The 55,835-nt window shown below is 69.8% G+C and carries 50 protein-coding genes and 6 pseudogenes (1 of these 56 cut by a window edge); 30 read left to right on the forward strand and 26 right to left on the reverse strand.

The features are described from left to right. Positions 1-48 precede the first annotated feature (48 nt). The 4 genes from ACIHCQ_RS35645 to ACIHCQ_RS35660 form a co-directional block, all read right to left on the reverse strand. Positions 49-411 (reverse strand): transposase, encoded by a 363-nt coding sequence (locus ACIHCQ_RS35645; protein WP_399672101.1) that lies wholly within the window; start codon positions 409-411, stop codon positions 49-51. A 132-nt stretch (positions 412-543) separates the two neighbouring features. Then, positions 544-4,095, reverse strand: coding sequence for a hypothetical protein (locus tag ACIHCQ_RS35650; RefSeq protein ID WP_399672103.1), 3,552 nt, complete (start codon positions 4,093-4,095; stop codon positions 544-546). After that, a complete protein-coding gene (locus ACIHCQ_RS35655) occupies positions 4,092-6,839 on the reverse strand; it encodes a hypothetical protein (RefSeq protein WP_399672105.1) in 2,748 nt (915 codons plus the stop codon). Before ACIHCQ_RS35655 ends, ACIHCQ_RS35650 begins: the two co-directional genes overlap by 4 nt. Positions 6,840-6,935: 96 nt before the next feature. Next, a complete protein-coding gene (locus ACIHCQ_RS35660) occupies positions 6,936-8,030 on the reverse strand; it encodes a hypothetical protein (protein ID WP_399672107.1) in 1,095 nt (364 codons plus the stop codon). Between the two features lie 419 nt (positions 8,031-8,449). Between ACIHCQ_RS35660 and ACIHCQ_RS35665 the strand changes: the two genes are divergently transcribed. After that, entirely contained in the window at positions 8,450-9,511 is a 1,062-nt protein-coding gene (locus ACIHCQ_RS35665; protein ID WP_399672109.1) for a hypothetical protein, read from the forward strand. Positions 9,512-9,680: 169 nt separating this feature from the next. On the opposite strand, the gene ACIHCQ_RS35670 is transcribed toward ACIHCQ_RS35665, so the two are convergent. From ACIHCQ_RS35670 to ACIHCQ_RS35680, 3 genes and pseudogenes are all read right to left on the reverse strand, one after another. Next, on the reverse strand, positions 9,681-10,211 hold the full coding sequence (locus tag ACIHCQ_RS35670) for a hypothetical protein (RefSeq protein ID WP_399672111.1): 531 nt from the start codon (positions 10,209-10,211) through the stop codon (positions 9,681-9,683). Positions 10,212-10,383: 172 nt separating this feature from the next. Further along, entirely contained in the window at positions 10,384-11,001 is a 618-nt protein-coding gene (locus ACIHCQ_RS35675) for a hypothetical protein (RefSeq protein WP_399672113.1), read from the reverse strand. 63 nt (positions 11,002-11,064) lie between these two features. Beyond that, positions 11,065-11,157 (reverse strand): annotated as a pseudogene (locus ACIHCQ_RS35680) (XRE family transcriptional regulator); the annotation flags it as partial. A 170-nt stretch (positions 11,158-11,327) separates the two neighbouring features. Between ACIHCQ_RS35680 and ACIHCQ_RS35685 the strand changes: the two are divergent. Beyond that, complete coding sequence (locus ACIHCQ_RS35685) at positions 11,328-11,927, forward strand: hypothetical protein (RefSeq protein ID WP_399672115.1); 600 nt, start codon at positions 11,328-11,330, stop codon at positions 11,925-11,927. 267 nt (positions 11,928-12,194) lie between these two features. Continuing rightward, on the forward strand, positions 12,195-12,764 hold the full coding sequence (locus tag ACIHCQ_RS35690; protein WP_399672117.1) for a hypothetical protein: 570 nt from the start codon (positions 12,195-12,197) through the stop codon (positions 12,762-12,764). A 10-nt stretch (positions 12,765-12,774) separates the two neighbouring features. On the opposite strand, the gene ACIHCQ_RS35695 is transcribed toward ACIHCQ_RS35690, so the two are convergent. The 3 genes from ACIHCQ_RS35695 to ACIHCQ_RS35705 all read right to left on the reverse strand — a co-directional run bounded on the left by ACIHCQ_RS35695 (position 12,775) and on the right by ACIHCQ_RS35705 (position 15,168). Then, positions 12,775-13,661, reverse strand: a protein-coding gene (locus tag ACIHCQ_RS35695; RefSeq protein ID WP_399672240.1) for an IS5 family transposase whose coding sequence is annotated in 2 segments (ribosomal slippage) — positions 12,775-13,316 and positions 13,316-13,661 — 888 coding nt in all. Because the reading frame shifts where the segments join, the coding sequence is not laid out codon by codon here. Between the two features lie 22 nt (positions 13,662-13,683). Further along, on the reverse strand, positions 13,684-14,307 hold the full coding sequence (locus ACIHCQ_RS35700; protein ID WP_399672119.1) for a hypothetical protein: 624 nt from the start codon (positions 14,305-14,307) through the stop codon (positions 13,684-13,686). Positions 14,308-14,520: 213 nt separating this feature from the next. Then, positions 14,521-15,168 (reverse strand): dihydrofolate reductase family protein, encoded by a 648-nt coding sequence (locus tag ACIHCQ_RS35705; RefSeq protein WP_399672121.1) that lies wholly within the window; start codon positions 15,166-15,168, stop codon positions 14,521-14,523. 130 nt (positions 15,169-15,298) lie between these two features. On the opposite strand from ACIHCQ_RS35705, the gene ACIHCQ_RS35710 reads away from it, so the two are divergent. Together ACIHCQ_RS35710 and ACIHCQ_RS35715 are read left to right on the forward strand one after the other, a co-directional pair. Further along, the gene (locus ACIHCQ_RS35710) at positions 15,299-16,231 is read left to right on the forward strand and encodes a LysR family transcriptional regulator (RefSeq protein ID WP_399672123.1); all 933 of its coding nucleotides are present in this window, start codon (positions 15,299-15,301) and stop codon (positions 16,229-16,231) included. 45 nt (positions 16,232-16,276) lie between these two features. After that, a pseudogene (locus tag ACIHCQ_RS35715) lies at positions 16,277-16,761 on the forward strand (site-specific integrase); the annotation flags it as partial. 62 nt (positions 16,762-16,823) lie between these two features. Here ACIHCQ_RS35715 and ACIHCQ_RS35720 read toward each other — a convergent pair. Continuing rightward, positions 16,824-18,311, reverse strand: coding sequence for a PLP-dependent aminotransferase family protein (locus ACIHCQ_RS35720; RefSeq protein WP_399672125.1), 1,488 nt, complete (start codon positions 18,309-18,311; stop codon positions 16,824-16,826). 190 nt (positions 18,312-18,501) lie between these two features. Here ACIHCQ_RS35720 and ACIHCQ_RS35725 point away from each other — a divergent pair, with 190 nt between their 5' ends. After that, the gene (locus ACIHCQ_RS35725) at positions 18,502-19,308 is read left to right on the forward strand and encodes a glutamate racemase (protein WP_399672127.1); all 807 of its coding nucleotides are present in this window, start codon (positions 18,502-18,504) and stop codon (positions 19,306-19,308) included. A 67-nt stretch (positions 19,309-19,375) separates the two neighbouring features. Next, a complete protein-coding gene (locus tag ACIHCQ_RS35730; RefSeq protein ID WP_399672129.1) occupies positions 19,376-20,071 on the forward strand; it encodes a YitT family protein in 696 nt (231 codons plus the stop codon). Here the strand turns inward: ACIHCQ_RS35730 and ACIHCQ_RS35735 are convergent. Beyond that, a pseudogene (locus ACIHCQ_RS35735) lies at positions 20,005-20,345 on the reverse strand (Tn3 family transposase); the annotation flags it as partial. The gene ACIHCQ_RS35730 and the pseudogene ACIHCQ_RS35735 sit on opposite strands and share 67 nt — an antisense overlap. A 268-nt stretch (positions 20,346-20,613) precedes the next feature. Between ACIHCQ_RS35735 and ACIHCQ_RS35740 the strand changes: the two are divergent. The 4 genes from ACIHCQ_RS35740 to ACIHCQ_RS35755 all read left to right on the forward strand — a co-directional run bounded on the left by ACIHCQ_RS35740 (position 20,614) and on the right by ACIHCQ_RS35755 (position 24,394). Continuing rightward, a complete protein-coding gene (locus tag ACIHCQ_RS35740) occupies positions 20,614-22,314 on the forward strand; it encodes a HEAT repeat domain-containing protein (RefSeq protein ID WP_399672131.1) in 1,701 nt (566 codons plus the stop codon). Between the two features lie 464 nt (positions 22,315-22,778). Next, positions 22,779-23,168: a hypothetical protein gene (locus ACIHCQ_RS35745; protein WP_399672133.1), complete on the forward strand. Its 390-nt coding sequence runs from the start codon at positions 22,779-22,781 to the stop codon at positions 23,166-23,168. A gap of 246 nt (positions 23,169-23,414) precedes the next feature. Then, the gene (locus ACIHCQ_RS35750) at positions 23,415-23,930 is read left to right on the forward strand and encodes a hypothetical protein (RefSeq protein ID WP_399672135.1); all 516 of its coding nucleotides are present in this window, start codon (positions 23,415-23,417) and stop codon (positions 23,928-23,930) included. Beyond that, the gene (locus ACIHCQ_RS35755; protein ID WP_399672137.1) at positions 23,927-24,394 is read left to right on the forward strand and encodes a GNAT family N-acetyltransferase; all 468 of its coding nucleotides are present in this window, start codon (positions 23,927-23,929) and stop codon (positions 24,392-24,394) included. The genes ACIHCQ_RS35750 and ACIHCQ_RS35755 overlap by 4 nt, the downstream gene beginning before the upstream one ends. 29 nt (positions 24,395-24,423) lie before the next feature. Here the strand turns inward: ACIHCQ_RS35755 and ACIHCQ_RS35760 are convergent, their stop codons facing one another. Next, positions 24,424-24,690 carry a hypothetical protein gene (locus ACIHCQ_RS35760; protein ID WP_399672139.1) on the reverse strand — a complete coding sequence of 89 codons (267 nt, stop codon included), beginning with the start codon at positions 24,688-24,690 and terminating at the stop codon, positions 24,424-24,426. A gap of 111 nt (positions 24,691-24,801) precedes the next feature. On the opposite strand from ACIHCQ_RS35760, the gene ACIHCQ_RS35765 reads away from it, so the two are divergent. Then, on the forward strand, positions 24,802-25,449 hold the full coding sequence (locus ACIHCQ_RS35765) for a class I SAM-dependent methyltransferase (protein WP_399672141.1): 648 nt from the start codon (positions 24,802-24,804) through the stop codon (positions 25,447-25,449). A 90-nt stretch (positions 25,450-25,539) separates the two neighbouring features. Here ACIHCQ_RS35765 and ACIHCQ_RS35770 read toward each other — a convergent pair whose 3' ends face one another. After that, positions 25,540-25,983 carry a protein-L-isoaspartate O-methyltransferase gene (locus ACIHCQ_RS35770; protein ID WP_399672242.1) on the reverse strand — a complete coding sequence of 148 codons (444 nt, stop codon included), beginning with the start codon at positions 25,981-25,983 and terminating at the stop codon, positions 25,540-25,542. Between the two features lie 36 nt (positions 25,984-26,019). Here ACIHCQ_RS35770 and ACIHCQ_RS35775 point away from each other — a divergent pair, with 36 nt between their 5' ends. Together ACIHCQ_RS35775 and ACIHCQ_RS35780 are read left to right on the forward strand one after the other, a co-directional pair. Next, positions 26,020-26,175 carry a hypothetical protein gene (locus tag ACIHCQ_RS35775; protein WP_399672143.1) on the forward strand — a complete coding sequence of 52 codons (156 nt, stop codon included), beginning with the start codon at positions 26,020-26,022 and terminating at the stop codon, positions 26,173-26,175. A 44-nt stretch (positions 26,176-26,219) separates the two neighbouring features. Beyond that, positions 26,220-26,426 (forward strand): hypothetical protein, encoded by a 207-nt coding sequence (locus ACIHCQ_RS35780; protein ID WP_399672145.1) that lies wholly within the window; start codon positions 26,220-26,222, stop codon positions 26,424-26,426. A 414-nt stretch (positions 26,427-26,840) separates the two neighbouring features. On the opposite strand, the gene ACIHCQ_RS35785 is transcribed toward ACIHCQ_RS35780, so the two are convergent. Further along, positions 26,841-27,491 carry a TetR/AcrR family transcriptional regulator gene (locus tag ACIHCQ_RS35785; RefSeq protein ID WP_399672147.1) on the reverse strand — a complete coding sequence of 217 codons (651 nt, stop codon included), beginning with the start codon at positions 27,489-27,491 and terminating at the stop codon, positions 26,841-26,843. Positions 27,492-27,597: 106 nt separating this feature from the next. On the opposite strand from ACIHCQ_RS35785, the gene ACIHCQ_RS35790 reads away from it, so the two are divergent. The 4 genes from ACIHCQ_RS35790 to ACIHCQ_RS35805 all read left to right on the forward strand — a co-directional run bounded on the left by ACIHCQ_RS35790 (position 27,598) and on the right by ACIHCQ_RS35805 (position 31,411). Next, positions 27,598-27,786, forward strand: a complete 189-nt coding sequence (locus ACIHCQ_RS35790; protein ID WP_399672149.1) for a hypothetical protein — start codon at positions 27,598-27,600, stop codon at positions 27,784-27,786. A gap of 47 nt (positions 27,787-27,833) precedes the next feature. Then, positions 27,834-28,223: a VOC family protein gene (locus ACIHCQ_RS35795; RefSeq protein WP_399672152.1), complete on the forward strand. Its 390-nt coding sequence runs from the start codon at positions 27,834-27,836 to the stop codon at positions 28,221-28,223. Between the two features lie 175 nt (positions 28,224-28,398). Next, the gene (locus ACIHCQ_RS35800) at positions 28,399-30,045 is read left to right on the forward strand and encodes a TlrC/CarA/OleB/SrmB family ABC-F type ribosomal protection protein (protein WP_399672154.1); all 1,647 of its coding nucleotides are present in this window, start codon (positions 28,399-28,401) and stop codon (positions 30,043-30,045) included. A gap of 301 nt (positions 30,046-30,346) precedes the next feature. Then, entirely contained in the window at positions 30,347-31,411 is a 1,065-nt protein-coding gene (locus ACIHCQ_RS35805) for a 2-hydroxyacid dehydrogenase (RefSeq protein ID WP_399672156.1), read from the forward strand. Positions 31,412-31,445: 34 nt separating this feature from the next. Here the strand turns inward: ACIHCQ_RS35805 and ACIHCQ_RS35810 are convergent, their stop codons facing one another. Genes ACIHCQ_RS35810 through ACIHCQ_RS35840 form a run of 7 tightly spaced genes read right to left on the reverse strand, consistent with a single transcriptional unit; the run spans position 31,446 to position 39,320 of the window. After that, the gene (locus ACIHCQ_RS35810; protein WP_399672159.1) at positions 31,446-32,552 is read right to left on the reverse strand and encodes an ABC transporter ATP-binding protein; all 1,107 of its coding nucleotides are present in this window, start codon (positions 32,550-32,552) and stop codon (positions 31,446-31,448) included. Continuing rightward, positions 32,549-33,736 (reverse strand): ABC transporter ATP-binding protein, encoded by a 1,188-nt coding sequence (locus ACIHCQ_RS35815; RefSeq protein ID WP_399672161.1) that lies wholly within the window; start codon positions 33,734-33,736, stop codon positions 32,549-32,551. Before ACIHCQ_RS35815 ends, ACIHCQ_RS35810 begins: the two co-directional genes overlap by 4 nt. After that, on the reverse strand, positions 33,736-34,641 hold the full coding sequence (locus tag ACIHCQ_RS35820; RefSeq protein ID WP_399672163.1) for a carbohydrate ABC transporter permease: 906 nt from the start codon (positions 34,639-34,641) through the stop codon (positions 33,736-33,738). The genes ACIHCQ_RS35815 and ACIHCQ_RS35820 overlap by 1 nt, the downstream gene beginning before the upstream one ends. Further along, the gene (locus ACIHCQ_RS35825) at positions 34,641-35,603 is read right to left on the reverse strand and encodes a carbohydrate ABC transporter permease (protein WP_399672166.1); all 963 of its coding nucleotides are present in this window, start codon (positions 35,601-35,603) and stop codon (positions 34,641-34,643) included. Before ACIHCQ_RS35825 ends, ACIHCQ_RS35820 begins: the two co-directional genes overlap by 1 nt. 44 nt (positions 35,604-35,647) lie before the next feature. Then, the gene (locus tag ACIHCQ_RS35830) at positions 35,648-37,075 is read right to left on the reverse strand and encodes an ABC transporter substrate-binding protein (RefSeq protein WP_399672168.1); all 1,428 of its coding nucleotides are present in this window, start codon (positions 37,073-37,075) and stop codon (positions 35,648-35,650) included. Positions 37,076-37,122: 47 nt separating this feature from the next. Next, positions 37,123-37,800 carry a histidine phosphatase family protein gene (locus ACIHCQ_RS35835; RefSeq protein WP_399672170.1) on the reverse strand — a complete coding sequence of 226 codons (678 nt, stop codon included), beginning with the start codon at positions 37,798-37,800 and terminating at the stop codon, positions 37,123-37,125. Continuing rightward, complete coding sequence (locus ACIHCQ_RS35840; protein WP_399672172.1) at positions 37,797-39,320, reverse strand: FGGY-family carbohydrate kinase; 1,524 nt, start codon at positions 39,318-39,320, stop codon at positions 37,797-37,799. Before ACIHCQ_RS35840 ends, ACIHCQ_RS35835 begins: the two co-directional genes overlap by 4 nt. A 335-nt stretch (positions 39,321-39,655) precedes the next feature. Here ACIHCQ_RS35840 and ACIHCQ_RS35845 point away from each other — a divergent pair, with 335 nt between their 5' ends. From ACIHCQ_RS35845 to ACIHCQ_RS35885, 9 genes are read left to right on the forward strand one after another with little or no spacing between them, the layout of a single operon-like run. Then, positions 39,656-40,465, forward strand: coding sequence for a DeoR/GlpR family DNA-binding transcription regulator (locus tag ACIHCQ_RS35845; protein ID WP_399672174.1), 810 nt, complete (start codon positions 39,656-39,658; stop codon positions 40,463-40,465). Then, positions 40,458-41,153 carry an HAD family hydrolase gene (locus tag ACIHCQ_RS35850; RefSeq protein ID WP_399672176.1) on the forward strand — a complete coding sequence of 232 codons (696 nt, stop codon included), beginning with the start codon at positions 40,458-40,460 and terminating at the stop codon, positions 41,151-41,153. Before ACIHCQ_RS35845 ends, ACIHCQ_RS35850 begins: the two co-directional genes overlap by 8 nt. Beyond that, positions 41,150-42,988: a dihydroxyacetone kinase family protein gene (locus ACIHCQ_RS35855; RefSeq protein WP_399672178.1), complete on the forward strand. Its 1,839-nt coding sequence runs from the start codon at positions 41,150-41,152 to the stop codon at positions 42,986-42,988. The genes ACIHCQ_RS35850 and ACIHCQ_RS35855 overlap by 4 nt, the downstream gene beginning before the upstream one ends. Continuing rightward, on the forward strand, positions 42,985-43,575 hold the full coding sequence (locus ACIHCQ_RS35860) for an RpiB/LacA/LacB family sugar-phosphate isomerase (protein ID WP_399672180.1): 591 nt from the start codon (positions 42,985-42,987) through the stop codon (positions 43,573-43,575). Before ACIHCQ_RS35855 ends, ACIHCQ_RS35860 begins: the two co-directional genes overlap by 4 nt. Beyond that, positions 43,572-45,041, forward strand: a complete 1,470-nt coding sequence (locus tag ACIHCQ_RS35865; protein WP_399672182.1) for an FGGY family carbohydrate kinase — start codon at positions 43,572-43,574, stop codon at positions 45,039-45,041. The genes ACIHCQ_RS35860 and ACIHCQ_RS35865 overlap by 4 nt, the downstream gene beginning before the upstream one ends. Positions 45,042-45,064: 23 nt before the next feature. Further along, positions 45,065-46,783, forward strand: coding sequence for a glycerol-3-phosphate dehydrogenase/oxidase (locus tag ACIHCQ_RS35870; RefSeq protein WP_399672244.1), 1,719 nt, complete (start codon positions 45,065-45,067; stop codon positions 46,781-46,783). 19 nt (positions 46,784-46,802) lie between these two features. Continuing rightward, positions 46,803-48,353 (forward strand): FGGY-family carbohydrate kinase, encoded by a 1,551-nt coding sequence (locus ACIHCQ_RS35875; RefSeq protein ID WP_399672184.1) that lies wholly within the window; start codon positions 46,803-46,805, stop codon positions 48,351-48,353. Further along, positions 48,350-49,180, forward strand: a complete 831-nt coding sequence (locus tag ACIHCQ_RS35880; protein ID WP_399672186.1) for a class II aldolase/adducin family protein — start codon at positions 48,350-48,352, stop codon at positions 49,178-49,180. The genes ACIHCQ_RS35875 and ACIHCQ_RS35880 overlap by 4 nt, the downstream gene beginning before the upstream one ends. Next, the gene (locus ACIHCQ_RS35885; protein WP_399672188.1) at positions 49,177-50,859 is read left to right on the forward strand and encodes an FAD-dependent oxidoreductase; all 1,683 of its coding nucleotides are present in this window, start codon (positions 49,177-49,179) and stop codon (positions 50,857-50,859) included. The genes ACIHCQ_RS35880 and ACIHCQ_RS35885 overlap by 4 nt, the downstream gene beginning before the upstream one ends. A 321-nt stretch (positions 50,860-51,180) precedes the next feature. Here the strand turns inward: ACIHCQ_RS35885 and ACIHCQ_RS35890 are convergent, their stop codons facing one another. From ACIHCQ_RS35890 to ACIHCQ_RS35900, 3 genes and pseudogenes are all read right to left on the reverse strand, one after another. Continuing rightward, positions 51,181-51,579, reverse strand: a complete 399-nt coding sequence (locus ACIHCQ_RS35890) for a hypothetical protein (protein ID WP_399672248.1) — start codon at positions 51,577-51,579, stop codon at positions 51,181-51,183. Positions 51,580-51,585: 6 nt separating this feature from the next. Next, positions 51,586-51,681, reverse strand: a pseudogene (locus ACIHCQ_RS35895) (hypothetical protein); the annotation flags it as partial. Then, positions 51,650-52,367 (reverse strand): annotated as a pseudogene (locus ACIHCQ_RS35900) (IS5 family transposase); the annotation flags it as partial. The pseudogenes ACIHCQ_RS35900 and ACIHCQ_RS35895, both read right to left, overlap by 32 nt. A gap of 736 nt (positions 52,368-53,103) precedes the next feature. Between ACIHCQ_RS35900 and ACIHCQ_RS35905 the strand changes: the two are divergent. From ACIHCQ_RS35905 to ACIHCQ_RS35915, 3 genes are all read left to right on the forward strand, one after another. Beyond that, positions 53,104-53,685, forward strand: coding sequence for a snapalysin family zinc-dependent metalloprotease (locus ACIHCQ_RS35905; protein ID WP_399672190.1), 582 nt, complete (start codon positions 53,104-53,106; stop codon positions 53,683-53,685). A gap of 548 nt (positions 53,686-54,233) precedes the next feature. Continuing rightward, positions 54,234-55,031 (forward strand): ATP nucleotide 3'-pyrophosphokinase, encoded by a 798-nt coding sequence (locus tag ACIHCQ_RS35910; protein ID WP_399672192.1) that lies wholly within the window; start codon positions 54,234-54,236, stop codon positions 55,029-55,031. Between the two features lie 145 nt (positions 55,032-55,176). Then, positions 55,177-55,491 (forward strand): hypothetical protein, encoded by a 315-nt coding sequence (locus ACIHCQ_RS35915; RefSeq protein ID WP_399672194.1) that lies wholly within the window; start codon positions 55,177-55,179, stop codon positions 55,489-55,491. A gap of 98 nt (positions 55,492-55,589) precedes the next feature. Here the strand turns inward: ACIHCQ_RS35915 and ACIHCQ_RS35920 are convergent. Next, a pseudogene (locus ACIHCQ_RS35920) lies at positions 55,590-55,835 on the reverse strand (DUF3732 domain-containing protein); its annotated part runs 282 nt beyond the window's last position; the annotation flags it as partial.

The following is a 55,835-nucleotide window of genomic DNA, read 5'->3' on the forward strand; positions in this document are numbered from 1 at the left end:
GCTGTGGCGACTTCATGAGCCCCGACTGTATGCCCAGCTCTCGACGTCTCATGGCTGGGTGAGGATGCGGGTGCGGAGGAGTTCGAACGAGGCCCGGCCATACATGGCTCGCTTGAGCGTTTTCACTCGGTTCACGTGGCCTTCGACGACGCCGGAGCTCCAGGGGAGGGTAAGGCCGGCGGTGACGGCGTCGAGGTCCTGGCGGAGGAATCCGGCGAAGCCCTGTATTGGCTTCGGCGCGTCCTGTTCGGCTTGGCGGATCCACTCCAGCAACAGGTATCCACGCCGGTGACGGACGAGATCGGCGAAGGCTCGGGCGAGATCGCAGGCCCGGGTGATATCTGGGCAAGCGAGCCGGACCTCCAGCAGCCGCTTGTCCTGGCTTTCGGTCAGGGTGTCGCGGGGCCGCATGATCCAGGAGGTGATCTTGCGCGGGCTGGGGATCTCGCCCGGACCGGTTCGGCGGTGCCCGCCCTCAGGACGGCCAGGGCGGTGAGGTGATTGAGGCTGTGCTTGGACAGGTTGGCCAGGACTCCGGCCCGCTCACAGCGCAGGCAGCGGCACCGTGGCGGTGAACACGGTGCGCTCGGTGATCTCACCCGGTGTGCCCGACCGAAGGAATGCCCCGGGGCGGGGCTCCTTGTTGGGGATGAACTCCACCTCGCGTACCCGCACCCGGAACGGACCGGCGGCCGGCGGCAGGAAGAACTCCGCCGTCCACTCCTTGAGGACAGGCGAGAGACCAACCCGTTTGGGTTCCGGCCTGCGCACGTTCGCGCTCTGCCACGCCGGTACGCCGGCCACCGTGTCGAACCCGATGAGGTCCACCTTGTCGGCCGGGAGGCCTCCCGGCTGGCTGCAGCGCTCCAGGATCATGTCCACCCTGTTGACGGCGGGAGCGGGTGAGACGGGCCCGGTCAGCCTGACCTCGTACGTGTCGGCGAGGCGCGTCACGCGCAGCGACCGGTCGGGGAGGAGGGGCACCAGGTCCGTCCGCACCACCGGGGACAGCGAGAGGCCGTCGAGGCTGTTCGGCTGGTACCGGGCGACGGCGAGCCGCACGAGGCCGCAGTTGAATGACGTGTTGTCCGCTCCGGTGAAGGCCACGTCACCCAGCCAGCATTGCCTGCCGGGGTGGTACTCCGGTTCGTGGGGTACGACCACCACGTCCGCGCCGGCCTCCTCGAGCCGCAGTCGCCTCTCCGGTCCGGCGGCGCCGGTGATGTGGCGGGCGAATGGCGCGCCCATGGGGATGCCCTTCGTGGGGTAGAGGGGGTCGAGACCTGCCTGGGTGACGAAGGGTGAGAGCCCGTCCGAGGTGGCCGCGTCCTCGGGGCGCACCACCACGGCCAGCAGTTCACCGGCCCCGGTGTTGTGCCACGGCCGCTGGAGGGCGATCCGTACGCGGTTGCCGAGACGCTCGTGGACGAGCGTGTGGGAGGCCGCCGCGAGGTCTCCGGTCCGCTTCCACAGGAACGCGGGGCGGGTGGAGACGACCACCGGGGGTGCGGGGCGGGCGGTGCTGCGCACGACCACCGGGGGGAGCTCCCTCGTCACGGCGAAGTCGTCGGGACGGCCGGAGTCGCGGAAGTAGTGGCAGAAGCGGCTGACGGCCCGGAGCGTGTAGGTCACCGTGCGGTGGCGGGTGTCGCCGAACTCCTGCCGGAACAGCGTCGGCGGGCGTGCCGGTCCGTCCGGGGCGACGGTGAGGGTGTCAACCGGCACGGCGGTGACCTCGTGCGGCACGTCGTCCGCCTGGTCCCGCCAGCTCGCGGTGATCTCCAGTTGGGCCGTGCTCCTCGGGTCGAACACGTCGGACTGCGGCGCGAAGGCGGCGCAGGTCGAGTTGCGGTCGCGGACGACGGTCAGGTCGGTGTCCGGCGGCCTGAGCGGGTGCTGCACCGCGTGCACGAATGTGAGGGAGCGGGCGGGCGTGGCCATCGGGTGGCGGCCCCGCATGAGGGCCCTCACCGAGTTCTCCGGGGGGTCGGCCGCGTGGAGGGCGAAATCGTCGACGATTCCCTCCCGGGGGAACGTCGACAGATCGAGCGTGATCCGCTCCGCCGGTGCGAGGCGGACCACCAGTTGTTCGCCCTCCCAGCCCACCACGGGGCGTCCGGCGGACGGGGTCGTCAGCCGGAGCGTCTTGGCCACGAGGTCGGGCCAGCGTTCCTCCCAGGCCCTCGTCGGCATGGGAGCGTTCGGATCGGAGCGGGCCGCCACGATGCCGCCCGCGGCCGGGTCGGGCAGGATCCGGGCCCCTTCAGCTCTCCCCGGGTCCGCGGCGGCGAGTGCGCGACCGACCCATTCCCACGTCACGCGGTCCGCCTCGGTTGCGTCTTCCCGCAGGTCGAGCACCCCGTGCTGCTCGGCGACGGCCAGGGTGTTGCCGGGCGGACGCAGCACCCGCTCGTCGTTCAGCGGGTGCTGCGTCCGCCCGGCGAACTCCTCGACGTCCAGTCCTGTCACGGGATCACTGCGCACGACCACATGCTCGGCCGACTCTCCGGGACCGGTGCGGGTCGGGTCCGTTCCCTCTGGGTACGAAACGTCCGGGGAGCACAACGGCTCATAGCGACCGTAGAACTCGGGTGGTGTCGTGTGCCGGTCCGCCGCCGGGTCGCCGGGCCCGAGCCCGCCGCCCGCGATGTCCGCCACCCGCGCCCGCAAAGAGTAGTGCCGTCCGAAGCGCAGCCGGGGCAGCGAGCCCTCCTCCGCCTCAAAGGACATGCTGATGTTCATACCCGGTGCCGGCGGTGGCGACGGCTGGGGCGTGCCGTCGAAGGACGGCCGGGGCACGGCCAGGCTCCAGCCCCGCCAGCCGGCCACGATCTCGTCGGCGTGCAGCCCGTTCCCGTCGTGGATCGCGGCGTTCGCCTTGAGGTGGCCTTCCTCGGACAGGCCCTCCCCCGCTTCCCCGTCCGCGCCGATGACGGTGAAGTCGTCGGACAGACCGGCGTCGGGGCGCCGCTCGTGGACCCGGTAGGTGGCCCTGCGCCGGTGCAGCGAGAACCAGTCGTCTCCGCCGAGTTCGGGAAGGACGTCGATGCGGTAACCGAGGACCAGGTCGTCGCCGGTGAGCACGTCCGGCTCCGCCCCACGCGCACGCGCCCCTCGTGCACGCGCCCCTCTGTCGCGCCGTTCCGTCATCTCCTCGCCCCTGCCCCGCAGCACCAGTTGCAGGCCGTTCGAGCGCAGGGCGGGCAGGGCGGGCGGCTCGCCGGGGCGCGCGGCGAGCGCGCGGGCGGCTTCGCGCATCCGCTGGGCGGCCACGTCCACGTCCACGGTCGCGACCTGCCAGCGCGGCTTCCCGCTCTGGTCCCTCTGGTCGAGGGTGACCATCCCCCCGTCCACCCGGTCCGTGGGGGTCGGCCGGAAGCCGGCGCCGAACGCCGTGCGGGGGGACACGATCTCGGGCAGTGCGGCGGGGCGGCCCGGCCACAGCACCCGCACCGTTCCGGCGGGCGGGTCGCCGGCCCCGCCCGGACCGAGCCGGAGCTCGAAGATCAGGCCCAGCGCCCGCAGCACCGCGGGGTGTTCGCGCAGCAGCGACAGTGTCCGGTTGAAGCCCGGTCGGCCCGAGGGCGGTTCGGCAGTGGTGGAGCCGGGAGCCGGCACGTCCGGGCGAAGCCAGTGGTCACTGCCGAGTGCGTCACGCACCTTGTCGGCGAAGTCCGGTGACCCCGCACCGAGTTCCGCGATGACCTCAGCCTTGGACACCTCGTGGAAGGTGTGCGCCACCTCGTTCGCGTCCTCGGACGTGGCGTGCACGGTGAGCGGGTCGCCGGTCGGCCCCGCCGGCGAGCCTCCCGCGTTCTCCACGGACAGTCCCGCCACGAGTCGTTGCCAGATGCCGGGCTGGACGTGCAGGCCGGGAACGAGGTCGAACTGTCTGTCGGGGGGTGCCGGGGGGCCTGAGCCCGGGACGAACACTTCGGCCCGGACGGTGCCTCCGATCAGGGCGGAGGGTGGCCACTGGGCCATCCCGTGCCCGGCCGGGGTGCCGCCGTCAAGTCTCGGCACGACGAGCACGCGCAGCAGCGGGCCGCCGTCCTCGAAACCACCCGGCACGGGGATCCACAGCATGTCGCTCATGGTGCGAACGCCTTCCGGTATCGTTGCCACGCCTCGAAGCCTGACGCGTCCCGTTCGGCCACCGTGAGGTTCCTCATCTGCCGGGCCGGAGCGCTGCCCCCGATCAGTTCGAAGGTTCCGCTGTCGATGGTCGCCGTCTCCGAGTACAGCGTCAGGTCCAGTTCGATCACGACGGTCGCGCGGCCGAAGAGCCTTGGCGGGTCGTCCAGGTAGGTGAGCGAAACGCGCAGCTCGACGGAGACGGTGATCAGGCCGAGCAACTGCACGCTGCCGCCAATCCGTATGAACGCCTCCAGCTCCACATGGCCGTCCGGATAGTGCTGAAAGCGCACTCCTCCCAGGGCGTGCACCTCGGCCCTGGCGACCACGAAGTCGATGGCCAGCATCGCGCCGAACTCCAGGGAGATCTCCATCCTCGGTTCGTTCGTGCCCGCCATCTCGATGTCGGCGTACCCGCCGCCGCCGAACGCGCTGACCGCGAGGGCGAAGGGGTGCTCACGGCTGGCGAATCCGAGCGCCACGGTCACCGGCTTCTCGACGAAGGGAACGGTCACCTGCACCCGCCCGGTCACGTTCTGCAGCACGAACATGCCGGCCGCCGCCTTCGGTATGCCGACCTCGTAGCCGACGGTGACGCCCGACGTCGACACGCTGCTGGTCGGCCCGCGCACCCCGATGAGCGACTCCAACTGCGACTGCAGTTCCTGCAGCAGCTTCAGCGCACCCTTGAATTCGATCTTCAGCCCGTCGACCGCGACGGCCGGTGCGCGGCCGGCGCTGCGCGTGAACGTCACCGAGTCGAACGACAGCTTCAGTACAGGAGCCATCGGTGGCGGCGGCAGGACGAGGGCGAAGTTCTTCAGAGTGCAGGCCGTCACGGGTTCCAGCGCGCCAGGCGTGCCCGTTGCGGAGGTGGCCGGCGCGCAGCCGACGAACAGGTCGAGTTCGGGCGGCGCCCCGGTCGCCCTGGGCCGGAAGACGCTGTGCGCCTTCAGCCTCAGCCGCTCCCACCGCATCTCCGTGAACAGCGCGTCGTTCACCCGCCTCTGTACGATGCCGGGCGGCCCCGGCTTCGGTTGGACAGCGGTGTCGATGAGCGAGGCGAGCGGGAAGCCGAACAGAGTGGCCCCGCTGAACGCGTTTCTCAGCGCGGCCTCCAGGTCCGGGGCGCCCGGCAGCACGCTGGTCGCCACGGGCCCGAGTTCCCGGGATATCCCGGTGGCGCTGAATCGGGGCGCCACCAGGCCGCCCGAGCGGTCGGCGTTCTGGTTGAAGCTGACCGGGACGCCGGACGGCGCCTCGAAGAGGAACGGGACGTCGGGGACGGCGGCGCTTCGCTCGGTGTCCATCAACGGGCCGGAGAGGTCGCGCAGTTGAGGCGCGTACAGCAGTGTCCGCGCCTGGTCGTACTGTGATCCGGGGAGCAGGGAGCGCAGGGCGGGCAGCACGGCGTCGAACTTCACGACTTCCGGACGGTGGCCCGTGCCGTCGTCCTCGCCGGAGAACGTGAGCGCGTGCACCTCCAGGACGTCTCCGGGCCGGCCTCCCGCGCCGACCATGTCGATGCGGGTACCAGGTATGCGGGCCGTGGAGTGGGGCTGCCACTGGGCCAGGAGACCCGGTGAGGGAGCCGTACGCGTGTCGCTGACGAAGATCAGTGGGAGAACGAACTCGATGTCCGTGTTTCCGGAGCGGCAGCGGACCGGGAACTGCAAGGGGGCGAGGGCGCCTCCAGGGATGAACAGATGCGGGTCCTGCGGTTCCGCCGCGCCGCTGAGGGGGAATTCCCGCCCCAGGATCTCCACCTCGTCGAACGGGAAGGTCGGCGTGCGCGTCCCGGTGAGGAGCGGCCGGGTGATCACCAGTACCCGCCTCTTCAGGAGTCCCGCGACGCAGCCGAGTACCTGGGGGTTGTGGACGGGAAGGAACTTCCGCGTGGTGAAGTCCTGGTAGACCGCGGGGAAGCCGAACGGCCACAGAGTGCCTTGCGCGGCGACGTCCACTTTCTGGTCGCGCCCGAGAACCATCTCGTGGGTCCACGAGTCGGACGGCCACTTCGCGGCGGCCGAGAGGGAGCCGCCCAGCGCGGTCAGCTCCAGACGGGTCGCCCGCGGCAGCGAGAAGTCATGGCTGGATGTCACGATGATGTTCCGCCACCCTTCCAGCGGAGGGCGCTGGAAGAGGCCGGCGGCGAGGATGCCGCTGTCCGAGACGAATGTGGGCCGGATGGCCAGGCCCGCGTCGCCCGGTGTCGCATCGCTTGCCCGCAGCAGCGTGGACCAGAGGCCCACCGTGCCCGACCCGGGCGCGACGACGGGCCGGTCCGTGTGCTCGGCCACCACGTCGGCGCCCGTTGTCCTGGCCAGCGGAACCACCCTGAGTCCCCACGGCATCTCAAGGCCCGAGGTCGGCTCAAGACGGGCGCGGCCGTCGGCCAGCGCGCCGAGGATCCCCGCCGTGCTCAACTCGATCACAGTCCCGTCGGGGACCCTGAACTCCAACTCACCGGAGCCGGCCAGGCGTGAGTCACTGTGCACGAGACCGGCCGTGTTGAAGCCGGAGACGGTCGTCTGCTCCAGGATCGCCTGCGGCGGAAGGCCCACGGTGAGGGTCGCCCGGCCGTCCGTCGCCACCAGGAGGGGAAGTGCGGACGGTCCCTGACCACGGATCTCGAACCCCGACCACCGTACGGCGAGGACCACGAAGTCGTCGCTCCGCACAATCAGGAAGGTCTGCGCTGCCACAGGTCATCACCAGTTTCGATGCCGCGGCCCGTCACCGGCCTGCCGCGCCGGCGCCTCTCCGCGCGGTCGCCCCGGAATCTCATGCCGTCAGCTACGTCATGTCGCCACGCCGTACCGCAGCGTCCCCGCCGCGATGTGCGCGATATGGGCGCTTCCCACGCTGTCGAACCGCAAGTCACTCCATGCGCCGCCGGCCTCGACGTCCTCGACGCTGTAGGTTCCGATGCCGGTGCGGGTCGCGAACCTCAGCCGGCCGCCGGAGCCATAGGCGACACAGATCCGCGATAGCTGGCCCACACCGCAGGCCGAGTGCACGCGGTCGTTGTCCACGTCGTCAGTCACCACCTCGATCGCCGGCGACTCGGGAAAGTTGCCGAAGATACAGACGTTGAGTGTGAGCCCCTTGCGCTCGTAGTACGAGACGACGCTCTCCCCGGTGATGAAGTGCCCCATCGCCGGGTGTTCTCCGAGAACCTGGTCCCCGTGCAGAACCTGCACGTTCCAACTGTCCGGCTGACCCACGAAGTCGGTCCCCGGAATCAGGGTCGCGACACGCAGTCTCCTGACCGACTGCCCCGCGGGTGAGAGATCGTCGAAGTAGGCGATCCGCAACGTCTCGTCGCGGTGGTCGAAGGTTAGCGTCGGGAACCATCCTTTTTCCGCGACATTCGACTCGTCGACGACATGGACGTTCTTCTTCCAGGTCGCGGGCTTGTTCGGATCCGTCTTCGGCGGCGCCTTGGTCGCGTGCCACAGCGAGAGGCCGGACCGGTAGGCGAAGTGGGGCCTGTTCTTGAACGGCGGCTCGCTGAAGACACCCAAATTGACCGCCATGGAGGGAAATCGGATCCTGTCGGGGAACAGCCCCGCGGAGGTGGGGACCTCCTCGAAACTCCACTGGGCTCCCCGCACCCCGTAGATCAGGCGATCGGTTGCCCTGCTCTGGTAGGCGACATGCGGGTTGAGCCCTTCATCGATCCCGAGACCGATCCGGTAGGCGTCGTGCGCCGCCGGTTCCGAGGGCAGCCTTTCGCACTGCCACTCCGTCTCGCCCCTCTTGGCCAGCATGACGTCGCCGGACGGCGTCGTGTACGCGAGCCAGGGGGTGTCGCTCGGATCAACAGCCAGGGACACCTGGCCATGGGCGGTGTTGGAGTCGTCCACGACCTCGGTGAAGAATGTGGTCGCCATGATGGGTTCATCTCCCATGGGCACCGGCACGCCGACACGGCGTCATGCCGGTTCTTCGAACGCCGGGAGAGGGCGGGGGATGTGCTTCACATCCTGTGATGGTGCGTCGTACGTCCTCGGCACTGCTCGCCACGGTCGGAGGGATCGTGCTGTGGGGACATCACCGTCCCCACATTCCAAAATGCCACCGCGGCCGGGGTGCCGCAACTCACCGGCCGGCCCGTGGCCGGAGCCCTGACCGGCCGTCCGCGCGGCGCACGGACATTTTCCGCCGTGCGTTCGCCACACCGCCCGGTACGGCGAAGAATGGACAGGGAGTGATGGTACGCACCCGCTCACCCGTGCCGTCGCGGCACGAGCCTCGGTCGTCCGACGTCGTCCGACGTCGTCCACCGACGGGGGGAGACAGGAGAGTTCACATGCCCCTGTTCACAGGTGCCTATCCGGATCCGCTGGCGTCCGCCGCCGATGCCACAATGCAGTCCGCGCTGAAGGCCAAGCGGCAGGCGCTGTCCCTGGCCGGGGCCCCGAATGCCGGCAATCTGGCCATGACCGTCGTGGTGCTCACGGGATTCGAAGGCACGCGTCAGCATCCCTGGGCGGGCCTGAGGGAGAACGAGGAGCACTACGCGTCGAGCCTGGTGAAGATCGCCGCCATGCACGCGGCCTTCGATCTGCGGGCGAGCGCCGACCAGTTGGCAACTGCGGGCGGCCTGACCACATGGCCACAGATCGAGGCGGCCCTAGTGGCCGCGTTCAACCCGGAAATCGCCGCGCACACCCCCGCGTTGATCAGCGGCTCGCCGTCGCTCGGGGCCCAGGACAAGACCCGCAGGCCTGACTACTCGGCCGTGCTCCGGCCTGGTTCGGGTCCCGACTTCACAGTCGACTTCACCCAGGCCCAGATGGACGCCTTCGAGAACATGATGGTGGACCAGAAGAACCCCGGTGCCACCGTGACCATCCATGGCCTGGGATATCCGTACCTCAACGGGAAGATCGCGGACGACGGGTTCTTCGACGGCACCTCCCACGGGGTGTGGCTGGCCGGGGACTACGCCCAGCAGTGGCCGGCCGCGCGCATTCCCTGCGTCAACGACGTGGACACCGCGCAGGGGACCACCGCCCGTCATCTGGCCAAGCTGATGACGCTCCTGGCGGACGATGTACTCGTCGGCCCGCTGAGCAGCGCGGGCATGAAGGATCTGATGGCGCGGGCCGGCAACTTCTTCCCCGGCACCACTCCACCGATATGGCCCGCGAACGGACGTTTCAGCGCCACGCACGGCAAGGTGGGCATGGGCCCCTTGAAATCCAATCAACTGGTGTGCTCGGAAGCCCTCATCGTGCACGACACGGTGCGGGATCTGCGATTCGTCGTCGTGTGGCAGAACGTGATCGACCAGGGCCTGTCGGAAAGGAAGCTGTTCGAGCCGGTGGCGGCACTGGCCGAAGCCACCATGAACGCCTTTGTGCCGTGACGGGGAGCGGTGGGCGCGAGCTTCGAGGAGACCTCGCCCATCGCCGATCACACGCACCCCACAGGGAGGTTACTGTGAGACGCAGCCCGTAAGAGATCGTCCCGGAGAGGTTCGAGGGTCGGCCGAGGAGGACCGGTCGCGGGAACCGCACTGCTCGACGGTCTCACCTTTACGTCCAAAGGGCGTCCAATACGCCGACGTTGACGGAATGGCGGGTCGTCAAGGGTGACATCGAAATCGGCAGGATGGAGGACGTCGAGGCCGTCACCGCGGTGCCGGCCCGTGGAGGCCTCGGAGAGGGCGCGGCCCTCCCGGAGGCGGTGAGGACCACGGACGTCTCCCGCCGCTGGTTCGACAGGACCGTCCCCTTCGAGATCGATCCCGCTCTTCCCAACCAGCAGCGCATCACGGACGCGATAGCGCAATGGGAAGACCGCACCATCCCGAGCTCGTCCGCGACGCGTACCCGGCGCCGGCCTTCCATGCCGAGCTGGATCAGGGCGTCGTGGATGTCGGCGATGTCGGCGCAGTAGGTGACGCCCCGGATGCCGCGCGCCCAGGAGTGGGAGATCCGCTTGTAGTCCAGGACAAAAGCGAGCGAGCCGTTGTGGACCATCTGGCAGGTGACGCAGCGCAGGATGACGGACTTGCCGCCGCCGGTGGAGGCGTTGACCAGGATGTGCGGCGATTCGGCGTCCAAGTCGACCGAGACGGTTGTACCGCCGCTGCCGATCCCGATGACCGGGGCGGACTCCAGGGCTTGACCACCAGCTCCCGCATGGACGCGTCCGTGAAGACGGCCTTCTTCTTGGGGCGGCGGGTCTTCTTCACCAGGACGTACGGCTTGCGCCCGGCGGGGTATCAGGAGAACGTCACGCCCTCCAGCGCGAGCTTCTGGGTGATGAGGTCGGCGACAGGTCACGGGAGAACTGCGGGGACACCGGCAGATCGACGCGTATCTGCGCGTCGTCGTCGGAGAAGTTCTTCGGAATGTGGAGATAGCGGCGCGGGTCGGTCTGCTCCGCGATGCCGAGCGGCTTGGCGAGCGCCTGACGCAGGGGCTCCACCCACTCGCGCATCAGCTCCCGCCGACCGTGTCCGAGGATCCCGTACGCGAGGCCGACCGCGGCCGCGACAGAGGCCGCGCCGATGCCACCGCTCTGCAGGGTGGCGAGGGTCGCGTCCCGGTTCTCCCACAGATCCTGGGCGCTGTGCATAGTGGTGTCCGGGTGCCCGCCGAGCAGGTAGCTGCCTTCACCGGCCGCGCCCTGGAAGGTGATCCGGAAGGTGAGGCGCTGCCACCCGGCCCGGTGGGAGGAGCGGGAGACGCGACCCTCCACCTTCGGCAGGACGCGGGTTCCCGAGCGCCAGAACGTCACATCAGTCCGCTTCACACCGTCCAGGTCGCGGTCGGCCAGGAACCGGCCGATACCGAACGCCACGGATTCCGCGGTCTCCTCCACCTGCTTGTCGAACTGCATCTGCGCCATGTCGTGCCCTTTCGGTGAGCCGTCCCGGCACCTCACACCCGGAAGCGGACACCGACCGGCTTATTCCTCGCCCGGCTGGAGTTTCCCGCGCCAGACATCGAGCGGTGCCGGACCGGAGGTCGTCAGAATGAGCCGGGCCTCGCTCCACAGCGGCATGGACGTTGTGCGAGCGACCGGGTCGGCGTCCTCGCCGAAGCCCCTGAAGGCCCCGGTGAACATGCGGACGCAGTAGGAACGCGAGCGGGTCGAGTTCGGACCGGGTACTCACCTGGTTTCTGAGTACGGGAGCGGTGCTGTGCGGCGGCGCCGCCTGCTGAGATGTGCCCATGACAACGACGCCCACTTCCGCCCCGCACGCCCCCGACCTTGCTCCGCGGCGTCGGCGCCGCGTCATGGCGCTGGTCGTGGGCGGGGGCGTGACGGTGCTCCTCCTCGCGGCACTTGCCAAGGGCTGTGAGTCCCTGGCGGGTGGTCCGGTTCTGTCGAAAACGGCGTTCCGCGAGCATCTGCGGCACACTCGGGAAGCAGGCGAGGACGCGGTGCGGCAGCTGGGCATCGACCCGGAATCTGTGATTGACCAGAAGGAGATGGCCGACGCCTCCTGCAAGGACGATCTCGGAATGGACTCGGATGGCGTCACCCGTGACCAGCCGACCGTCACCTGGGCACCCGACTTCGCGAGCCACGCCGCATACGCGGCAGCGGTCGGCACCCTCCGCAAGGTGTGGTCCGCGCAGGGACTGACGGTGAAGGACATCCCCGCCCCGGCGCAGGGCGAGCCGGGAGCCGGCCTGCCAGGGGTCCGAGCGACGAACGACCGCGGCATCGAACTTTCACTGCGCCCCGGCTGGTACTCCGGCGAGCCGACCCTCATCGCCGATGGAGGATGCGTACGGCACCAGAGATACCTGACGGACTGGAAGTAAGCACAACCCGGCTGCGGGGCCGAGTACCTGTGATGGCCGGCTTCGGTCGGCCACCGCGCGTCGGGGAGGGCAGTCGAGCGGCGGGCGGCGGCCCACCTGCCGGCCCCGCGGCGCGGACAGCTGTGAAGAGCGAAATCGGCGAAAGACGCTCAGTTCGGCGTGAGCACGAGTGGGTCACGTGCTTCGCGCTGCTGACGGCTAGGGCATTTCTTTCGGATCTTCCGGCCGGAGCGTGCCGAAGTCGACGGCTTAGACGATCATCAGGTCGTGAACACGGATTATTGGACGATGCTCGGGGACTCCGAGCGAGATCAGTGGACGTATGTCCCACGTCAGACCATTGGACCACTGCGCTTCGGGATGGACCGGGAGGAGGCCGTCACCGTCATGGCGGCGTACGGCTTCGCCGCGGAGCGGAGCGACATGGGGGGCTGGCACTCGACAGGCCGCACTCAGTGGCGCGTCGAGTTCCTCAAGCCCAGACCGGTGGCCTGGAGCCGACCAGGGGGGGTGAAGTGCTACTTCGTCGAAGGCGCGGGCCTGACGTGTGTGCTGGTCGATGGCCTACTCGGCCCGCAGGTAACCCATGAGGGAATCCGCCTGATCGGTCGCGTGCCGTCGGAGCTTTACCAAGACATGGAAACCTATGCGATCGAGCACGGCCTCGGCCTCCAATCCAGCCCAGGAGGAGACCTGTTCGTTAAAGGCTTCGAGATCGAGCTGGGCGCCCAGCGTGCCGGTGACACTGCGGTGACCTGGGCCCTGTTCTTCAATACGGGGACGATTGCGGGCACCTCCTGGGACATTGCCCCCGCAGAAGTTTGGCACCACTGGTAGAGCGCCACCCTCAGAGCGGAGACCTGAACACCTCGGATTCCCTTGCTGACCAGATGAAGATCCCTGCAATGTGAAGTGCGGCAAGGTAGACGGTTGCGGTCTTGTCGTAGCGAGTGGCCAGACCGCGCCACTGCTTGATCTTATTGATGCAGCGCTCGACGGTGTTCCGCTGCTTGTACGCGTCGCGGTCGAACGCCGGAGGTCGTCCGCCACGGCTGCCCAGCCACTTGCGGTTCGCGGCTTGATCGGCGGGCTGCGGAATCACCGCACGGATCCCACGACGACGCAGGTACCCACGGATCGCCCGGGACGAATATGCCTTGTCTGCCAGGACCCCGGTCGGTGTCGTCCGTGGCCTGCCGACCCGCCTGGGCACCCGGATCCGAGCCATGACCCGCTCGAACGCGGGCGCATCTCCGGCCTGCCCAGGTGTGACGACGAAGGCGAGTGGTCGACAGCGGCTGTCGGAGGCCAGGTGGATCTTGGTGGTCAGGCCGCCGCGGGACCGCCCAAGGGCATGGTCGTTCGGCTCATCGGCCGGGGCCCCTTTTGGCGGGCCCCGGCGGCGTGCTGATGAGCACGCACAACAGTGGAGTCGACCGCGACAAGCCAGTCCAGGTCGCCCTCAGCATCGGCCTGCGCGAGCAACGTGTTGAACACGTTCTCCCAGGTGCCGTTAATGGCCCAGTTCCGCAGCCGGTTATGAACGCCCTTCCATGAGCCGAAGCGCTCGGGCAGGTCCATCCACGGCGTCCCGGTGCGGTACTTAAACGCGATCGCGTCGATCACCAGGCGGTGGTCACGCCACCGGCCGCCACGGCGAGGCGTGGCGGCCGGCAGAAGCGGTTCGATCCTCGCCCACTGGGCGTCAGTGAACGACACACCCAGACCAACGATCGGATGATCCGAAAGAAACGCCCTAGCAGGGCAGACCCACCAGCCCCCAACCGCGGCGGGCAGCCTCCGTGGTCACGTCGCCCCATTCACGCAGAAGCGCGGTGAAGTCCTCGAAGGTGTCCGGGCGGCCTGCCCAGCCCTCGCACTCGGCGGCGAACGGCTCGCGCAACTCCTCGATGTAGGACTCCACTCGCTCCCAGGCACGGGCCTTGCCGGGTACTGCCTCAGGCGGGCACACCAGAAGGACGCACAGGAGCCCGCGGTCGGTGGCCGGCGGGAAGAACCCTCCGCCGCCAGTCGGCGCAGGATCGTCGGCCGGATCCGCATCCCAGATCAGACCGACGAGAAAGGTGTCCATCGCCTCGCGCACGGATGCGTCGACGAGGAGCCGTATGTCGGCCCATGCATCGCCCGCGCGGGCATGCGGGCTATAGGCGCCGGTGGTGGTGAAGAAGTCGTACTCGGCGCACCATGCAGACCGCCGATCCGGGGGCCACAGCCAGCCGCCGGCCGGTCCGTACCTCTGGTACTCGGCGTCGAGCTCCGGTGGCCAGGTCGTGTCGTCCAGTGCTTGGACCCGGTCCTCGACGGGGATGGCGCTCAACTGCTCCCAGTCCGCCATGAACAGTGTGAGATCCAGACCCATAGCGGCAGCATAGGCAGGCCACGCGCAGCAAGCCGAGGCGGGCCAGCACTCCCGCCGCAGATCAGCGGCGTGCCGGGAGTGCCCTGCACGCCAGCTGTGGCACTCAAAGTGCCAATCGCCTCGATCAACATCTGGCTCCGTGACCTGGAACGGCGCATATGAAGGACATGGCCTCGAGCCCTACCCGCGATCCGGGTCCTCGACCGAGGCGGTTCAGAGACCCGCACGGGTGAACGTCACATGCGTGACTCCGCTGGGCGAGGAGGTGGCCTCGACCTCGTAGTCCTTCTCGAGGCCCTCCATTCCGTCCCAGAGGCGTACGCCTCGGCCGAGCAGGATCGGGACCACCACGATGTGCATGTGGTCGATGAGCCCGGCGGCAAGGAAGTCGCGGAGCAGGGTGGGCCCCCCGCCGATGCGTACGTCCTGGCCGCCCGCGGCCTCGCGGGCCGTCTCGAGCGCCTTGGCGGGCGAAGCGTCGAGGAAGTGGAACGTCGTGCCGCCCTCCATCTCGATCGACGGGCGCGGGTGATGGGTGAGGATGAAGGTCGGTGTGTGGAATGGCGGGTTGGGCCCCCACCACCCCTTCCACTCCGGGTCCTCGTGCCATCCGGGGTGGCCGAACTTCCCGGCGCCCATAATCTCGGCGCCGATCCCGGGCGTGAACTGCCGCACGAAGGCGTCGTCGAGGCCGCCGGTCCCGCCGGGCCGGCCGATCCTCTTGTGCCACCACCGGGTGGCGAACATCCACTCGTGCAGCCTTTCGCCGGCGTGGCCGAACGGCGCGTCATGGCTCTGCCCCTCACCGGTGCCAAAGCCGTCGAGCGAGATGGAGAAGTTGTGGACGCGGGCGAGTGACATGGCTGGCGACTCCTTTCCTTCTGCTGGCCGAGGTTCGTCGGATCAGCTCGGTCATACAGCAATGATGGCCACCCCCATATCATGACGTCCAATGCCAATTCTTCCCAGGTCTCATAGATAAACTTAATCCATGCTGAACCTGACTCACCTCAAGGTGCTGGAGGCGGTCGCCCGCCATAAATCGGTGACCGAAGCGGCGAAGGAACTGCATTACTCCCAGCCGTCGGTCAGCCACCACCTGGGGCGGCTGGAAGCCGCCACCGAGGCAAAGCTCATCCAACGAGTGGGCCGCGGTATCCGACTCACCCCCGAAGGCGAACTCCTGGCGCAGCGGGCAACAGAGATCCTGGGGCGACTGAACGCCGCATCTGTCGAACTGGCCGCCCGCGTGGGACTCCGTGCCGGACGGGTACGACTCGCCGGTTTCCAAACGGTCCTCAGCACCCTCGTACCGAAGGCAGCCACCGAGCTGTCCCGGACGCACCCGGGAATCGAGTTGAACCTCGTCGATGCCCACCCGGTCGAGGGCCTGCAGATGCTGCGCTCGGGGCATGTCGACATCGCCTTGATCTTCCGGCATACCGACACTCCGCTGGAGGAGGAAGGATTCCGACTCACCCACCTGCTGGACGACCCCCTCTACCTCGTCAGTGACCAACCCCATCAGCGTCTCGAAGACCACCGTGACTCCACATGGGTTGGCGGCTGCGAACGCTGCCGAGCCGCCACGATCACGGCATGCGAACACGCCGGCTTCTCACCACGCATCGCCTACTCCTGCGACGACACGGTCGTCGCCCAGGCGCTGGTGGCCGCCGGGATGGGTGTCGCCATACTCAACGGACTCGCGTTGCAGGCCCACCGTGCGCCGGGCATCCACACCACACAGCTCACCGGCAACGCCCGCCGGATCTACGCCGCCACATACGGCGACCCGCCAGACCCACCCGCCACGACCGCGCTGATCGAGGTCCTGGCATCACAGCCCCGAGTACCGAACCGGGACGACGTGGGAGAGCCGACGCTGGTCAGTCGATCCAGCACGAGTGCAGATCGACGCTGAGGCGGGAGAAGCCGCGGCCGTACCTCATGACCGTCGAGGTCGCTGAGGGTGCTCTACCGAATGCTCTACGAGACCGCGGGGCGGTCCGACGAGATTCTGGGCGTGAACATCGAGGACCTGGACTTCGCCGGGCGCCGCTGCCAGGTGAAGTCCAAGGGTGCCCGGGCCAAGGCCCGCCGTCGGGGCCAGGTACGCGAGGACTTCATGCTGGAGACCGTGTACTGGGACGCCGGCACCGCTCGCCTGCTGCCGCGGCTGCTGAAGGGCCGCGGCCCTGAGCCGGTCTTCGTGACCCGCCACCGTCCCGGCCCGGGGAAGGTTGTCAGCCCCCGCGATGTCTGCCCGGACACCGGCTTCGCCCGGCTTTCGGGGAGGCGGGTGCGTCGCTGCTGATGCTGATGGCGAAGTCCCGGCACAAGAAGCCCGAGAACGTCCGCCACTACTTCAAGCCCTCATCGGAGGCCATCGCCGAGGTCACCAATCGCGAGCATCGGCGTCGAGATTGCTTTTGCTGTATGCCCAGCCGATAGCCGCCGAAGTCGGTAGGGCGTGGTGACCGGTCCGGATGACTGAGCCGGCGGGCGCGGTGTTCTCAGGCGACCCAGTGTGGTCGTCGGGTAGCGGACGAGGGCGGGAGCCCGTCGGCGAGCGCGGCGGCCATGCGGTGCACAGCCTCGCGCAGCGTGTCGGGGGGCGTTGTGTAGGGGATGCGGAGGCGCTGTTCGAAGATGCCGGGGTCTGTGGCGAAGTAGGCGCCGCCCTCGATCCTCACGCCGTAGGTCAGTGCGTGCTCGGCCAGCGCCGAGGCGATGGGTTCGCCCAAGTCGACCCACAGCGAGAGACCGCCGGGCGGCAGCTGCCAGGTCCATTGCGGGATGTGCTCGGCCAGGGCCGCGGTCAGGGCCGCGCGCTGCTCGCGCATTTGCTCCAGGCGGAGCGGTACCAGTTCTTTGGTCCGAGCCAGGAGGGCGAGGGCCAGGAATTGGTCCACTACCGAGCCGCCCAAGTCGTTGGCGATCCGCTGGCCGGCGAGTTCGGTCACCAGCTGGGAGGGGGCACGCAGCCAGCCAATGCGCAGTCCGCCCCAGTAGGTCTTGCTCATCGAGCCGATGGTGATGACCTGGTCGGCCCCACCAGGCGTGGCGTGGGAGGCGAAAGGCGGCGGGGTGGGGACGTCGAGGGCGAGGTCGGCCAGGGTCTCGTCGATGACCAGCCAGGTGCCCGAGCGCTGAGCGGCACGTAGGATGCGGACGCGCTCGTGATCAGGCATGAGAAGGCCGGTCGGATTGTGGAAGTCGGCGATCAGAAAAGCTAGTTGGGGCACCATCTGACGCAGGGTGGACTCGATGATCTCGATATCCCAGCCGCTGTCGGTCACGGGGACTGATACGGGGCGAAGCCGGGCGCGGCGCATGGCGTCCAGAGCGTTCGGGTAAGACGGATTCTCGACCATGACCCGGTCGCCGGGGCCGGACAGGAGCCCTATGACGAGCGTGAGTGCGTGCTGAGCGCCGGAGGTCACCAGAATCTGTTCGGGCACCGTGGCTAGTCCCCGCTGGGTGAATCGCTCGGCGATGGCGGCGCGCAGTTCCGCAAGACCGTAGGGATGGTAACCGGGAGTGTGTGCGTGCTCGGCCAGTCGAGGGGTGATCCAGCGGAGAGCATCTACGAGCGTCTCCTCCGGTAGTCCGGGGGCTGCTCTGGCCAGGTCGATGGCGGTGTCCGGGGGTGCGAGGACCCGCGTGATGCCGCTGGGGGCGGTGCCCTCGGGCAGGGTCGTCCAGGTACCCGAGCCCTGGCGGCTGTGCGCGTAGCCACTCTCGCGCAGCAGGTCATAGGCGGCGGTGACGGTAGGCCTGCTCGTGTTCAGGGCAACGGCCAGTTCCCTTTCGGCGGGGAGTCTGACGTGCAACGCGATCCGTCCGTCCAGGATCAACGTGCTGACCGCCTGGGCCAGGTGACGGTAGGCGGGCTTCATTCCCGCTGGGTCGGGCAGCATGGCGGCGAGCTGTCGGCTCCCCAGCGTCCGCTCGGCCTGGTGCACCCTGTCCACGGGCCGGAACGGAATCGAGTCGGCCATACCACTCTCCCAAGATTGGCCATGCTATTGGAGCCAATCAATGTACAGACTCACCGCCAGTGGCATCCGAGCACGAGCACACCGGAGGACTGGCATGGAGCAGGGCATCACGGATCCCTACGAGTGCGAACTTGAGCGCGGTCACGAGAAACGCGCCGCAACTGCACTGGCACCGATCCAAAGTGACCGGGTGAAGATCGCGCTCATGGACGCGGGAATCGGACTGCTGGCGGCAGCCGCCGCGGTACGCCGTCTGCGCCCCGACGCGGATCTTGTCCTCTCCTCGGACCCCGATGGCATGCCCTGGGGACCTCGAACCCCGCAGGACCTCACGGCCCGCGCCCTCGCCGTCGCCGAAGCAGCCGCCGCCCACGGTCCGGACGCCCTGATCGTCGCCTGCAATACCGCCACCGTGCACGCCCTGCCCGCCCTGCGCGCCCGCTTCGAACCGGACCTGCCGGTCATCGGCACGGTCCCGGCGATCAAACCGGCCGCGGCGGGCGGCGGACCCGTCGCCGTTTGGGCCACACCCGCCACCACCGGCAGCCCCTACCAGCGCGGTCTCATCCGGGAGTTCGCGAACGGCCTGAGCATCACCGAGGTGCCGTGCCCCGGCCTCTCCGACGCAATCCAGTGCGCGGACGAGGCGGACATCGGACTCGCGGTCGCCGCCGCGGCGAAGCTCACCCCGGACGATGTAAGGGCCGTCGTCCTTGGCTGTACCCATTACGAACTCGTAGCCGAGCACGTCCGCGCGGCCCTGCAGCGCCCCGGTCTGCCACCACTCGTCCTGCACGGCACCGCCGAAGCGGTCGCCGCCCAAGCGCTGCGCCGGATCGGTGAATGGCCCACTGCGCAGGTGCCTGACGAAGGCACCCTGACCGTAATCCTCAGCGGGCGTGAGGAGCCGCTTCCGGCAGCAGCGCTGGCGTACGCCGAAGGCCGGCTGCTGCAGGCCCCAGCGCCCGCGCGCCGGGGGTCCGTCGGTGAGCACTGACGCGCCGCATCCCCATGACCGCGCTCCGGAGCGTCCCACCGAAGCTGCGCCGGCACCACGCCCTCCTGTGCCACCCCTCACCTACGTCCCCCTCGGTGAGCGTCCGCTGAGACGCCTTCCCCAACTGTTCATCGGCCTCGCCCTGTACGGATTCAGCCTCTCAGCGATGGTGCGGGCCTCGCTGGGCGTCAACCCCTGGAGCGTTCTGTACGAAGGGCTGGAGCACCACACTTCCCTCAGTTTCGGCGCAATCAGCGCCACCGTCGGGGTTCTCGTGCTCCTGTTGTGGATTCCCCTCAAGCAGAAACCGAAGTTCGGCACCGTCGCCAACATCATCGTCCTGGCGTACTCATCGGATCTCGGCCTCTTACTCATCCCCCAGCACCTCGGCCTCCCGGCCCGGGTATGCCTGCTGGTCGGGGGTGTCCTCCTCAATGGATTCGCCGTCGCCGTCTACGTCGGCGCGCGCTTCGGACCTGGCCCCCGGGACGGGCTGATGACCGGAGCGTCCGCCACAACCGGGCATTCCATCCGGCTCATCCGCACCCTGATCGAGATCACCGTGCTCACCGCGGGCTGGCTACTCGGGGGGAGCGTGGGTGTCGGCACCGTGCTGTACGCATTCGCAGTCGGTCCGATCACCCAGTTCTTCATGCCCAGGTTCGCCTACCGCGGTGGCGACGAGCCGGACGTCCCTCACTCGTCGTGCCCAGCGTCCGGATCCCGCAGAGGCCGCAGACCGCCGGGCAGGTCGGGGAGTTGAAAGGAGTACCGGCCGAGCATGTTGATGTGGTGCCGTACGAACGGTGGGAGGCGGGCCACATCCTCAACGCGGACGTCGAAGTCGTCCGAGCGAAGCTTTGTAACGGCGGCGTCCATGTAGCGGGTGTTGAAGAGCACCAGGGCGTTGAGGACGAGGCCGAGGGCGCCGATCTGGTCTCCATGCCGTCCTGGTAGCGCTGGTAGAGCTGTCCGGCCTTGCCGTGGAAGATCTTCCGGGCGAGCGCGTGGCGGCCCTCCTGGAGGTTGGCCTGCACCTTGCCCGAGTGGCTCCCCATCGCCCTGTCGAAAACAAGTCCCGCACTTCTGTCTCAAGGAGAGCGCGATAGTTGGCCCGCTGTGCATTCCACTCGGCCTCTGGGGCAGCCATCGAGCGGCGCGGAAGGGACTTTGACCTGCGAGGTGGCCTGGACACCCCGGTGCCCGACATGCCGACTCCGACCGAGTTGGGGCGTGGGGCGTCGACTTGGCGGACCTGCTGAGTCTGGAACGGCCGTGTCAGTGGCCTGCAGCAAGATACCGTTCATGATTAACGATCCTGATGACATCGACTGGATGAGCGGCCACCTGAGCGGGCACTCCTGCGGTGTTCCGACGTACCTCAAGAGCATGCGCTCAACGGACCCCGAGGTTCGGGCCCAGGCGTTTGACGACTTCTACGCGGAGGCCCACGACCAAGGGGCCGTGGACCCGTGCACCGCGGCGAGCCTGCCGTTCCTGTTCGACATGGCCGACGACCCCGCCGCCGACCGGGCCGGGATCATCAGGCTGCTGCTCAGCATCGGACGTGAAGCCCTGGGCTGTGACCCCGACGGCATCTACTTCACTGCGTACGGCGTCGAGTCGACGGCTCACGTCGACATCGTCGCGGAGATGCCCGAACGGGCGGGCGCCTTCCTGCGGTACGCGGCGGACCCGGACCCGCTGGTGCGCCGCCCGGCGATCGAGGCCGTTGGCCTCTTCCTCGGTGACGGCGACCGCGCGGTGAGGACGCTGGCCCGCCGGCTGACGGCCGAGAACGGGTTCGTGGAGCGGCTGCTGGTCGTTCGAACGATGGCCGGACTCCCGGCCCGACTGCCGAGCACGCGGCCCGCTGTGACGGCCTGGCTCGATGCCCTGGCCGACGACGCCACGCACCCACCGATTGACACCCCCACCCGCCTCGCCGCCCTGACCCACCGGGCCCTTGCCGCCCCCGGCCGGATCGACGCCGACCTCGTGCCCCACGCGACCGCGCTGCTTCGGGAGATCACCCGGACACCGGCGGCCGTGGAGCTCTGCGACGGGTGCCGACGGTGCCGATCGACGTCCTACGTGCGCGGACGGGAGACCCCGCCCGGTCCACGCCCCGAACACCTCGCCGCCGCCTACTTCGACCCCCACCACCCCTGGGCGGAACACTCCCCGATCAGCAGCGTGCTGCGCACCCTGCACACGGCCCTGGGCGACCGGGCCGCAGATCGCGCCACCCTTCTGGCCGAGCAACTCACCAGCGCCGACACCGCCACCCGCTACGACGCGATCGAGATGGCCATGGACTTCCCCGGCCAGTTCCCCCGCGACCTGACGCTCCTCCTCCTCGACCTTCTCCCGGACCCCTACGCCGCCTCCCGCATCACCAACGGGCTCAGCCGATGGCCGGGCGGCGCGCTCACGATCGCACCCGAGGACACCATGACCGTCTGCGACGCCCTCGCCGACTACACGGCCGGCCAATGCGCCGCGCACGGCCCCGACGTGTGGGGCACGGGTAACCCCCTGATCCGCGACGCCTACCAAGAAGCGATCATGACCCTGGCCGATCACCGTGACCCCCGCGCGCTTCCCGATCTGATCACCGCCCTCGACACCCGCGTCGACGACTGGCGCGCTCTCTACGGTGTTGGTGGCTACCCGCAGGCCGCCCACCAACTCGTCCCTCTCCTTGCCGACGGCCTGCGGGACATCGATCCAGGCCGTCCGCACGCGCCCATCCCCGCCGACCTCTACCTGTCTTGCCTGGCCGAGCTGAAGGACCCCATCGCCATACCCGTGATCACCGACACCCTCACGTGGGCGATCCATCACGAGAGCTGGGGTGTCGTGGCCTCGGCCCTCGACACGCTCACGCGGTTCGGGCCCGCCGCATCATCGTCCCGCACCATCGTCCAGTCCCTGGCCGACAGGCCGGACGCAAGCGTGCGCACTGCGGCCCAGGTCGTTCTCGAAGCCATCACCGCACGGTAGAGCAGAACCCATCGAGCACCGGAGTTGTCCATCCGGGCAAGGCACCGCGCTCCGCCACAGCGGGTGTGACGAAGCAGGCTTGTTCGCAAGCCCCGGAGCGGGCATCACCAGTCGCGTACGGGCCTCATCCAGGCTCCCGTACGGCGACATCAGCTCATCCAGGACACACGCGTCGGAACGGACCTGGCCGGCCGCCTTCGGATTCACCGCACCAGATCACCGCCTCGAACAGCGGCCCCGCAGCAGATGACCACAACTGATCACTCCGCAGAGTAACCACAGAGCGAGATCAGCGACGTTTGCCAACAAGCGTTCTGATTTGCCAACTCAACTGCGTCGTCACATCCGGCCAGGAGGGAGACCTCTCCCCTCCTGAGCTCATCCTCTGTCCACAGGCCCGCGCTCCGAGACTCGCTCTTGAGGCCGTCGCGATCAGCGAGACAGCCCGAACGTGAGGATCCGTCATGCCCGAGACCACCGTTGCCGCACCGTTCCCCCGGTTCACCGCGCACACGGTGATGGCCGCTTTCAACTACATCCGGGCGGTAGAGGCTGAGGACACGGCAGCCGCAGCCGAGGTCACGACCCAGGAGCCGGAACTGCCCCAGATGCTCCTGCCTCTCGCGGAGCGCCTCATCATCCCCGTCACCCGCCAGATCTATTTCGAAACAATCGACCTGTGCGTGAGCACGTTGGCCTTGGACCAGCTCGGAGGCGCCTTGCTGGACACCTTGGCCTTCTGGGAGGGGCAGGCCGGCCCGCAGGTGACGGAGTTCCTCGCTCACGCGGTCGGTTCACCGAGCACATGCTCATCGAGGATGGCGAGAGCATCGCCGACACCCTGGAAGCCCTGAACACGATCGCCTTGCGTCCCCGCCGGCCAGGAGGGAATCCGCAGCTTTGACCCAGACAGCCCTCCTGGCCATGCGCTGCTTGAACAGTTCCGTAGTGCCAAGCCCGGCTTGATCAAAGCGCTGTTTCGAAGAAGGTAAGCACCCTTCACGCCGGCGAGGCGTCCCGTCAGGGACATGGTGGACTGTTGCTGATCCTGAGAGAGATCCGCCGGATCCGGCCGACAGCACGCACTGCATGATGGTCACATGAATGATTACGAGCTTCCGGCGGCGGTGGACACAGAAGCGCTGCTCTCCATGTCCCAAGGGCACCACGGACGCACCATACGTACTCTGGGCACTCAGGAGGCCGGTGGCCACCTGGTCAAGGCGTACTCCCTTGAGGCACCGGGCCGCACGGTGACGGAGCGGGACACCGCCGCGGCCCTGCGGATCGCCGCAGCGCACCTGGAACTCGGCCGCGCCCGCGGGTCGCTCGGGCTCGCCGTCCTGATCGTGCACGCGGGTGGCGACGGCGACTACATCCTGGTCCACACGTGGATCGAGGGACACATGTCCGACTTGGCGGTCTTCACCGGACCGGCCGGGCAGCCCGACCAACTCCGTCCGGGACGCGCCGGCCTCGCCCCCTGCGTCTGGGAAGCCGCCATCATTGCCCACGAACGAGACGCGTTCTCCCGACACATCCTCGACGGCAGCGCCACGATCACCAACCGGCTGGCAGCCTGGAACGACGACACCCTGACGGGTAGCTTCCGGTGACCGGCGCCCCGACCGTGCGGCACGCACGCCCCGGCGACCTGCCGCGGATCGTTGAACTGGCTGCCGAGCACGCCGCCTATGAACGTGCCGCCCCGCCCGCCCCCGACCTCGCGCAGCGGCTCGCAGCGCTGCTCTTCGAAATCCCGGCACCCCGGCTGCGCTGCCTGGTGGCGGAATTGCCCGGTGGAGAGGTCGTCGGCTACGCCACCTGCACGCCCGAACTCGAAACCTGGCAAGGTCGCGAATACCTCCACATGGACTGCCTATTCCTGAGATCCGGCAACCGAGGCTCAGGCCTCGGCGCGCTCTTCATGGAGGCCGTAACGGCCGAGGCACGGAACCTTGGCCTCGACGAGATCCAGTGGCAGACCCCCGCTTGGAACGACGGAGCGGTCCGCTTCTACGACCGTCTTGGCGCACACGCCAAGAAGAAGCTGCGCTACAGCCTGACGGTGCCAAGCTGAAGGACGCCGCTCTCCTGGCGAGGAGGTGATCATAAAGGCTCCTTGTCGCCGAATGGCTGTGGTCCTTGGGATGGAAGGTCCGTGAACAGCGGCATGCCAAGGTCGACGAGCTGGGGACGGCCGTCAGTAGGCGCGCGATTGAGGCTGGTGAGCTTGGCCATGGCGGCGTTGAGGCTGACCTGGAGTCCTTCGACCTCGCCGAGCCAGCCGTTGGCACGGGCCTCGGTGATGCGCTCACGGAGGTTGCGGATGATCTCGATGAGGCGAGGCCGCTGCTGCGGACCGAGCTGGAGCACAGGGCAACGGATGCAGGCTTCGCTGAACTAGCGATAGGCCGGGCGAACGGGCGGGAGGGAAGATCGTGATTCTCTCGGCTCGCCTCGGGGCCAGGAACTACTGTCGCGGGCATGGTCGAAGACGATGCCCTCAGTGCCACCCGCGAGGCTTACGACGCTGCTGCCCCCACCTACGCGCAGCTGTTCCGCGACTCGCTGCGTGACAGTCCCCTGGACCGCGCGATCTTGGGTGCCTTCGCCGAGGTCGTACGTGCGAGTGGGGACGGTCAGATCGCGGACCTGGGCTGTGGTCCTGGCCATATCACCGCCTATCTCGGCGAGCTGGGGCTGTCGGCGTTTGGCGTTGATGCCTCGCCTGCGATGATCAAGTTGGCTCGACAGGCATATCCGGGCCTGCGGTTCGACGTGGGCTCGATGGCCGCGTTGAACATCGCTGACGGCGTGCTGGGCGGCGTACTCTCACGCTGGTCCATCATCCACACTCCGCCGCAGGAACTCCCCGTCATCTTGGCGGAGTTCCACCGCGTGCTGGCACCTGGCGGCCACCTTCTGGTCGGCTTTTCGGCAAGTGACGATCCGTCGCACCTGACGCAGGTCTTCGATCACACAGTCGCGCCGGCCTATCGGTGGTGGCCTGATCACCTCGCCGCGATGCTGCGCAAGTCCGGGTTGGCCGAGGTGGCCCGGATGGTTCGCGAGCCTCAGCCCACCGACAGGCGGCAGTTCCAGGAGATTCAACTGCTCGCCCGTAAAGCCTAGGCAGGGGCTGTCTGACCGAACACATGAGCGCGCATCCAACCTGCCGGACGGGCATCCGTCAGGCTCCAGGCGTCGATTCATGATCAGGGCTCACCGCCGTTCGAGCTCCGCTTTGGCCGAACGAGGAGACTCCGAGGAACACCTTCGAAGACCTGCGCTCCTGGCGGGCATCGAGCTGGGCGATCTTCTCTTCTCCCCAGCAAGGCTGACCCGTAGCCCTTCGGCCTCGCCGAGCCGGCCTTCGCGTTCGGCCTCGGCGATGCGGGCGATCAGGTTGTCGCGGATGTCGGCAAGTCGTGTCCGTTGGGCCGGGTCCGGTCGAAGGAGTGAGCATGCCACAATCCGGTCGTAGGGCCCGCGCGGCGCCCAGCCGCCTGCGGCGTCCGTACAAACAACCGTGCGCGCGTACCCGGCCGCCTTCAGATTCTCCTCACCACGCGCAGCCAGCCGCGGGTCGAGTTCGAGGGTGGTGACGGCCTGGTCCCCGCAGACGGCGCACAGCAGCGCCGCGTTGAACCCCGTCCCGGTCCCCAGCTCCAGCACCCGCTCACAGGCCCTTTCCGGTGGGGGTTGAGCTCGGCGAGGAGCAGAGTCCGCAGCACCATCGAGGGCATCGACGCCGACGACGACGGCAGTCCATCGGTGAACTGCGTGACCAGCGGCGCGTCCGAGTACGCCGACGTCATCCACCCCTCGGGATCAGCAGCCCTCTCGCACGGGCGGTAGCCGCCCTCGCCGTCCCGCAGCCACAGCCGGTCCGGGAGGAACACATGCCGCGGCACGGCGCGCACCGCGGCCTCGTACGCGGGCGGCACAGGCCCGCCGAGCAGCGCGGTGACCTCAGCGATCAGCCGGTCCAGGTGCGCTTCGAGATACGCGTCACCGGTCGCGCGCGGCGGGGCCACCGGGGTTACTTCTTGTCGGGCGCGGGAGTCGGCTGCGATGGGGGCGGAGGCGGAATGGGCCGGTTCGGCTGATGCCGTCATTCTCAATCGGTGAACGGCGCTTCCCCACCACGACGTCGGCCATGGCTGCCTCCCCGGAGTCCACAGCCCACGGTAGAACCCCCGCCCGCCCAGCGGCAGGGCGCATCCACGTCCCGGAGCTCCACCAAATGCCGGACTGGGTCGACGACCTCGCCCACACCTACCTGCCGTACTCCCCCGACGCGCACGTCACCAACGGCGCCCGCGCGTACCGCCGCCGAGCCGGCAACTCTGGATCAGCGCTGCGATGCGCTGGCAAGACGCGACGTTGGGACGGCTCCGCGTCGACCGCCAGCTCGAACTGGGCCCGACCCGCTCCACCTTGCCGAGGTCTTCGGGCTCGACGAGAAGACCGCGATGCGCTACGAGGACTCCGCACGAGGGCGAGCTCAAACGGTCAGCGCATCACCTGGCGTAGTCGGCGAGTGAGGGCTCCAGCAGGCCGAAGGCGCTGTCCGCCTCCGCGGTGACGGTGGCGGAGATCCGGGCGTTGTCCTGGCCGACAAGGGTGAGTTCCTGGATGCGCTGGAACAGGGTGCGGTGCACGGCGCCGAGCAGAGCGGCGGCGGCGCGGGGGGTGATGTCGTCACGGGTTGCGCCGGTGGCTTCGATCAGGGCCTCGGCCAGCGCTGCCTCGCGCAGGTCATGCAGGTCGCGCAGGCGGGCGGAGAGGGTGGGGCTGTCGGCGATCATGCGGGCGAAGTCGGGGCCGGAGAACCCGGCGACCGGTTCGGCGGCCGTAGCCGCGTCGGTGAAGGCGCGGCGCAGCGCCGCCAGGGCCGACTCGTCGGCCTGACGATCGGTCACGGTGCGGGCCAGGGAAGCGATGAAGGCGTCCTGGTGGTCCAGGGCCAGGTCTTCCTTGCGCGGGAAGTAGTTGGTCACCGTCTTCTTGGCGACCCGTGCGGCGGCGGCGATCTCGGCGATGGTGGTCTGCTCGAAGCCCTGGGCGATGAACAGGCGGGTGGCGTGGTCGGAGATGAGCTGTCGGGTCTCCTGCTTCTTCGATTCCCGTAGGCCGGCAGGGGGTGCGGACGAGGTGTCGTCAGTAGTCATGAGGCAATCTTATACTCGTAGCATTTTTATGTTGACACCCTCGGGAGGGCTGGGCTAAAATTACGTTCGTCGTAAATTTTCTACGGGACGAAGAACGGGAGTGCCCATGCCCGAACCCTGCCTCACCTCTCTCCGCATCCCGGCCGTCGGCATCAGCCTGACGCCGGCCGAGCGTGACGGCCTCACCCCCGCACCGCCCCGCGGCGACCGGCGCCCGCCCGTCCAGACGCCCCCCGCACGCGCCCGACGGGTTTCCCCGCCGGTCCGCAATCTGCCGCGCCACTCCGGCTACTGACCCGCACCCACAACTCCCCCTCCCGGAAACCACTGAGGAGAAACACCTTGCAGATCACCGCCTCCACCGTCTCGCTCACCGTCGACAACGTCGCCGCCTCCCAGCAGTTCTTCACGACCCACCTGGGCTACACCGAACAGGCCGCCGCCGACGGCTTCGCCTCCCTGACCCGCCAGGACGCCGCGGTCGGCATCGTCCTGCTCGCCCGCGGCACCCAGGTCCTGCCGGCCGACCAGCGCGACCAGCACGCCTCCGGCCTGATCCTCGCCTTCACCACCACCGGCATCGAGGACGAGGAGAAGCGCCTGCACGCCGCGGGCGTGGACATCACCATGCCGCTGCGCGAAGAGCCCTGGGGCGAACGCCTCTTCCAGATCACCGACCCCAACGGGGTGATCGTCCAGTTCGTCGAGTGGGCCGCACCAGCCGCTCCCTGATCCCACGACTGATCTCACGACGCCGCCGTCATGCCCTGCCCCCGCACAGAGGAGACATCCCATAGGACGCCCGCTACCCCCTCGCCGGCCTCGCTGCGCTCCGACCCGCACGGTGCGCACGAAGACGTCATCGAACGACATCGACCGGCTCGGCCGAGAACAGGGGAACAGCGCCATGCGTACGTCACAACTCACACTCCACGACATCACCAAGCGATACGGCGACCACGTCGTACTCGACCAGGTGAGCCTCACCGTCAAGCCGGGTGAGAAGGTCGGTGTCATCGGTGACAACGGCTCCGGAAAGTCCACGCTGCTCAGACTCATCGCCCGGCAGGAGCGCTTCGAGAGCGGCGAGTTGACCGTGGCGGCGCCCGGCGGCACCGGATACCTGGCACAGACGCTGCACCTCCCGCCCGACGCCACCGTTCAGGACGCCGTCGACCTGGCCCTGGCCGACCTGCGCGCGCTCGAATCGCGAATGCGCCAGGCCGAAGCCGAGCTGGCGACGGCAGAGGAAACGGAGTCCGGCCCCGCCCATGCGGCCTACGCCGCGCTGATCGAGCAGTACGAGGCCCGGGGCGGTTACGAGGCGGACACCCGGGTGGGCATCGCGCTGCACGGGCTGGGGCTTCCGCACCTGGATCACGACAGGCGGCTGGGCGCCCTGTCCGGCGGTGAGCGGTCCCGCCTGGCGCTGGCCGCCACGCTGGCCTCGGCACCGGAGCTGCTGCTCCTGGACGAGCCGACGAACGACCTGGACGACCAGGCGGTCGGCTGGCTGGAAGCGCACCTGCGCGGCCACAGGGGAACGGTGGTCGCGGTGAGCCACGACCGGGTGTTCCTGGAACGCCTCACCACCACGATCCTGGAGGTCGGTTCCGGCACGGTGTCCCGCTACGGGAACGGCTACGACGGCTACCTCGCCGCGAAGGCGGCCGAGCGCCGACGACGGCTGCAGGAGTACGGGGACTGGTGTGCCGAGCTCGACCGCAACCGGCAGCTCGCCGAATCCAATGTGGCGCGGCTGGACGCCATTCCGCGCAAGATTCCGCTGAGCGTCTTCGGCCACGGCGGGTTCCGTGCGCGCGGACGCGGGCACGGCGCGATGGTCCGTATCCGCAACGCCAAGGAGCGGGTCGAGCGACTGACCGGCAACCCCGTGACACCTCCTCCCGAGCCCCTTGTCCTCACCGCACGCATCACCACGGGCCCCGCCACTGGGAGCACGGCCGCGGCGGCCCAGCTCACCGACGTCCACGTCGGCGAGCGGCTCCACATCCTGTCCCTGTCCGTCCGGCCCGGCGAGCGGCTGCTGGTGACCGGCCCCAACGGAGCCGGCAAGACCACCCTGATGCGCGTCCTGGCAGGAGAGCTCCGACCCGACGGCGGCTCGGTGAACGTCCTAGGGCGCGTGGGACATCTGCGCCAGGAGGAGACGCCGTGGCCGCCCGGGCTCACCGTCGCCCAGGCATTCGCGGCGGGACGGGGAGGCGACCCGGACGAGCACACCGGCACGCTGCTCGCGCTCGGCCTGTTCGGCCCGGCCGATCTGCGCTTGCGCGTGGGGGAACTCTCCTACGGACAGCGACGCCGGATCGAGCTGGCCCAGCTGGTGAGCGACCCGGTCGACCTGCTGCTCCTCGACGAGCCCACCAACCACCTCGCGCCCGCCCTCGTCGAGGAGCTGGAAGAGGCGCTGGCCGACTACCAGGGCGCCCTGGTAGTCGTCACCCACGACCGCCGGATGCGGTCCCGGTTCACCGGCTCGCACCTCGAGCTGCGCGACGGCCGCATCGCCGCGCGGCAGGCAGCGGCCTGACCCCCTGTGCGGCCGGGTCAGAGGATTCCCCGGCTCTGCGCGGCCATCGCGGACCGCCTCACCTTCGGCGGCAACCTCATCGACCGAAACACCATGCTCACAAACTCGTTGATGTCTCGCATGAGCTGTCAACGACGCCAGCCACCCTCCGTCACCACCGAAAGCGCGACAGAGCCGTTCGTTTTACAGACCCCTCGTGCGCACTTGAACGACAAGCTGAGCTGACCTGTGTCACGCGACCCCCTGGCCCACCTGTGATGCGCATGTTAGAAATCACAGAAGCCAGTGAGAAGGAGGGCAGATGTCCGCGAACCCAGAAGTACGGCGGATTCTCTGCGCCGGGGACCGGTTCATCGAAGCGTCCGCCCTGGCAGGGGCGGCCCGCGCCCGGTTCGACGGGGCGACCCTCGTCGAGCACTCGTCCGGGTGGCCCGACGAGCCGTTCGGCTCGGTGGCGGGCGTGCGTGAGGCGGCGGGCGACCCGGCGCAGCTGGCCAAGGCGGGCAGCGGTGTCGGCCTCATCCTGACCCACCTGGCCCCCATCACCGACGAGGTGCTCGCGGCGGCCGGTCCCGGCCTGCGGGCTGTCGGGGTGACCCGGGGCGGACCGGTGAACGTGGACCTGGCGGCGGCCACCCGCCGCGGGGTGCCCGTCGCCCACCTGCCGGGCCGCAACCTCGGCGCGGTGGCCGAGTTCGTCATCGGCGCGATGATCTCGGTGACGCGGAACATCGGCGCCGCGTCACGGGGCATGGCCCGGGGACGGTGGGACGGCACGTACTTCCGCTACGGCAAGTGCGGTCCTGAGCTGCGGGCCGCGACGGTCGGTCTCGTCGGGTTCGGAGCTGTCGGCATGCGGGTCGCGGAGCTGCTGCGGGCCTTCGGGTCGACCGTCGTCGCCCACGACCCCTACGCCGACCCGGACAAGGCCCGGGAGCTCGGCGTCCGGCTGGTGGAGCTGCCCGAGCTGCTGGGGATATGCGACATCGTCAGCGTGCACGCCCGGCTCACCGACTCCACCCGCGGCATGTTCGGCGCCGAGGCGTTCTCCGCCATGAAGCCGGGCGCCTGCTTCGTCAACACCGCCCGCGGCGAACTGGTGGACGAGGCCGCGCTGACCGAGGCGCTGGCCGACGGCCGGATCCGCGCCGCCGCGCTGGATGTTTTCCACCCCGAGCCACCCGCCCCGGACCACCCGCTGCTGGCACGCGACGATGTGCTGGCCACCCCGCATCTCGCCGGGGCGAGCCGACAGGTGGCACAGGACAGCGCACGGCGGATCGTTGACGCGGTCGCCGATTTCCTGCGCACCGGCCGGCTGGAGTTCTGCGCCAATCCGCAGGTACTGGCGCCGTCGTCGCGCTGAGCCCGCGTACGGCCCAACAGGGTGCGGTACGAGGTCAGCGCACACGCTCGCCGGTGTCGGGGTCGAAGAGGTGGATCCGGCCGGGCGGGGCCGAGATCCGTACCGTGGAGCCCCGCGGCAGCGCCAGGTTCCCCGGTGTCTGGGCGACCACATGGCCGTCGACGCCGTCCACTGCCACCGTCGCCAGGGCGAACTCCTGCAGATCCTCGAAGACCGCGACCTGGCCCTCGACGGCCGGCTGGTCGGTCGGGGTGTCGTACCGGCAGTCCTGCGGCCGGATCCCGACGACGACGGGCCGGCCGTGCTCGGGGGTGCGGGCCGCCGTCCGCAGGGTGGACGAGCGTCCGACCCGTACGGACACCGCGTCCACCTCGTCGTCCCGTCGCTCCACGACGCCCTCGACAAAGTTGATCTTGGGCTCGCCGACGAAGTCCGCCACGAACACGTTCCGCGGATCGTCGTAGACCTCGTCCGGAGTGCCGAACTGCTGGATGACACCCCCGTCCATGACCGCGATCCGGTCCGCCAGGCTGAGCGCTTCCAGCTGATCGTGTGTGACCACAATCGTGGTGTAGCCGAACTCGCGCTGCAGCAGCTTCAGTTCGCGGCGGACACGCTGGCGGTGCGAGGCGTCCAGGTGGGACAGCGGCTCATCCAGCAGCAGTACCGGCGGATTGCGGATCAGCGCCCGGGCCAGCGCCACCCGCTGCTTCTGCCCGCTGGACAGCCCGGCCGGCCGCAGCGGCAGCAGCTCGGTCATCTCCAGCCGCTCCGCGAGCGCGTCCACCCGGCGCGGCGAGTCCTTCACCCCGCGCGCCCGCAACCCATAGGCGAGGTTCTCGCGGACGGTGAGCGGTGGGTAAAGGGCGTAACTCTCGAATCCCACGCCGACGTTCCGTTTGCCGGGCGGCAGGTGCGGCACCGACTGCTCGCCGATGCGGATGTCCCCGGAGGTGACGGTCTCCAGTCCGGCGATCATCCGCAGGGTGGTGGTCTTCCCGCAGCCGGACGGCCCGAGAAGGGCGACGAGTTCACCCGGCTCGATGCCGAGGTTGATGCCCCGTACCGCCTCGAACGGCTCGCGTCCGCGAGCCTTATAGGTCTTGCGCAGCTCCTCCAGGACGAGGCTCTTCGCGTTCATGATCGGCTCTCCTGCGCGGGCTGCGGACGGTCGGTCTGGGCGGTACCCAGTCGGGTGGTCTCGTCGCCGGACTGACCGGATCCACCGGACCCACCGGACCCGCGGCCTGCGAAGACATGGACCAGAGAGAGCGGGATGGAGAGCCGTACGGATTCCCCTTCCGCCGCCGCCCGGTCGCTGGACGACACGACGATCAGGTCGGCGCCGCCGATATCGACGCTGAGTTCGACGAGCCGGCCGAGGCGCTCCACCAGCCGAACCCTGCCCGGGACGACAAGTCTGCCGCCCTCCGCGTCCGGCCCGGCTCCCTGACCGTCCCCGGCGAGCTCCAGGTCGCGGGGGCGCAGGCCGAGCCGGACCGAGGTGCCCGGCACCAGGCCGGACGCGGGGGCCGGTACGGTCAGGTTTCCACCCGCCGCGACGATCCGCCCGTCCACGACCTCGCCGTCGAGCAGGTTGATCTCCGGCTGGCCCAGCGCCCTGGCCACAAAAGTGTCGACCGGCTGTGACCAGAGCTCCTTCGGCGTGCCGATCTGGACCAGCTCGCCCGCGCGCAGTACCCCGATCCGGTCGCCGAGCGCCAGTGCCTCCTGGTAGTCGTGCGTGACATAGAAGGTGGTGGTGCTGGACAGCTCCCCGAGGCTCTTGAGCTCGGCGCGCATCGCGGCCCGCAGTTTGGCGTCGAGGTGCGACAGCGGCTCGTCCAGCAGATATACATCAGCGGGGCGCACCAGGACCCGGCCCAGCGCGACGCGCTGGCGCTGACCGTTGGACAGCTCACGGGGGAAGCGCCGCAGCAGGGCGTTGATGCCGAGCGTGGTCGTCACCACGTCGATGCGCTGCTTGCGCTCCTCCTCGGTGTACGTCCCGGTCCGCCCGGAGCGCAGCGGAGAGGCGAGGTTGTCGAATACCGTCTTCTGCGGGTAGAGGGCGTAACTCTCGAAGGCCATCGCCACATTGCGGTGGTACGGCTCGACCTGCGTCATATCGGTGCCGCCGATGGTGACGCGGCCCGCGTCGATCTCCTGGAGACCCGCGATGCTCTTCAGCGTCGTTGTCTTGCCCGCCCCCGATGGGCCCAGGAGTACGAAGAACTCGCCGTCCGCGAGGGCCAGGCTGAGCTCGCGCAGTGCCCGGACCTTGCCGTAGGTCTTGCTGACCTTCTCCAACTCGACCGTCGCCATCAGGACTTCACCGCTCCGAAGGACAGCCCGCGGACCAGATAGCGCTGGATGGTCAACGCGAGGACGAGGGGTGGCAGTGCGGCGATGAGGGCCGCTGCGGCCGTGAGGTTGTAGAACGCCTGGCCGCCACCGCCGAGGAATCTGGTCACCGCGACGGTGGCGGTGGTGGCGTTGCTGTCGGTGAGGATCAGCGGGAAGACATAGTTGTTCCAGGCGAAGATGAAGGCGAGCAGCGCGGACGCGGCGACGCCGGGGCGTACCAGCGGAAGCGCCACGGTGAGGAAGGCGCGGGTGCGGGTGTACCCGTCGAGCAGCGCGGCCTGTTCGAGTTCCGGCGGCAGATCCTGGAAGTACGAGCGCAGAATCCACACCACCAGCGGCATCGTCACCAGTTGCAGCACCCAGATCATGCCGACCGTGCTGTCGAAGAGCCCGATCTGGTGGTAGATGACGAACAGCGGGACGATGACCATCAGTTCCGGCGCGAAGCGGAAGGACAACATCTGGAACATCAGGTCGTCCGAGCCGCGGAACTTCCAGCGCCCGGCGGCGTACGCGGCGGGGATGCCGATCACCAGCGACACGATGACCGCGCCGCCCGAGGCGAGCACGCTGTTCAGCAGTGCGCCCTGAAAGTCGACGCTGGTCAGGGCGGTGCCTTTGTCGCCGAGGACGGTGGAGTAGTTGCTCAGGGTGGGAGAGAACGAGAAGTACGTTGTCGTCTGGTCGGAATCGCTCTTCAGGGAGAGCAGCAGCATCCAGACGATGGGGAAGAGCGAGAAGACGAACCAGAAGACGATGAGCAGGTCGGCGGCGACGCCGCCGGGGGTGATCCGCCTCCGGCCGGGAGTACGTGGAGTACGTGCGGTACGTGGAGTACGTGGAGTACGTGCTTCAGCAGCCATCAGCTGTCCTCCGCCCCCGCGGCACGCCGCTGGGCTTTTCCTAGCACGCTCACCAGGAAGCGCGCGGTGATGAAGACGATGATCCACAACAGGAACATGTAGGTGCTGCCCCGCGAGTAGTTGAAGTGGATGATCGAGTCCTCGTAGGCGTTCACTTGCAGCGTGGTGGTGGTGTTGCCGGGCCCGCCCGCGGTGAGTACGTAGATGGTGTCGAAGATCTTCAGGCAGTCCATCAGCCGGAAGATGACGGCGACCAGGATGTAGGGCCACATCATGGGCAGCATCAGCCGCCGGAACATATAGAACCAGCCGGCGCCGTCGACCTCGGACGCCTCGAACGGCTCCTTCGGCAGGGACCGGATGCCGGCCAGCACCAGGATCGCCACGAAGGGTGTGTAGATCCAGACGTCGACCAGGACCGCGGAGTAGAGGGCATTCTTCTCGCTCAGCCAGTCGAAGGTGTGCCCGAGCCCCAGGATGTGGTTCAGCACGCCGAATGACGGATTGAACATCAGCTTCCACATGGTTGCCGCGATCACCGGCGCGATCATGAGCGGAAGGATCAGCACCTTCTCGGAGATCCGCCCGACGCTGCTGGAACGATTGAGCAGCAGGGCCACACCGATGCCCAGCACCGTTTCGATGGCCGTCGCCGCCAGCGCGTACTCCAGCGTGACGCGCACGCTGTGCCAGAGATCGGCGTCGCCCAGGACCTCGCGGAAGTTGCGCAGGCCTACGAAGACCGGGTTCGGCGTATTCGCGGTGTAGTTCAGGAAGGCGTAGTACGCCCCCAGGAAGAAGGGGTAGAGGATGCCGATGACGATCGCGAGGGCGGGGACGGACAACAGATAGGGCCGCAGTCGGCGTCGCCACCTCGGGACGGGGCGCGGTGTGGTGCCGTCCCCCTTCCCCGGGGTGGTGAGCCGCTCAGGTGACTGCCGACCGGGCGCGGTCGTCGTCATCGGCTCGTCTCCTTCACTCTGGACGGGCTGTCACTCAGGACGGGCTATGCGTTGACCTTGGGACCGACGGTCCTGGCCAGCGCGTCGAGCGTCGATTTGGGGTTCTGACCGGCGTAGATGTTCTGCAGGGCGACAGCCCATTCCTCGGTGGTCTCGAAGAACGACTTCTGTGGCGTGAACTGGATCTTCGTGGAGTCGATGACTTTCTCGAAGGTTTCCAGGTAGCCGGGGAACGTGCCGAGCGTCTGCTTGAAGGTGCCGTCGAACACCGACTTGCGTACCGGGTCGGCGAAGGAGGCGTTCTTGGCGGCCAGGTTCATCGCCTGCTTGCCGGTGGCCCACTGGATGAACAGCCAGGCGGCCAGCTTCTTCTTCGACTTCGCGTTCATGGCCAGGGACCAGGTCCACAGGTTGGTCGCGTAGCTGCCGTCGGGTCCGGCCGGTCCCGGGTGCCAGCCCAGGTGGCCGGCCTGCTTGCTGGCCCCCGGCTTGTTCTTGGGGTAAGTGGCGCTGTCCGCGTCGTAGACCATCGCCGCGACGCCGTCGCCGAGATCCTGGGTGCAGTTGGGGTACTCGTACGTCGTCCATGACGTCGGTCCGGCCTTCTTGGCCATCTCGACCCACTTGCCGGTGAACTCCACGGCCTTCGGGGAGTTCATCGCGGGCACCAGCTTTCCGCCCTCCGTGACGTAGTCCTTGCCTCCCTCGCGGGTGAACTGGGTCATGAACCCGGGGTGGATCGTGGCCCACGACTTGGAGCCGCGGAAGGCTATGCCGTACCTGTTGGCCGAGCGGTCGGTGAGGTCCGTGGCGAGCTGGATGAGGTTGTCGAAGGTCTCTGCGGGCCTGATGCCCCTCTTGTCGAAGAGCGTCTTGTTGTAGGCGATGACGTTGGTCTCGAAGCCCCACGGAATCGCGTACTGGCCGCCGCTGCCCAGCGGGCTGCCGATCTTGAAGTCCCACCGGGTCGAGGTGCGCAGGCCCTCGTAGATGTCCTCGAAGTCGTACTCCGCGTTGGTGGCCGCGGAGTTCTTCAGCCAGGGGGTCAGGTCCTCCATCCAGCCGGGCGGGCCGTACTGCCAGATGAAGTAGGCGCCGGTCATGAACACGTCGTGGGTGCCGCTGCCGCCGGCGAGTTCGGTGTTGAGCTTGGTGAAGTAGTCCGCCTCGGCGACGAGCTCGGGCACCACTTTGATGCCGGTGAGCGCCGTGAACTCCTTCAGCAGCGGACGGAACGCCATCTGGTACGGGTGCGGCGTCTGGAGGATCCTGATCGTGGTGCCCTTGGCTTTCTTCCAGTCGAAGGAACCCTTCACCTCCTCGGCGCCGTTGCCGGCCTTCTCGCCGCCGCCCACGCCGCAGGCGGAGAGCAGCGGTACGGACGCGAGTGCGGCGCCACCCAGCCCGAGCATCTTGAGCAGGTCGCGCCTGCGCAGGTCCTCCTGGATGCGGGCCTTGCTTCTTTCTGTCATGCCATCCTCCGATGACGTGCCGCCGGCGGGACCGCCGGGCAGCGGTTCTAGGGCGATACGGCGGGGACGCCGCCCAGGGCGAGAGGGATGTTGAAGGCGAGCAGCGAGGCGGTGCCGATGCCGCCCGGGGGCAGGGACACTTCAGTGAGGGCGCAATTGCGCAGCCGAGGGAAGACGGTCCGGTAGGACCTGAGGTCGATGCCCATCAGCCGGCACAGCGACAGCCGGACAATCGTGTTGTGCGCGACGACGAGAACCGTCCGGCCGGGGTGTGCGGCGGCGATGTCGCGCAGTGCCGCGGTGGCCCGGTCGGCCGCCTCGGCAGGAGGCTCCCCCTGCGGGAAGTGGTGGGTCACCGGGTCCGCGAGGAACCGGGCGACCATGTCGGGGTCGGCGGAGCGGAGTTCGGCGATGGTCCGGCCCTCGGCCACGCCGAAGTCGATCTCGCGGAGTGCGTCCTCGACGGCCGGTGTCAGGCCGGTCGCACGGGCGCTGGGCCAGGCCGTTTCCAGCGCGCGCGGCACCGGTGAGCAGACTATGCGGTCGAGTCGTGCCGTACGCGCCCATTCGGCGAGGCGCGCGGCCTGGGCGACGCCGTGCGGGGTGAGGCCGATGTCGGACACGCCCGCGTAGCGGTTCTCCGCGTGCCAGACCGTCTGACCGTGCCGTGCCAGCACGAGCAGGGTGCGGGGTTCTTTGCCGGTTATCGGTCCGTGGCCGGTCATGGGTCACCCGCCTTCGTGGCGTGGTGCGCTGCCACGAGCCACCGCGCGTCCAGCCAGCCCCGGTCTACCAGCCGGGTACGGAAGCGGTCGTACGCGTCCTCGAAACGCGCGCCCCGTTCGTTGTCCGGTTCAAGGACCTGCTTGACGCGCACCATCGACTCCGCGGTGCGCGCCAGCCGTCCGGGCGGGGCCGCGGCCAGCACCGCCATGCCCAGCGCGGCTTCGACCATGGACGGCAACAGCGCGGGGCGGCCCAGGACATCGGCGCGCAGCTGGTTCCAGTAATGGTTGCGGGTGGCCCCGCCGGAGAAGGTCATTGGCCCGGTGGTGTCGGCGCCGAGGCCGCCCAGCACGTCGTACGCGAGCCGCTCCAGAAAGGCGATGCCCTGCAGGACACCCGCGAAACGCACCACCGGATCATCACTCACGCCTTCGCGGAAGCCGGTGGCCTCGGCAGCCAGGAAGGGGAAGCGTTCCCCGGTGCCGGTCAGTGGGTACGTCACCCCGGGCGCGGGTTCCGGGTCCCGGGCGGCGGCGCACCGGGTCAGATCGTCGAGGTCGGCACCGGCGAATTCACGGGCGATGACGCCCGCGCCCGTGCTGGACGCGCCGCCCGGAAGCCAGCCGCCGTCCGGGTTGCGGTGGCAGTAGACCACCCCGGAGGGGTCCTTCAGCAGTTCCGCGGTGCAGCCCTTGACGACCAGCGTCGTCCCCAGAGCGCTTGTCCAGGCCCCGGGAGTCAGCGCGCGGGCGGAGATCTGCGCGGCGCAGCCATCGGTCATGCCCGCCTTGACCGGCGTGCCCTCGGGGATGCCCGTCTGTGCCGCGGCGCCCTGGGACACCGTTCCCAGCACGGTGCCCGGCGCCACCACGGACGGCAGGACCCCGGCGGGCACCCGCAGTGCGGCGAGCACCTCCTGGGGCCAGGTCAGCCGTACGAGGTCGTAGCCGGTCTTGAGGGCATGGCTGGTGTCGGTGGCCACCGTGTGACCGGTGAGCCGGGCGGCGAGGTGGTCGGCCTGGTGCACCACGGTGTCGCCGTCGCCCACGGCTCCCTGATCGAGCAGCCAGCAGACCTTCGGCAGCGCCCACGTCCGCTGGATGCGATAGCCAAGGGACGACCAGACCTGCTCGCCCGCCTCCTGGACCCGCCGCGCCTGGACGGCGGCCCGGCCGTCGTCGTACATCAGCGCCGGGCCCCGCGCCGCGCCGGCGCGATCCTGTACGAGGACGGTGCCGGAGGTCGAGTCGATCGCCAGAGCGCCCAGCGGGCGCCCGCGTCGCCCGCCCAGCGACGCGGTGGCCGCGCGGGTGGCCGCGCACAGGGCCGACCACCACAGGCGCGGGTCCTGCTCATGGTGGACGCCGGACCGCTGGACGGCGCGGGAGAGCGGCGCGCTGCCCCGGCCGAGGAGCACACCGAAGGAATCGACCACCACAGCGCGCGCCCCCTGCGTGCCCACGTCGATGCCCAGCCAGGCGGTGTCCGCGGGCTGAGCGGCTCCGGTGGTGACGGTCACGGTGCTCCCTCACTGGTCATACGTCCGGTGAATGGCATGATTTATCGTCATTGCGGCGTGGTGCGGCGCCGTCACGTTAGAACCGGTTTAATTCTCAGGTCAAGGCGTGTACTTCACATTTCTTGCTGAGCTTGTCGCGTCCATGTCATCCCGTTCGGAGCTTGTGAGTGTTCCCGGCAGGTCGCGGCCATGTTGGATTGCCTGCCTCTTAACATCAGAAGACGATTACTTCACACACACCCTTGACGTCTTCGTCCGAGTGGCAGTTCCATAGGCCTCCACACGGCCGGGTTGCGATCGACCGCCCCGGTCCCACGTGCCCAGGAGGTGGAACTGTGCCCACCGAGCAGGACCTCGATCCGGATTCGGCGAAACCGGCCCGCCCCGCACAGCGCCAGGAGTTGATCGCCGACACGGTCCTTTCCCAGGGCGCGGCTTCCGCCCAGGAGCTGGCCGAACGCTTCGGCGTCAGCGTCATGACCGTCCACCGGGACCTGGACGAACTGGAACGCCAAGGGGTTCTGCGCAAGTCGCGGGGGATGGCCACCGCACAGCCGTCCGGGGTCTTCGAATCCAACGTCGCCTACCGCCTGAAGGCCAATCTGTCCGAGAAACGGGCGATCGCCCAACACGCCGCCAAGTACGTCGAGCCGGGGATGTCGGTGCTCCTGGACGACTCCACGACGGCCCTGGAAATGGTCCCGTTCCTCGCGGAACTGACGCCACTGCAGGTCGCGACGAACTACCTCGGCGCTCTCAACCAGCTCGCCAAGGTCAAGGGCGTCGGCCTGATGGCGCTCGGCGGCGACTACGACACCCAGCACGACTCCTTCCTGGGCGTGATGTGCGTCGAGGCGGTCCAGTCCATCCGCGTCGACGCGGCGTTCGTCTCCACCTCCGCGGTGTCCGGTGGCCTCGCCTACCACCAGGAGCAGCGGATCGTGTCCCTGAAGCGGGCGATGCTGGCCGTGGCCACTCGCCGGTACCTCCTGCTCGACCACACCAAGCTGGGCCGCGTGGCGCTGCACCGCCTCGTACCGCTGTCCGACTTCGACCTGGTGATCGTGGACGCGGACACTCCCGAGCAGACCCTCGCCGAACTGGACCAGCACAACGTCCGAACAGAGGTGGCGGCCTATGGCTGAGGCACCCTCACACGACAGCTACCACGGCGTGATCTTCGATCTCGACGGGGTCATCGTCGACACCGAGCACCTGTGGGAGGAGAGCTGGGCAGCGTACTGCGCCGGCCACGGCACGGCGTGGACCCGCGAGGACACCGCCACCGTGCAGGGCATGAGCGCACCGGAGTGGGCGGCCCATATCGCGGCGCTGCTGGGCGACCCGCACAGCGCCGACCAGGTGAACGGCGCCTGTGTCGGCTATGTCGTGAACGCCGTCGCGGCCGGGCGCGGCCCGCTGATGACGGGCGCCCGCGAACTCGTCCTGGCGGTGAGCGATCTCGTCCCGGTGGCGGTCGCCTCCTCCGCGGCCCGGCGCGTCATCGACGCCGTACTTACCCATCACGGACTCGCCGAGGTCTTGGCGACGACCGTCTCCAGCGAGGAAGTGCCCCACGGCAAACCCAGCCCTGACGTCTACGCCGAAGCGGCCCGCCGGATCGGTGTGGCGGCGGGCCGGGCCGTTGCGGTGGAGGACTCCGGCAACGGGGTCCGCGCCGCGCACGCGGCCGGGCTGCACGTCGTGGCCATCCCCAACCGGGTCTATCCGCCCTCCCCCGCCGCCCTCGGGCTCGCCGACCACATCGCCGCCGACCACGCCGCCGCCCGCGCCTGCGTGCTGGGGCACATCGTCACGGGAGGGGCGCGATGACCGCGGTCCACAACGAACCGGCCTCCTTCAAGGACGACATGCTCGAAGGCTTCGTCCACGCCTACGACCGGTATGTCCAGCGCGTTCCCGGCGCCTCGGGTGTGATGCGGCGCGGCGGCCCGCTGCCGGGAAAGGTCAGCGTCGTGATCGGCGGCGGCAGCGGCCACTACCCGGCGTTCGGCGGGATCGTCGGACCCGGCTTCGCCGACGGAGCCGTCATCGGTGACGTGTTCACCTCGCCCTCGGCGGAGCAGGTCTACCGGGTCGGCAAGGCGTTGGACGGCGGCTCCGGCATTGTGTTCAGCTTCGGCAACTACGCGGGCGACGTCATGAACTTCGGCGCCGCGCAGGAGCGGCTGCGCGGCGACGGCATCGACGTGCGCACCGTGCTCGTCACCGACGACATCGCCTCGGCCGCCGCCGACGACGCGCCCAAGCGCCGGGGCATCGCCGGGGACTTCAGCGTCTTCAAGGTCGCCGGAGCCGCCGCCGAGCGCGGCGACTCTCTCGACGAGGTGGAGCGCCTGGCACGGAAGACGAACGCGGCGACCGCCACCATGGGCGTCGCCTTCGGCGGCTGCACCCTGCCGGGCGGCGGCGAACCGCTCTTCACCGTCGCGCCCGACCGGATGGAACTCGGCCTGGGCATCCACGGCGAGCCGGGCATCCGGTCGCTGGACCGCCTCCCAGCCCGCGAACTGGCCGCGGTGCTGGTCGAGCCGGTGCTCGCCGAGCGCCCCGGGGCGACGGCGGGCCGGGCCGCGGTGCTGCTCAACGGTCTGGGCTCCACCAAGTACGAGGAGCTCTTCGTGCTCTGGAAGGACATCGCGCCCGCGCTGCGGGAGGCCGGAGTCGTGCCTGTGCTGCCCGAGGTCGGCGAGCTGGTGACCAGTCTGGACATGCGGGGCTGTTCACTGACCGTCACCTGGCTGGACGAGGAGCTGGAGGCGCTCTGGTCCGCGCCCGCGGACACCCCGGCCTTCCGCCGGACGGGCCCCGCGGTCCTGCCGGGGGCGGGCGGTTCGGCGCGGACCGCGACGCCCGTCCGGTCGAGCGCTTTTGTCCGGCAGACCACGCCCGGCGCGCCGACCGTACTCACCCTGGCCGAAGCCGCGCAGAGTGCGCCGCAGCGGCCCACGGCGAGCGCGCCGTCGCGGCGCGGTGCGGCCACCGCCCGCGAGGCGCTGTCCGCGATGCTTCAGGCGGTCCTGCGCGAGGAGAGCGAACTGGGCCGCCTCGACGCGGTGGCGGGGGACGGCGATCACGGTTCGGGGATGGTACGGGGCCTGCGCGCCGCGACCGAAGCCTCCGGGGCGGCCGAGGCCGCCGACGCGGGCCTGCGCACCGTGCTCCGCACGGCCGCCGCGGCCTGGGCAGACCGGGCCGGCGGAACCAGCGGCGCGCTGTGGGGAGCGCTGCTCGACGCGCTCGCCGACGCGCTCGGCGACACCGCCGTCCCCACGCCGGCCCGGGTCGCGGCCGGACTGCGCGCCGGGGCCGACGCCATCGGCCGGCTGGGCGGCGCGCGGCTCGGGGACAAGACGATGCTCGACGCGCTCGTCCCCTTCTGCGTGACGTTCACCGCCGCCGTGGCGGACGGGCGGGAACTCCCCATCGCGTGGGCGGAGGCGGCTCCGGTCGCGACCACCGCCGCCGCCGACACCGCGCACCTCATCCCCAAGGTCGGGCGCGCCCGGCCGCTCGCCGAGCGCAGCCTCGGTACGCCGGACCCGGGTGCGGTCTCGATGGCTCTCTGTCTCAACGCGGTGACCGACGTGGTCGCGCGTAGGTGCGTGACCGTACCGGCAGTTGAAGTCGAAGGTGACGAAGTATGAGCGAGAACCCACGATGGAGGCTGGTGGTCGGTTCCGACGACGCCGGCCTGGCCTACAAGGATCTGATCGCGGCGGACCTGCGGGCCGACCCGCGCGTCGAGACGGTCATCGACATAGGCGTCAGCCAGGGCGACGCGGACACGTCGACGTCCTATCCATGGATCGGCATGGCCGCGGCCCAGAAGATCGTGGCCGGGGAGGCCGACCGGGCGGTGCTGGTGTGCGGCACGGGCATCGGTATGGCGATCAGCGCCAACAAGGTCAGGGGGGTCAGGGCCACCACCGCGCACGACAGTTACAGCGCGGAGCGGTCGGTGCTCTCCAACGACTGCCAGATTCTCACGCTGGGCCAGCGGGTGGTGGGGCCGGAACTCGCCAGGCGCCTGGTGCGCGAGTGGCTCGGTTACGTCTTCGACCCGGCTTCGCCGTCCCACGCCAAGGTGGCGCTCATCGAGACCATGGAGAACACCGAGACCGCAGAGGGCACAGAGGTCATAGAGGGCACAGGGGGCACAGGGGGCACAGGGGGCACGGGGGGCACTCGGCGCACGGAGCACACCGGGAGCTCGGCGGGGAGGAACACGTGACCGCCGCACCCACCTACCTCGGCGTGGACGTCGGGACCTCCATGGTCAAGGGGGCGCTCTTCGACCCGGCGGGCGAGGTCGTCGCGACAGCGGCGCGGCCCGTCCCGCTGAGCCACCCCGCGCCCGGCCGCGTCGAGCAGGACGCCGACGCGGTCGTACAAGCCGCCGCCGAGGTGCTCGGTTCGGTGGCCGGCTCGGCGCGGCAGCGGACGGGAGCCGCCCCCGAGGTCGTCGCGGTAACCGGTCAGGGCGACGGCTGCTGGCTCGTCGACGGCCAGGGCCGCCCGGTGCGCCCCGCGGTGTCGTGGATGGACGGGCGCGCCGACGTGCTGCTGGACGCGTGGTCCCGCGACGGCGTCAGCGAGGCCGTCTTCCGGATCAACGGCAACATGCTCTTCCCCGGCGCGCAGGCCCCCATCCTGCGCTGGCTCGACCAGCACGAGCCCGGCACCCTGGACCGGGCCACGACTGCGGCGTACTGCAAGGACGTGGTCGTCCAGCGCCTGACCGGGCTCCGGGCCACCGACACCTCCGACGCCTCACTGCCGTTCGGCGACGGTGCCGGCGGCTACTCGCAGGACGTACTGGAACTGTGCGGGCTCGCACACCGCTCCGGCCTGCTGCCGCCCGTCGTCCAGCCGCTCCCCTACGCCCCGGTGACCGAACAGGCCGCGCGGAGCACCGGACTCGCCCCCGGCACCATCGTCGTCACCGCCCCGTTCGACCTTCCATCCTGCGCCGTCGGCGGCGGGGTCACCACCGTCGGCGACGGGCTGCTCATCCTCGGCACCACCCTCGCCTGTCAAGTGCTGGTCGACGCACCGGACCTGGCCGGGGAACCGGCCGGCATGCACCTGGCCACGCCCGCCCCCGGCCGCTGGCTGCGCGCCATGCCCGCCATGTCGGGCTGCGCCTCGCTGGACTGGACGCTGAGCGTGCTGGGCCTGACGCACGACGCGCTGGATTCCACCCTGGCCGCGAGCGTGCCGGGGGCCGGTGGCGTACAGGTGCTGCCGTACCTCGCACCCTCAGGCGAGCGCGCCCCGTTCGTCGACCCGGCCGCGCGCGGCCAGTACACCGGCCTGCAACTCACCACGACCCGCGAGGACTTGGTGCGGGCCATGTGCGAGGGACTCGCCCACGCCGCCCGGCACTGCTTCGAGGCCGCGGGCCTGACCGGCCGGCTCATGGTCTGCGGCGGCGGTACGCGCTCGCGCGCCTGGCTGCAGATCTTCGCCGATGTGCTGAACCGCCCGCTTCATGTGGTGCGCGGCGGCGAGGCCGGTGCCCGGGGCGCGGTGCTCGCGGCGCTGGAGGTGACCGGCCGGTCCCCCGACGTTCCGGCGTGGACCAGGCCGGACACGGTGGTCGAGCCGGACCCGGCGCGCAAGGCGGTCCACGAGGAGGGGTACGGCCGGTACCTCGAACGAGTGCGGGCCGCCCGCGCCTTCGGGGTGACGGCATGAACGCGCGGGGCGCCGCCGCGGCAATGCCCGGCCTCGTCCGGCCGGAGCCGGACCGGGCCGCCTCCGCGTTGAACCGCGGTCAGCGCGATCGCGCGCTGACCCGTATGCGCGAGCAGGAGTTCGACATCGCCGTCGTGGGCGGTGGGGTGACCGGCTGCGGGATCGCCCTGGACGCTGCCTCTCGCGGCCTGAGCGTGGCGCTGGTCGAGATGCACGACTACGCGGCAGGCACCTCCAGCCGGTCCGGCAAGCTCATCCACGGTGGCTTGCGCTACCTGGAACAGCTTGAATTCCGGCTGGTCCGGGAGTCGCTGCGGGAGCGCGCCTTGATGCTGCACCGGCTCTGCCCCCACCTGGTGCGGCCGGTGCGGTTCCTGTATCCGCTGGAGCACCGGATCTGGGAACGGGCGTACGTCGGTGCCGGGCTGTTGCTCTACGACACACTGGGCGGGGCAGGCGCCGTCCCCCGGCACCGGCACCTGTCACGGCGCGACGCACTGCGCCTCGCCCCGGCGCTCAGGTCCGACCGGCTCACCGGAGCCGTCACCTTCTACGACGCCGCGTTCGACGACGCGCGGCACACCATGGAGCTGGCCCGCACGGCCGCCGCCTGCGGCGCCGAGGTGGCCACCGCCGCCAAGGCGGTCGGTTTCCTACGAGAAGGTGAGCGGGTCTCGGGCGCACGGGTGCGCGATCTGGAGACCGGTGCCGAATTCGACCTCCGCGCCCGGCATGTGGTCAACGCCGCCGGAGTCTGGACCGGCGAGGTCCAGGGCATGGCCGGCGGTCGCAGCACCTTCTCCGTGCGGGCCTCGAAGGGCGTCCACATCCTGGTGCCGCGCGAGCGCATCCGGTCCGAGGCGGCCATCCTGGTCCGCGCGGAGGACAGCGTCGTCTTCGTCCGGCCCTGGGGACGGCAGTGGCTCATCGGCACCACCGACACCACCTGGGCGCACGACCTGTCTCACCCGGCGGCGAACAGCGGCGACATCGACTATCTGCTCCGGCAGGTCAACCGGGTCATCGACCCACCGCTGACCGCCGAGGACATCGACAGCGTCTACGCCGGTCTGCGACCGCTGCTGGCCGGAGACCCCAAGATCAACAGTCGGCTCAGCCGCGAACACGCGGTGGAGTCGCCGGTATCGGGGTTCACCGTCATCGCGGGCGGCAAGTACACCACCTACCGGGTGATGGCCAAGGACGCCGTCGACGCCGCGGTGCGCGCGCTCGGCCGCGCCGATGTGCGGCCCTCACGCACCCACGACCTGCCGCTGCTCGGCGCCCGTGACTGGCTGACGCGCTGGAACACGCGCCATCGCCTCGCCGTCGAGAACGGGCTGACCACAGCGCGGGCCGAGCACCTGCTGCACCGCTACGGCGCGCTGGTCGACGACGTGCTCGAACTGCTGCGCTTCCGGCCCCGACTGGGCGAGCCGATCCCGGGGGCCGAGGACTATCTGCTGGCCGAGGCGCACTACGCCGCCTCGCACGAGGGCGCCCTCCACCTCGACGACGTGCTCTGCCGTCGGCTGCGCGTCTCTTTCGAGGTCCGCGACCGAGGCGTACGAGCGTCCCGGGCCGTCGCTCCCGTCGTCGCCGCCGTACTCGGCTGGGACGAGGCCGCCATCCGGGCAGAGCTGGACCGCTACCGCCGGAGGGTCGAGGCGGAACTCGCCTCGCAGCGCCGGCCCGACGACCTGTCCGCACAGGCAGCGCAGGCAGCGGACCAGACCCCCTGAGAGCGCGTGCCGGAAGGAGGTGGCGACGAAGATGCCCGCCGTGGTGACCATCGGGGTGGACGTGGGGACGACCGGCCTGAAAGCCGTCGTACTCGACAGCTCCGCCCGCCTGCTGCGCCAGTGGGCAGTCCGCTACCCGACGCGCCTCGCGGGTCTCGGCGCCGAGCAGGACGGCTCGGCCTGGTGGGACGCCGCCCGCGAGGCGCTGCGCGCCGTGGCGGACCCCGACGAGCGGGTGGCAGCCATCGCGGTCACCAGCCAGGGGCCCACCCTGGTGGCGCTCGACCGGGACGGTGAGCCGACGGGCCCGGCACTCACCTGGATCGACCGGCGTTCGTACGCCGAGGCGGCGGAGCTCGGCGAACTCCTCGGGCCGGGACGCAACCGCGCGGACCCCTACTTCGCCACCTCCAAACTGCTCTGGTGGCAGCGGCGTGGCGCGCTGCTCCGGGCCCACACGGTGCTCTGCGCCAACTCCTTCATCGCCCACCGGCTCAGCGGCGTCGCCAGCTCCGAGGAGTCCACCGCGGGCTTCTTCACCGGCTGGGAGGACGGTTTCGACGCCCGGCTGGAGCGCGCTGGTGTCCCCGTCCACCTGCTGCCGCCCGCCGTTCGCTGCGACGAGGTCATCGGGCAGGTCACGCCCGACGCGTCCTGGGCGACGGGTGTCCCGGCCGGGACACCCGTCGTCGCCGGTGCCATCGACGCCGTCGGGGCCGCCCTGGAGGCCGGACTGCTCCACCCCGGCGACGGCGTGGCCGAGATGACCGGCTTCTCCACCGTCTCGCTGCAACCGGTACGCCGCGGCACCACGGTCCCCGGCATGATCCACACCCGCCACTGCGTGCCGGGGACGGATCTGCTGCTGACCGCCCAGGTGTCGACCGGCGCCGTGGTCGACTGGGTGTGCCGGCTCACGGGGCGGGCGAGCGTCGAGGAACTGGATGCCGAAACGCCCGAACGGCGGCCGGGCCGACTGCTGTTGCTGCCCTCCTTCGCGGGCGAGCGCACCCCGACCTGGGACACCGGCGCGCGCGGTGCCCTGGTCGGACTCGACCTCGACACCACCCCTGGAGACCTGCTGCTCGCCGTCTACGAGGGTGCCGCGCTCGCGCTGCGAGCGGACCTCGAAGCCGTCGCCGCGGCGGTTTCGTACGACGGTCCGCTGTTGCTCTGCGGCGGCGGAGCGCGCAGCCTGCACTGGCCCCGGATCAAGGCCGATGTACTCGGACGCGAGGTCCGGATCCCCGTCTCCGGCCACGGTGCCGCGTACGGGGCTGCCCTGCTCGCCGGTCTCGGGGCGGGCGTGTGGTCCGACGCCGACGGAACGCGCGCGGGCAGCCGGGAGACGGCCCGCACCTTCGCGCCCGACCCGGCCAGGCACGCGGCGTACACGCGCCTGCTCGCCGAAGCCATACGCGTACGCGACGGTCTGCCCGCCACCACGGCTGTCCTGACCGCACATCTGCTCGCCGATCCGAAGCCCACCGATCCGAAGCCCACCGATCCACAGCTTGCCGATCCACAGCTTGCCGATCCACAGCTTGCCGTCCGACGGAGCGACAAATGAACCACCCGGACCACACACACGCGCGCCACACCACCGTCCTGGAGTCGCTCGTCGACCTCTCGCGCCGGCTCGGGGACCCGGCCGCCGATCTCGTCATCCTCGGCGAGGGGAACACCTCCGCCGACCTCGGCGACGGCAGTTTCCTGGTGAAGGCCAGCGGCGCCGGGCTGGCAGAGGCCTGGGGCACGGACTTCGTACGCCTGCACCGCGAGGCCGTCGTCGAACTCGTCGACGACCACGCCCTGGACGACCACGACATACCGGGTCTCACCCACCGGATGCGAACTGCCGCAGCCGACGACGGCGACCGCGCGACCACACGAGCGCCCTCCATCGAGGCGATGCTGCACGCCCTGGCTCTGGACTGCCCAGACGTGTCCGTGGTCGGCCATACGCATCCGACAGCGGTCAACGCCCTGCTCTGCTCCGACCGCGCCGAGGAACTCGTCGCCGGGCCGCTCTTCCCCGACCAGGTCGTCGTCTGCGGCCGTCACACCCTGCTGGTGCCCTACGCCGAACCGGGCCTGCCCCTGGGACGGGCCTTCCGTAACGGGCTCCGGGACCATCTGGAGGCACACGGCCGGCCGCCGAAGGTCGTCTACCTCGCCAACCACGGCATCGTGGCGCTCGGCGCCTCGGCGGCGGAGGTCCTCCAGATCACCGGGATGACGGTGAAAGCGGCCCGCATCCTGCACGCGGCGCTGTCGGCCGGACTCCCCACCCGCCTGCCGCCGGACTCCGCCGACCGGCTGGACCGCCGCCCCGACGAGGTCCACCGCCGCCAGGTGCTCGCTGCCGTGGAGCGGGCGCAGAGCGGCCGGCCATGAGCGCCGCCGACGCCCCCCGGACCCCGGGACCGGTCCGGGCCCCGGACCGGTCCCGGCTCAACGCGGCGTCACGGACCGCCGCCCTGAGAGCGGCGACATCCGGCGAGGTGGACCTCGTGGTGATCGGCGGCGGTGTCACCGGCGCCGGATGCGCGCTCGACGCGGCGGCCCGGGGCCTGAGCGTGGTTCTGGTCGAGGCGGGCGACCTCGCGGCCGGAACGTCGTCCCGGTCCGGCAAGACCTTCCACGGCGGGCTGCGCTACCTGGAGCAGCTCAACTTTCCGCTCGTCTCCACGGCGCTGCGCGAACGGGACCTCATGGTGGGCAGGCTCTGCCCGCACCTCACCCGGCCGGAGCCGTTCCTGTACCCGCTCACCAGGCACTGGGAGCGCGCGTACGCCGGCGCCGGGATTCTCCTGTACGACATCATGGCGCGCCGCGGCCGGGCGGTGCCCCGGCACCGCCACTTCACCCGGACAGGTGCGCTCCGGCAGGCTCCGGCGCTGAACCCGCGCGCCATCACCGGTGGCATCCAGTACTTCGACGTACGGGTTGACGACGCCCGGCACACCATGACCCTGGCCCGGACGGCGAGCGAACACGGCGCGCAGATCATTCCCCGGGCCCGCGTGGTCGAAGTATTGCGGCACGGCGTACAGGTCACGGGCGTCACCGTCGAGGACACCCTGACGGCGCGTCTCCACGGCATCCAATGCCGCGCCGTGATCAACGCGACCGGCGTCTGGTCCGCCGGGCTCCAGCAACTGGCGGGGGACAGCACGTTCTCCGTCCGCCCCGCCAAGGGCGTGCACCTGGTCGTGGCCCGCGAGACCATCGACTCCGCCACCGGCATCCTCGCCCGCGCGGAGGACTCGATCATTGTGATCCGGCGCTGGTGGGACCACTGGATCGTGGGAACCACCGACACACCGTGGGATGGACCGCTCGGCGAACCCGTCGCGGGTGAGTCGGACATCGACTACCTGCTGCGCAACACCAACCGCTACCTGCGCACCCCGCTGCGCCGCCGCGACGTGGTGGGCGTCTACGCGGGACTGCGGCCACTCCTGACGCCCGCGGGCAGCGATACAGCGGCCACCTCGGCCCTGTCCCGGGACCACTCGGTACTTCCCGGGCCAGAAGGCATGGTCACCATCGTGGGTGGCAAGTACACGACGTACCGCCCGATGGCCGCCGATGCCGTGGACGCGGCGGTCCGGTGGATCGGCCGTGACATCCCCCCGTCCCGCACCGCGTTCCTTCAGCTGACCGGCGCCGCCGACTGGGAAGCCGTACGCGGCCGTGCCGACGCGCTCGCCCGCCGGCACGGTGTCCACCGGGCGCACGTGGAGCGGATGCTCGGCCGTTACGGCGACCGAACCGACGAGGTGCTCCACCCGGTCGCCGAGGACGCGTCGCTCGGCCGGCCGGTCGGCGATGTACCGGGCTATCTGGCCGCCGAATATCTCTACGCGGTGACCGACGAGGGAGCGATGACCCTGGAGGACGTTCTCTCCCGGCGGACCCACGTCGCGATGGAAGCAGCCGACGGGGGCGTCGGCGCGGCCCTGCGGGTGGGACGGATCGTGGCGGGCGCGCTCGGCTGGACCGAGGCGGACATCACGGCCCAGGTGGCCGCGTACGCGGCCATGGTCACGCGCGACCGCGCCGCCCTCTGAGGCTCCGCGAGCTGGAAGGCATACCGGACTGAGACCGAGCGACGCGAGGCCCACCCCGTCCGGCTCCACGCCTGCCATCCCCACTGAGGAGGTCCCACACCTGAAGGAAGGCGTCGTGACCTCCGGTGACGGCAACCGGCCGGCCACCGACGAGACCGGCTCCCATTCCTCCGTTGTAGCTGCCGTCGATGTCCGCCACGCGTTCGCCTCCTCGGGTCAGGTCCCGGGCCGGCGGCTTGCCTTCCTCGCTGCTGCTGACAGCGTGCAGCCCTCGCTCAGAGGTAACGGTGGTGAGCGAGCAGACGCCCGGTCCATGGCCGGTCAGAGGACCAGCCGCCACTGTGGTGACGGCCAGGATGCGCCGGGCGGCGAGCAGGTTCGCCCAGTCGGCGTGGCCACACGCCACACCGGTTCGCCGGGGCCGTGGGCGGTCAGCCGCGGCAGCGTCGTGGTCGCCACGATCAGCTGTCGATGCCTTATGCCCACGACCGCACGCGCGCGTTCGCGGAAAGCGGCCTCGCGGGTCTTCGGCGCGGCACGGCGCGGCGCGGGGGCGAAGACGAACAGCGGGGGCGGGAACGGCTTGTCGCCGAAGTGGCCGCCGAAGTGCTCCTGCCAGTGGCGGCGCGCAGGACGGGCGGCGTTGCCGCGGCCGGTCGGCGGGGCGGCGCGATAGGCGTCGTAGGTCTCCAGCTTGGCGATCAGCCGGGTACAGGACATGGTGCGGTCCAGTTCCACGAAGGCGCTGCGGCCGTCGGCGGACAGGACGACCGCGTCGGGGATCAGTGAGCCGGCGGGGGGTGTGTGACTTCGAGCTGCCAGTCGTCCCGGGCGAGCCGCGCCTGCGGCGGTTGGCCCGCTGGTCCTTGGGTTCGGGGATGGTGTGCGGGAGTTTGCGCCGTCGCAGGTAGCGCCGGTTCTTTCGGGAGCTGTAGGCCTCGAACTGCGGGCTGTCCCCCTGCTGTCCGGGCGTGAGCACCAGCGAGAGCGGGCGGCACCGGCCCTCGGCGGACAGATGGATCTTCGTGGTGAAGCCGCCCCGCGAACGCCCTGAGCATTCGCCTGCCTGACCACCTCCGCCAGGCGGATCGACAGCCTCCGCAACACCGGATCGCCCCGATTCGCCCCACCGTGGGCCCCTTTTGAGGAACAGCCGGCGGCGGGGCCACCTTCCGCGCCCCGGCCGCGTGCTGATGGGCACGCGTCGTGGTGGAGTCCACCGACACGTCCCAGTCGATCCCGTTCCCGGCATCCACAGCCGTTTGCACCCGCGTCAGCAACAACTCCCACGTGCCATCGGCCGACCAGCGGCGATGCCGCTTGTAGACCGTCTCCCACGGCCCGAAGCGCTCCGGCAGATCCCGCCACGGCACACCGGCCCGCACCCGGAACAACACACCATTGATGACCCTCCGATGCTCGCTCCACCGGCCGCCACGCGTCCCACCACGAGGCAGAAACGGCTCCAGCCGCTCCCACTCCGCATTCGTCAAATCCCCACGCCCCACCATGCTGACGAGCATGACCCCGACAACATGATCACATCAGGAGATCCAAGAAACAGAACCTAGCCCCGGGGCAGCGTGGCCACTGGCAGGCCCTGCCCGCGTACCGCCTCACCCTGCGCTGCTTCGGCGGCTTCGGTGCCTGCTCTATGAATGCGCGTCGATGGCAGCGCCCGCTGTCGGCGCCGCACCTCGGCTCGGCATCCCCCGCCGCCGAACTGCCCCCAGCTTCAGCCAGATTACTGAGACAACCCGGCGGTGAAGGTCTCTCACCTCACTCGATTCCATGGCGCCTCGTGGCGCACCCACGAGATGCGACAAACTCGCCGCCCACTACGAGGCCACCGCAACCATCGCCGTCATGCACGAGTGGCTGTGACCAGCACAGTTGTGTGGGCTGTCGAACGCTGCGCCGCTGCCGTGCGGCTTCTCGGGAGGAACAACCGCCGAAAGGTGATGGCGTGAGGGCCCGCCGGGCAGGGTGCCGAGGTCAGCAGCCGGTGCTGAAGAATGCGGGCCCCGTTGGTGATTGGGCTGTCGGCCAGCGATCCGGTTGGGTTCCTTTCTGGCCCGTAATAGATGACAGGGGCATGACTAGTACGGGGTGGGGTGGGCATAGGTTCTGAGGCCCCGGGAGATTCGGCAACTGACCACCTCGCTGGTCCAGTTCACCGTCGCCGCCCCTCCCGCACTCTCGGTTCTGAAAGGAGCCGAGTCCCCCACGAGTGAAGGGACAGCAATGCCGCACTCCATATGGCTGAAGGCAGCCAGCACCGCCGCAGCGGTCACCCTGGCCACGGCAACAGCGGCGCACGCCACGTCCGCGCCGGAGCCTGCCGCGGCGAAGAACGCGTCAGCGACAGTGACGCTCTATTACGACGACAGCCGGGCCGGCGGCTGGGAGGCGGCGATCACGGCCGGTGTCTCCTCGTGGAACTCGAACGTCGACAACGTCAAGCTGGTCGAGGCCGCGCCCGGCGCCCGGGCCGAGATCCAGATCGTGGCCAGCAGCGGCTGGCCGCAGGCCACACTTGGCCCGGTCCGCCCGGGCGGCCAGGTCCGTGTCGAACTCGGCAGCCAGGCGGTAACCCAGGGCCATGACAAGACCCGCATCGCCGCCCACGAGATCGGCCACAGTCTGGGCCTGCCGGACACCAAGCCCGGCCCGTGCTCCCAGCTGATGTCGGGCTCAAGCGCCGGCACCAGCTGCAAGAACGCGGTCCCGAACGCGGCTGAGCAAGCCCGCGTCGAATCCGCCTACACCAACGGCTCCGCCTCGCGCACCCCGGCCGACGGACGCATCCTGGTGGACGCGCCATAGCCGGCAGGACAACCACAGCGCGAGGTGCCTGACCCAATTCGCGCGGTCAGGCACCTCGCCGCGCGCCCAGGCCGCTTGCCACCGATCACCGACAATGCCGCCCAGCGATCCTCCCGGTGCGCCATGTCGGCCCACTCCACACCTCACCCACGCGAGTCACACGCACAACCTCAGCTCAGCGGCATGCTCTGGACGTGGTCGAGTGCCGATTCCGATGACCTGCAGACGAGTAACTCGGGTTGTGGGCCGGAGCGGGTTTCGGGGGGGGCCGGTATCGTCGCGGACCTTCCCGCGCAGCCGGTCGTGCAATTCGTTGATCAGGCCTTCTTCCGCCAGCGATGGTCGTGATTCTTGCGGATCACGGGCCGCGCAGGCACCCTGCTCCGCGCGCCCGCTGCACATCGCCCGACGTCGCCCTGTCCGGGCACCTGCCACGAACGGATCCAGCCAAAGATCACGCCACCGGCCCCTCCACACGACACTTCGGTCCATGTCCGCCTGTTGTGCCGCGCGTAGCGACTCCTCACGCAAAGGCAGGGCTCACACGGATGACTATCACCCGTACCGTCACCCGGGCCGCGATCACGGCCGCACTGACCACCGCACTGACCACAGGCATCACCTCCACCGCCATGGCCGTCCCCGCCGGGCCGGCCAAGCCCAACACCTCGCAGACGGCTGCCGCCCGGCAGCCGGACGACGGGTGGACCGGGGAAGGCGGACTCTCACTCAGCCCGGCCGACAACGAACGGGTCGACGACTACATCCAGAACGCCAAGCGGGCCGAGCGGGCCATCAGCCCCCAGGTACGGGCCGCGGCCTGGATCGCCGGGGCTGAGGTGATCGGCTTCGAGAACCGGCTCAAGTCCCCCAGCTCCCTCAAGCGGAAGGTCGCCACCTCCCTCAAGGAACACCCCGGGCAGAGCGCCGAGGCCGCCCTCGCCACCCTCAGCGACGCGGTGCGCTACACCCTCCAGTGGCGCGAGGACCAGTACACCGACGGCGTCACCACCGCTGCGCAGCTGCTCTCCTCGTGGGGTAACGACAGTACGAAGTGGTCCAACACCTGGGGCCGCACCGAGGGATACAAGGGACTCAACACCGGGTGGCGCGCCCCCCGCCCAGGACAGCTGTTCGAAGTCCAGTTCCACACCCCAGACAGCAAGTGGGCCCAGGAAGCCACCCACAAGCTCTACGAGGAGCAGCGCCTCCCCGGCACCAGCCCCGAGCGGAAGAAAGAACTCCAGGAACAGCAGAACGCCATCTTCGCCGCCGTGCCCGTCCCGGCCGGTGCGGACCGGCTGACCGCGCCTCTCTCGCCCCGGGTACCCGCGTCCCTGGCGTAACGAATCAACTCGTACGGTGCGGCGGTCGCCCCGGCACGGCAACGCGCACGGAGAGAACCGTTCCCGGCGGCCGACCCGTCCGGTGGACCGCTGCGCCCGACCCCGGCGACGGGCGCAGCCACCGCAGCCCTCTGCCCACTCGCTGATGGACGCGGTCACCGCGGACTTCCGCCTGGAGGAGCAGCACGACGCCTACCAGCACGCCCTGGAGCAGCTCGTGGCCGCCCGACTGGAGGACCAGGAGCCGCCCCACGCCCCGGACACCGTGCCCATCGAAGGCAGCGGGACCGTGGACCTGATGGCCGCCCTGGAACAGAGCGTGAAAGCAGCGAAGTCCCGCCGCAGTCCAGCCGCAGTCCAGCCGCGAAGAAGGCTGCGGGGTCCTCGCGTAGACCTTCGTCGTGCGTCAGTGCGTGTTGGAGGAACCGCAGCCGGTTCTCCTGGCGCAGCACAGCGGTGAGGAAGCCGTGAGGGTGAGTTCTGCCCAGGCGGTGATGTCGTCGTGGCGTGCTTGTCGCAGGTCAGCGAGCGCGAGGAGGAAGACGACGTACCGCCAGGTCAGGGGTTACTCCGGGCGGTCGTGGTCTCGATCCATTCCTCGGGGATGAGCTTGTCGCCGTCCCGCCGGTTGTGCGCGACGGCGTCCTGGAACCAAGGGTCGGGCAGGTTGACGTGGTCGCAGACAATCACCTGCGGGTCAGGAGCAAGCTCACGCGCAACGTCGTGGATCAGGCGGAAGAGCCGTTCGACGGCCGCGCGGTCCCTGCTGTCGGCTCCCTGATCGGAGTCTTCACTTCATCTGAG

The sequence above is a fragment of the Streptomyces sp. NPDC052236 genome (assembly GCF_044548015.1).
Lineage (GTDB): Bacteria > Actinomycetota > Actinomycetes > Streptomycetales > Streptomycetaceae > Streptomyces.

Coding starts and splice junctions, on each gene's coding strand:
- ACIHCQ_RS35710 (WP_399672123.1), top strand. CDS start 15,299: ATGCTGAACCTGACTCACCTCAAGGTGCTGGAGGCGGTCGCCCGCCAT.
- ACIHCQ_RS35645 (WP_399672101.1), bottom strand. CDS start 411: ATGCGGCCCCGCGACACCCTGACCGAAAGCCAGGACAAGCGGCTGCTG.
- ACIHCQ_RS35830 (WP_399672168.1), bottom strand. CDS start 37,075: ATGACAGAAAGAAGCAAGGCCCGCATCCAGGAGGACCTGCGCAGGCGC.
- ACIHCQ_RS35740 (WP_399672131.1), top strand. CDS start 20,614: ATGATTAACGATCCTGATGACATCGACTGGATGAGCGGCCACCTGAGC.
- ACIHCQ_RS35890 (WP_399672248.1), bottom strand. CDS start 51,579: ATGTCCTGTACCCGGCTGATCGCCAAGCTGGAGACCTACGACGCCTAT.
- ACIHCQ_RS35815 (WP_399672161.1), bottom strand. CDS start 33,736: ATGGCGACGGTCGAGTTGGAGAAGGTCAGCAAGACCTACGGCAAGGTC.
- ACIHCQ_RS35790 (WP_399672149.1), top strand. CDS start 27,598: ATGCCCGAACCCTGCCTCACCTCTCTCCGCATCCCGGCCGTCGGCATC.
- ACIHCQ_RS35665 (WP_399672109.1), top strand. CDS start 8,450: ATGCCCCTGTTCACAGGTGCCTATCCGGATCCGCTGGCGTCCGCCGCC.
- ACIHCQ_RS35660 (WP_399672107.1), bottom strand. CDS start 8,030: ATGGCGACCACATTCTTCACCGAGGTCGTGGACGACTCCAACACCGCC.
- ACIHCQ_RS35780 (WP_399672145.1), top strand. CDS start 26,220: ATGCCGCGGCACGGCGCGCACCGCGGCCTCGTACGCGGGCGGCACAGG.
- ACIHCQ_RS35825 (WP_399672166.1), bottom strand. CDS start 35,603: ATGACGACGACCGCGCCCGGTCGGCAGTCACCTGAGCGGCTCACCACC.
- ACIHCQ_RS35685 (WP_399672115.1), top strand. CDS start 11,328: ATGACAACGACGCCCACTTCCGCCCCGCACGCCCCCGACCTTGCTCCG.
- ACIHCQ_RS35855 (WP_399672178.1), top strand. CDS start 41,150: ATGACCGCGGTCCACAACGAACCGGCCTCCTTCAAGGACGACATGCTC.
- ACIHCQ_RS35800 (WP_399672154.1), top strand. CDS start 28,399: ATGCGTACGTCACAACTCACACTCCACGACATCACCAAGCGATACGGC.
- ACIHCQ_RS35905 (WP_399672190.1), top strand. CDS start 53,104: ATGCCGCACTCCATATGGCTGAAGGCAGCCAGCACCGCCGCAGCGGTC.
- ACIHCQ_RS35810 (WP_399672159.1), bottom strand. CDS start 32,552: ATGAACGCGAAGAGCCTCGTCCTGGAGGAGCTGCGCAAGACCTATAAG.
- ACIHCQ_RS35915 (WP_399672194.1), top strand. CDS start 55,177: ATGGACGCGGTCACCGCGGACTTCCGCCTGGAGGAGCAGCACGACGCC.
- ACIHCQ_RS35880 (WP_399672186.1), top strand. CDS start 48,350: ATGAACCACCCGGACCACACACACGCGCGCCACACCACCGTCCTGGAG.
- ACIHCQ_RS35720 (WP_399672125.1), bottom strand. CDS start 18,311: ATGGCCGACTCGATTCCGTTCCGGCCCGTGGACAGGGTGCACCAGGCC.
- ACIHCQ_RS35705 (WP_399672121.1), bottom strand. CDS start 15,168: ATGTCACTCGCCCGCGTCCACAACTTCTCCATCTCGCTCGACGGCTTT.
- ACIHCQ_RS35860 (WP_399672180.1), top strand. CDS start 42,985: ATGAGCGAGAACCCACGATGGAGGCTGGTGGTCGGTTCCGACGACGCC.
- ACIHCQ_RS35700 (WP_399672119.1), bottom strand. CDS start 14,307: ATGGGTCTGGATCTCACACTGTTCATGGCGGACTGGGAGCAGTTGAGC.
- ACIHCQ_RS35805 (WP_399672156.1), top strand. CDS start 30,347: ATGTCCGCGAACCCAGAAGTACGGCGGATTCTCTGCGCCGGGGACCGG.
- ACIHCQ_RS35750 (WP_399672135.1), top strand. CDS start 23,415: ATGAATGATTACGAGCTTCCGGCGGCGGTGGACACAGAAGCGCTGCTC.
- ACIHCQ_RS35910 (WP_399672192.1), top strand. CDS start 54,234: ATGACTATCACCCGTACCGTCACCCGGGCCGCGATCACGGCCGCACTG.
- ACIHCQ_RS35745 (WP_399672133.1), top strand. CDS start 22,779: ATGCCCGAGACCACCGTTGCCGCACCGTTCCCCCGGTTCACCGCGCAC.
- ACIHCQ_RS35850 (WP_399672176.1), top strand. CDS start 40,458: ATGGCTGAGGCACCCTCACACGACAGCTACCACGGCGTGATCTTCGAT.
- ACIHCQ_RS35820 (WP_399672163.1), bottom strand. CDS start 34,641: ATGGCTGCTGAAGCACGTACTCCACGTACTCCACGTACCGCACGTACT.
- ACIHCQ_RS35835 (WP_399672170.1), bottom strand. CDS start 37,800: ATGACCGGCCACGGACCGATAACCGGCAAAGAACCCCGCACCCTGCTC.
- ACIHCQ_RS35650 (WP_399672103.1), bottom strand. CDS start 4,095: ATGAGCGACATGCTGTGGATCCCCGTGCCGGGTGGTTTCGAGGACGGC.
- ACIHCQ_RS35870 (WP_399672244.1), top strand. CDS start 45,065: ATGCCCGGCCTCGTCCGGCCGGAGCCGGACCGGGCCGCCTCCGCGTTG.
- ACIHCQ_RS35885 (WP_399672188.1), top strand. CDS start 49,177: ATGAGCGCCGCCGACGCCCCCCGGACCCCGGGACCGGTCCGGGCCCCG.
- ACIHCQ_RS35785 (WP_399672147.1), bottom strand. CDS start 27,491: ATGACTACTGACGACACCTCGTCCGCACCCCCTGCCGGCCTACGGGAA.
- ACIHCQ_RS35765 (WP_399672141.1), top strand. CDS start 24,802: ATGGTCGAAGACGATGCCCTCAGTGCCACCCGCGAGGCTTACGACGCT.
- ACIHCQ_RS35675 (WP_399672113.1), bottom strand. CDS start 11,001: ATGGCGCAGATGCAGTTCGACAAGCAGGTGGAGGAGACCGCGGAATCC.